Genomic DNA, 54,634 nt, shown 5'->3' on the forward strand with positions numbered 1-54,634 from the left:
TTGAAAGCCGATTTGTGCAGGGAATTGCCGTGCTGGACGGGCCAAAGCGCATAGCCGCCGTCCAGAACCTCACATTTGAGCAATCCAGTGCCCTTGTTCGCCACGGCGATATTGCCCGGCTTGATTTGCCCCATCGCATCATCGCGGATGTGTGGGAGCGGCACATGTTGCTTGGCTATTTGGCTCGGACTGGCTCGCAGGCTGACTACGGCGCTAAGCCGAGCTTCGATAATCCGCTTGCCGTTGGTGCCGATCAGGACGCGGCGATGGCCGCTGTTCGACCGCAGCTTGCCGCATTTCGTGCCAAAGCGGAGCGGGTGAAGCTTGCCGGGGAATTGCTGCAAGGCGTCGTCCGGCTGGCCGCTGCCGCCACTGGCAAGAGTGTGGACGCGATATGGGCGGAGTGGACGGCATGAACCTGCCGGTGATGACAGGACCGCAATTGCCTGCGGTCCTCCGTCTGCCTGCCGCCGCAACCATATCAAGCGGACGGCTGATGGCAATTACAGGGTGGAGCCGCCAACGGCTTCACAATTATCGCGAGCGGCACGGATTTCCGCGCGCGGAATTGATCGACGGCGCGTCCAAGATGTGGACGCGAACGGTGGCCGCTTGGTTTGCGCAAAACGGTACAATTGTGGAATGGCTATGAGCGCGCAAATTTCCCCTATCTTTAGCGAACCGAAACGCGACGAGCATGGCCGTTTCCTGCCCGGTCACGGCGGGCGACCTCCCAATTCCCGAAACCGCGTTTCTAGCGAAGCGTTGGCAGCCGTTAAAAGCATGAAGGACGAAGCAATTGAACGGCTTCGCCAACGCTTGGAAAATAACGATTGGGCCGCGCTACAATTCGTCTTGGAACGTGTCCTGCCGAAAGGACGTGTTCTGGAAATCGACGCAACATCGCCCGCCGCGATTATTGAAGCCCTATCGTCCGGGACGATGACGACCTATGAAGCCGCCAACTTGGCAAAGGTGCTTCAACACTTAGCGACAATCGAAGAAACAACCGAATTGCGGAAGCGCATCGAGCATCTAGAGCGTGTCGCCAATGAAAAGAAATGATCTTTGGCAACGGCTGGACGCGCTAGAGGAACGGCTAATCAGCCCGCTTGAACGTCGCATCGAAGCGCTAAATCCGGCTGACCGTGCAATTTACGACGCATGGAAACGCGAACGCATTGTGTGGAGCCGCCAATTCGCACCGGGTGAGCAGTTCGCCGCCTATCTGGATGATGAACGCGGCGGGCCGCAACTCGCAAGACATGTGGAGCGGCAATTATTCCCCGGCTCACAGATAATTACCTCAAACGACAATGTTGCAGACGCCGCCGAAAAGTGGCGGCGCGCGTTGGAAGGTGCAGAACGATGAAAGTGCAAATACTCACCATCGAAAATCCTGAGCCCATAGCATTTTTCTTTGCAGGCGGACGGCTGCACGATTACAGCACCCGCGACCGCTATTTGCGTACAGGACGGGGCGACACATGGGCGCGAGTAGCGCAGCATGGCTCCAACTATCATCGGCTTGGTTTCGATGACGGCTTGATATTCGGAATGCATGAAGACGCGGGTGATGGACGACTACTGATCAGCGGCCACACTCTTTGGCGGCTGATCTTCGCCAACGCCACGCAGCGTGAAGGGCTCGACGCTTCATCCGAAACGGTCAGCAAATTGTTCACTGGCGATGATCGGACGCGGGCTGAAAAGTGGATTGATGAAGTGTACCCCCGGCTTCTATGGCCGAACCGTCTCCCACCTGCCGACGCCGAAACCCAACGCATCTTGGACGGGGAATTGCGACTACGATCTTCGGACTGGGCGGAAGTCAGAAAACTGGCTGCACCGGAAAGTGGTTATCAGCTTGATTAGCAGGCCGCTAACCGCCTAGCCGCAAACACTTTGAAAATAATGGATTTTTCGGTTGACAATGGCGGAGAAGGAGGGATTCGAACCCCCGATACCCTTGCGAGTATGCCGCATTTCGAGTGCGGTGCATTCAACCACTCTGCCACTTCTCCGCAACTGTGGTCGGCCGGTGCCGGCGGCGCACTAGATAACGGCAGTCGCGCTCCGATACAAGGCCAAATAAAGCCTCGGCGCCAAGGTTTCTCCTCCTTCCATGCCGATACCCGGATTTGTCCCGCAACGGGCGAGAGGGGCAGGGCTGGGATGGACGCGCAGTCTCGCAGGTGCGGCGCGTTTTGGGGACATATATAAAGAGAGGCGCGCCTGGGAAGGGGAAATGCGCTCCCGGCGCGGCGGGCGATGCCGCCGGATCGGCAATGGCCGGGTCGACAAGGGACGGGTCGACAAGGGACCGGGCCGAGACAGCGACGCCGGCCGGCAAGCCGATGTTTTCCTTGACTTCATCTCGACCATCGGCTAGGGACGGCGCGCAATCGGCGTGGGCTCGACCCGCGCCGCTTGTTTTATTGAACCCGCAGACTGACAAAAAGACGGCCGATCCGCCGGTTCCGGCATGCAGCGTCCGAAAGGACGAGCCGGGACTACAGGGTCACAAGGCCGACCGAACAGCGAAAGGCAAAAAATGTTCGCAGTCATCAAAACGGGCGGCAAGCAGTATCGCGTGGCCGCCAACGACGTGCTGAAGATCGAGAAGGTTTCGGGCGAGGTCGGCGACATCGTCGAGATCGGCCAGGTGCTGGCACATGGCGAAGGCGACAATGTCGTCATCGGCGCGCCGCTCGTGGAAGGCGCCACTGTCGCCGCCGAGATCGTGGAGCAGGGCAAGGCCCGCACCGTCATCGCGTTCAAGAAGCGCCGCCGCCAGAATTCGCGCCGCAAGATCGGCCATCGCCAGCTTCTCACCACGGTGCGGATCTCCGAGATCCTGACCGGTGGCGCCAAGCCGTCGAAGAAGGCCGCTGCCAAGGCCGAGGCGAAGGCCGAAGACAAGGCCGCCGCACCGCTGTTCAAGGCGCCCAAGGGCGAGCCGGACGACCTGACCGCCATCAAGGGCATCGGCCCGGTGGCTGCCGAGCAGCTCAAGGAGCAGGGCATCACCACCTTCGCCCAGATCGCCAAGCTGTCCGACGCCGACGTCGAGAAGATCGACGGGGCCATGCCGTTCAGCGCCGACCAGATCAAGGACTGGCGCGAACAGGCCAAGGACCTGGCGAAGAAGTAACGGACTTTCCGTCCGGATCGGACTTGAAACGGACGCCCTGCGCGTCCATAAGGATTGCAAGCGCCTGAAACGGCGCAAAGGAGCATCAAGATGGCACACAAGAAAGCTGGCGGTTCGTCGCGCAACGGTCGCGACTCGGAGTCGAAGCGCCTTGGCGTGAAGAAGTTCGGCGGGGAATCGGTGATTCCCGGCAACATCATTATTCGTCAACGCGGCACCCAGTGGCATCCCGGCACCAATGTCGGCATGGGCAAGGATCATACCCTTTTCGCTCTTGAAGCAGGTGCCGTGTCGTTTGCGAAGAAAGCCAACGGCCGAACCTACGTGTCGGTAAACCCGATGCCGAAGGCCGCGGAGTAGCCGGTTTCCGCACTACAACACCGGCGCCCCATCTCGGGAACCGGTGTCTGGCCAGACCAGAAAAGGATCAGGGGAGATGGGTCGCCATCTCCCCTTTTTCTTTGCCTGGAGGGACTGAGCCATGGTCGTCGAGAAGGAAGACTTCGAAGATTACTACGATTTGAGAATAGACTGCCCGGTGCTGGTCACCGAGCGGCTGGTGCTGCGCGCGCCGCATGAGGAGGACGTGGAGGACCTTGTCGCCCTGGCCGACAACCGCCGCGTCGCCGAGATGCTCGGCCGCATGCCGCATCCCTATGGCGAGACGGAAGCGCGCGCCTTCGTCGCCAACAGCAAGCTCACCGGCCTGGGCGGCGGCGTCTATGCGCTGACGCTTGCCGACAACGGCGCGCTGGTCGGCTGCGCCGGCCTGACCCGCAACGAGCGCGGGCTGGAACTCGGCTACTGGGTCGGCGAGCCCTTCTGGGGGAAGGGATACGCCACCGAAGCGGCGCATGCGCTGGTCGATCTCGCCTTCCGGGCGACCGACATCAACGCGCTGCACGCCTCCTGCCGGGTCATCAATCCGGCCTCGCGGCGCGTCATCCACAAGTGCGGCTTCCAGTATGCGGGGCAGGGCATGCTGAACTCGCTCGTTGCCGGCAAGGTGCCGATCGAGCGCTACCGCCTCGACCGGCGCACCTGGTCCAGCCTGCGCTCCTGGGCGCGCAGTTGATGTCACATCGACATGACGCCGATGGCTTGTCTCTTGGCTTGAGCATCGGATTATTCCGAAAAGCGGATCCCACTTTTCGGTCCGATGCTCTATTCGATCACCGTCCACACCGGCTGGTGGTCGGAGCCGTCGGCGTCGTTGTCGATCCAGCAGTCCCGGACGCGGCCGGCAAGGCCCGCCGTGACGAAGCAGTAGTCGAGCCGCGAATGCTTGCCGGCGCCCGAAAGATCGGTCCAGCTCACGCTTCCCTCCGGGGCGGGACCGGCAAGGCGCGAGGCATCGACCGGGTGATGGGCGACGATACGGCGGCCGAACAGCGTGTCGGGCGCGCCGGTCATCTCGGCATATTCGGGCTCGTCCGGGCGCATGTTGAAATCGCCCATGAGCACGAAGTCGTCGGGGCAGGGCGGTTCGGGAAAGCCGTATTCGCCGGCGCCGGTGATGGCGCCGCCTTCCATCGGATAGGCATAGGCGCGGTCCTTCAGGTGGCGGATCTGCATGATCCGCTCCTCGGCGCTGACGTGGTCGAGATGGATGCTGTAGATGCGCAAGGGGCCGAGCGGCGTGACGATCAGCCCTTCCAGGGCGGCGCGCTGCAGATTGGCCTTGTCGTAGGTGCGGCTGCGCGGCAGGAACAGGTTGCGGCAGGAGACGATCGGCCAGCGCGACAGAAGCATGTTGCCGAACTGGAACCGCATTGCCGGTTTCGGCGGGTTCGGCACCAGCGCGCCGAAGTCGATGTCCATCGCCGCGCCATAGACATGGTGATGGTCGGGCAACAGCGCGGTGAGCCCGGCCACCATGTCGATGCCGCCATTGGTCGGATAGTTGCGGGTGACCTCCTGCAGGGCGATGATGTCGGCCCCGGCAACGCTTTCTGCGATGCGCTCCAGCCCCACCTTGCCGTCGCGTCCGACGCCGAACTGCACGTTGTAGGTCACCAGCTTCATTCAATTCCCCCTTGCCGTACGCAGGAATCGGCCTCGCACTTCGCCGCACCTTAGGCTAGTGAAGGGCACTTTCATGAAACGCAATAGCAGCGAAAGCGGCACAGTCCGATGAAATTCCTCGATCAGGCCAAGGTTCACATTCGCTCCGGCGACGGCGGTGCCGGCGCGGTGTCGTTCCGCCGCGAAAAATTCATCGAGTTCGGCGGGCCGGACGGCGGCGACGGCGGCCGCGGCGGCGATGTCTGGGCCGAGGCCGTCGACGGGCTCAACACGCTGATCGACTACCGCTACCAGCAGCATTTCAAGGGGCAGACCGGGGTGCACGGCATGGGCCGCAACCGCACCGGGGCAAAGGGTTCGGACGTGGTGCTGAAAGTGCCGGCCGGCACGCAGATTTTCGAGGAAGACAACGAGACGCTGATCTGCGACCTGACAGAACCCGGCCAGCGCTTCCTGCTGGCCAAGGGCGGCAATGGCGGCTTCGGCAACCAGCACTTCAAGACCTCCACAAACCAGGCGCCGCGCCGTGCCAATCCCGGCCTGCCGGGGGTGGAAAAGAGCGTCTGGCTGCGGCTGAAGCTGATCGCCGATGCCGGGCTGGTGGGGCTGCCCAATGCCGGCAAGTCCACCTTCCTCGCCACGGTGACGGCGGCGAAGCCGAAGATCGCCGACTATCCCTTCACCACGCTCTATCCGGGCCTCGGCGTGGCGCGCGTCGATGCGCGCGAATTCGTCATCGCCGACATTCCGGGACTGATCGAGGGCGCGCATGAAGGCGTCGGCATCGGCGACCGTTTCCTCGGCCATGTCGAGCGCACCCGGGTCCTGCTGCATCTGGTTTCGGCGCAGGAGGAACATCCGGGCAAGGTCTACAAGACGGTGCGGGGCGAACTGGAAGCCTATGGCCATGGGCTCGCCGACAAGCCGGAGGTCGTTGCGCTCAGTCAGGTCGATACGCTCGACGCGGACGAGCGCAAGAAGAAGCTCGCGGCGTTGAAACGCGCCGCCGGCACGACGCCGCTGCTGCTTTCGGCGGTGACCGGCGAGGGCGTCGAGGCGGTGCTGCGCGCCCTGATGGCCGTGGTGGAAGAGACGCGGGCGGAGGCCGCGCCCAGCGGCAACGACATCGACGACCGCTGGAAAGCCTGATTGCATGAACGCTCTTTCGCTGAAGGATTATCGCCGCATCACGGTCAAGATCGGCTCGGCCCTGCTGGTCGACCGCAATACGGGGTTGAAGCGCGGCTGGCTGGCCTCGCTGGCCGACGACATCGGCGCGCTGGCGGCCAACGGCGCTGAAATCCTCGTCGTGTCGTCGGGGGCCATCGCGCTCGGCCGCACCATGCTCGGCCTTGGGCGCCGGGCGCTGAAGCTGGAGGAAAGCCAGGCGGCCGCCGCCGTCGGCCAGATCGCGCTGGCGGGTGCATGGGCCGAAGCGCTGGGCAGGCACGGGCTGACATCGGGCCAGATCCTGCTGACGCTCGGCGACACCGAGGAGCGGCGGCGCTATCTCAATGCCCGCGCCACCATTTCGACGCTGCTCAAGATGAAGGCGGTGCCGGTCATCAACGAGAACGACACCGTCGCCACTTCCGAAATCCGCTATGGCGACAATGACCGTCTGGCGGCGCGCGTCGCCACCATGATGGGGGCCGACCTGCTGGTGCTGCTGTCCGACATCGACGGGCTCTACACCGCCCCGCCGGCGCTGGACCCGGATGCCGAGTTTATTCCCGTGGTCGAGCGCATCACGCCCGATATCGAGGCGATGGCTGGCGCGGCCGCCTCCGAACTGTCGCGCGGCGGCATGCGCACCAAGCTCGATGCCGGCAAGATCGCGACCGGAGCGGGCACGGCGATGATCATCACCGCCGGCACGCGCCAGTCGCCGCTGATGGCGATCGAGCGCGGCGAGCGCGCCACGCTGTTCAGGCCGAGCGCGCATCCGGTCAAGGGCTACAAGACCTGGATCGCCGGCCAGCTCGAGCCGGCCGGGCGGCTGACGGTGGACGACGGCGCGGTGAAGGCGCTGTTGTCTGGCAAGTCGCTGCTGCCGGCCGGCGTGCGGCAGGTGTCCGGCAATTTCGCGCGCGGCGACACGGTGGCGATCCTGGCGCCCGACAGCCGCGAGATCGCACGCGGTCTGGTTGCCTATGACGCGGCCGATGCCGTAAGGATTGCGGGGCTGAAGACGACGGAAATCGAGGCCGTGCTCGGTTACGAGGCGCGCTCGGCGATGATCCATCGCGACGACCTCGTCGTGAACGGCAACGGATTTGAAATCTAGCTCTGGTCGGAGTTCGGGACATGCTGAACATGAATGAAGGTTCCCGTCAGGACACCGTGGCGCTGATGGCCGAGCTCGGCCGCAAGGCGCGGGCCGCCGCCCGACCGCTGGCCATCGCCACGGCCGAGCGCAAGCATGCGGCGCTGGTCGCCATGGCCGAGGCCATCACCCGGCGCGAGCAGGAAATCCTCGATGCCAACGCCCTCGACATGGCCAATGGCGAGGAAGCCGGCCTGTCATCGGCCATGCTCGACCGGCTGAAGCTCAACGCGCAGCGCATCCGCGCCATTGCCGACGGCATCAGGGCGATTGCCGAGCTGCGCGACCCGGTGGGCGATGTGATCGCCGAATGGGACCGTCCGAACGGGCTCCACATCGAGCGCGTGCGCACGCCGCTCGGCGTCGTCGGCGTCATCTATGAAAGCCGGCCGAACGTGACAGCCGATGCCGGCGCGCTCTGCCTCAAGGCGGGCAATGCGGTGATCCTGCGCGGCGGCTCCGATTCGCTGAATTCGTCCGGCGCTATTCACGCCTGCCTGGTCGAAGGCCTGAAGGCCGCCGGCCTGCCGCAGGACGCCATCCAGCTCGTGCCGCTCAGCGACCGCGCCGCCGTCGGCGAAATGCTGAAGGGGCTCGGCGGCAGTATCGACGTCATCATCCCGCGCGGCGGCCGCAGCCTGGTCGAGCGCGTGCAGAGCGAGGCGCGCGTGCCGGTGTTCGCGCATCTGGAGGGCATCTGCCACCTCTATGTCGACAGGTCGGCCAATCTCGACATGGCGGTGAAGCTGGCGGTGAACGCCAAGATGCGCCGCACCGGCATTTGCGGTGCGGCCGAGACGCTGCTGGTCGACCGGGCGGTCGCATCCACCCATCTGGTCCCGGTGCTGGAAGCCCTGCGCGACGCCGGTTGCACGATCCGCGCCGACGACGAGGTGCGGGCCGCATTCCCCGATGCCGAACCGGCCACGGAGCAGGACTGGCGCACGGAATATCTCGACGCCATCATTTCGGCGAAGCTGGTGGACGGTGTTGCCGGCGCCATCGGGCACATCGAGACCTATTCCTCGCACCACACCGAGGCCATCGTGGCCGAGGACGCGGCGGCGGTCGAAAAATTCTTCAACGAGATCGATTCGGCGATCCTCCTGCACAATGCCTCGACCCAGTTCGCAGACGGCGGCGAGTTCGGCATGGGGGCCGAGATCGGCATCGCCACCGGCAAGATGCATGCGCGCGGGCCTGTAGGGGTCGAGCAACTCACCTCCTTCAAATACCGGGTGCGCGGATCGGGGCAGGTGCGGTCTTGACCGTTCCGGCACGGCCTTAGGCCCGGCGACCAGGAGGAGGCGGGGAACCCATGCCCGAACAGCCGGTGCAGGCCGCCTATCTGCGCATGCCGCATGTCGAGAAGGGCATGCAGATCGGCTTGTTCGGCGGTTCCTTCAATCCGCCGCATGCCGGCCATGTGCTGGTGGCCGACATCGCGCTGCGCCGGCTGGCGCTCGACCAGCTCTGGTGGATGGTGACGCCCGGCAATCCGCTGAAGAGCACGCGGGAACTGGCGCCGCTTTCCGAACGCCTCCGCCGCTCGCAAGCCATCACGCCCGACCCGCGCATCAAGGTCACCGCCTTCGAGGCGGCGCATCACGTGCGCTACACGGCCGATACGCTGGCGCTGGTGCGGGCTCGCAACCCGGGCGTCGACTTCGTCTGGATCATGGGCGCCGACAGCCTGCGCGATTTCCACCGCTGGGAGCGCTGGCGCGAGATCATGCTGACCTTTCCCGTCGCGGTCATCGACCGGCCCGGCGCGACGCTCTCCTTCCTGTCGTCGATCGTCGCCAAGACCTTCGACTATGCGCGGGTCGACGAGGCGGACGCGCCGCTTCTGGCGCGCATGAAGGCGCCGGCATGGACCTTCATCCACGGTCCGCGCTCGACGCTTTCATCGACCGCGATCCGCAACGGCGATTCCGGAAAATAGGCGGCCCGGCTGGCGCTTGCCGCAATTATCCGCGCCTCATCCGACCTCTTCCGAAGCATTGTGAGGAAATGGCATTGCCCCTGTTGCTTTTTCCAATCCGGCAGCCTATATCGCGGACCTCGGCTGCGCCCATCGTCTAGCGGTCAGGACGGCGCCCTCTCACGGCGCAAACAGGGGTTCGATTCCCCTTGGGCGTACCAATCTTTTTTCCCGCAAATGCTGTCTGTTTCCGCCTGTCAAGGCGTGCCTTGGCATAGGCAGGTTTGCTACGCTGCCAGCCGCCACAGATTCGTTTGCACGGGTACGTCATGAGCAAGGCCGTCACTTCCTTCGTCCTGATCGCCGTTCTGGGCGGCCTGCTGATGGTGCTCAGCCTTGCCGTCGCGCGCCATGGCTATCCGTTCGGGATGGTCGGCGTGCGCCGGCTCGAAGGCATCGCCTCGCCCCAGAACTTCGTGCCGCTGGCGGCGCTCTATTTCTTCAGCGCCATGCTGATGATGATCCTGCCGCTGAAGGCGGCGAGCATGGTGCTGGTCAATGCCGCGGACGCGCTGATGTGGACGGCGATCGCACTGTTCGCGGCGATCGTCGGCTGCGTGCTGGCGCGCTGGGCGTTCGGCCAGTCGAGCATAGTGCGCGTCCTGTGGGACTGGCGCTTCCTGTTCGCGATGGCAATCGTCGGCTGCCATCTGGCGCTGAACGCGCTGCGCCGCAACGTTTTGTTGCGCAGCCTTGCCTTCGCCGGCTTTGCCGCCCTGACGCTCGCCTGCCTTTTCTGGGACTTCACCCTGCGCTGAAAGGGCACTTGCCGGCTGCGTGGCGCGATGATCTTATGCGGACCTCGATGGGCAACGGGGGACTTCTATGCCGCAGATCATCAATGCAATCCTGAATGCCGGCTGGTTCGGCTATCTCGCCCGCATCGTGCTGACCTTCATGTTCTGGTCGAGCGGCCTTTCCAAGCTGATCGATTTCAACGCCGGCGCCGGCGAGATGGTGCATTTCGGACTCGAGCCCGGCTGGCTGTTCAATCTCGCCACCATCATCGTCCAGATCGGCGGATCGCTGCTCATCATCTTCAACCGGTGGACCTGGCTGGGCGCCGGGGCACTTGCCGTCTTCACCGTGGCGACCATTCCGATTGCCCATAACTTCTGGGTGATGGAAGAGCCGTTCAAGACGATCGAGTTCCTTCTTGTGATAGAGCACATCTCGGTCATCGGCGCGCTGATGGTCGTCGCCTATGCCTCCGTGCGGAAATCCTGACATCGGGAACGTGCTCCATAGTTGTCCGCGGGCCGACCTCAAACGTTAAAATTGATTCATCAATATTACCGCTTCGTTGATAAATGAGGCGAACAATCCTCCCTGCAGCAAAGGCTTCCGGGCTGTCGGCAGCCATGCTGGCATGATGCAAGGAGGAAGTTCATGTCCATATCGAGATCGACAGGAATGCTGGCGAAGCTGGCTTGTGCATCCGTTTTTGCCGTGGCGCTGGCCTTGCCCGCGCAGGCGCTGGATATCGGCGGCAGAGGGTTGGGCGTCAGCGTTGACGGGCGAAACGGCGGCCTCGGCGTGGGCGTGTCGGTAGGCGGGTCCAAAGGCGTCAATGCCGGTGTCGGGGTAGGCGCCAGCAAAGGGCTCGGCGTGGGTGTCGGCACTTCGGTTGGCGGCAAGAACGGGGTAAATGCGGGGCTTGGCGCCAATGTCGGTGGCAAGAGCGCTGTTTCGGCCGGACTGGGTGCCTCGATCGGCGGCAAGGGCGGCGTCAATGCCGGACTGGGTGCCAATGTCGGCGGCAAGGGCGGTATCGGAGCCGGCGTGGGCGTCGGTGTCGGCAACGGTATCTCCGCCGGTGTCGGCATCGGTGTGGGAACCGGGCCGGGCACCAGGCCGGGCACGCCGGGAACCCCCGGGACACCTGGAACTCCAGGAAATCCGGGCACTCCGGGTACCCCGGGCGTGAATCCCGGCGTGCCCGGCGTGGTGGCCGGGATGTCGGCGGGCGAGGTGCGGATGCTGCGCAAGAGATGCGTCGACATCCTCGGGAATCCGGGCGCCTACGATGCCCAGTTGGCCCAACTGTGCCGGATCCTGCAGGTGGCGGCGCGCTAAACCAGCGCGCACCGGACCAAGGCCGTCGTCAATCGGAAGCGAAAGGCCGCCCGGCAGGGGCGGCCTTTCCGATTCGGGCTCGGCTACTGGCACACCATCCGCACGCGCCCGCCGGTATCCTGGGCCGGGCCGCAGGAGACCGTCGTTCCCGCAGGTTCGGTTACGGGTGCCGCATTGGCGCTTGGCGGAGCGGTCCGCCTTGCCGGCGCTGCCGGCTGATAGCGGGGCGCGACGACCGGGAAGACGTCGGAGCCGCTGTGCACCGGTGGCGTCTGCGTGCCCGAGGAGCCCTTGTCCCAGATGCGGCGGGCGTCGATCTGCCTTGGAATCACCACCGTGCCGTCATCCGTGCGCGCGCAGCCGGCACCCGTGAGGAGAAGCCCGGAAACGACGACAGGCGAAAGGCGCGCGAGCTTGAACATGGCCTGATTCCGATAACGTGGGTGGCAGTCGTTGGCAATGCAGGTCCTATCCTGCCACGGAAGCCGGGTCGCGACAGGCCTGCTTGCCATATGATTAGCAGACGGTTAAGCCTTGTCACCAGCATCCCGATGGCGCGCATGCGGGGTGCCCGGCGGGGATCAGATGGGCAAGGCGCACGAGCCGATCGAGCAGGCAAGCTCCGAAGAAGGCTGGCAGTGGGCAACCGATGCCGAGCTGCGCTTTTCCTGGCTCTCGGACAACTACCATGCCGCCACCGGCATCGCGCCGGACACGGTGATCGGCCGGTTCCGCTTCGACTTCATGGAGCAACTGCGCCACGGCAGCCGGACAGCGATGGCGCATCTGAGCGACCTGCAGGAGCGCCGGCCGTTTCGCGATTTCGTCTACGAGCTGAAGGACGGCTCGGCGCGTTGTCGGTGGATTTCGACCAGCGGCGACCCGCAGTTCAATGCCGACGGCAGCTTTGCCGGTTATCGCGGCCGGGCGCGCAACATCACCGCCATCGTCGCACAGGCACGCGACCTGCTGCCGGCGCCCTCGGCCGTGGTGCGGGAGGCCCGGCAGGCCATGGCGGCGCTCAACGCGATCAGCGACGCGCTGTGCCTTTATGACGAGAACGATGTTCTCGTGCTCCATAACGATGCGCTGCTCCAGATCTATTGCGGGCTTGCCGACGTCATCCGGCCGGGCATCACATATGGCGAAATCCTTGATGCCGGCCTGCAGCGTGGGCTGTGGGACACGGACGGGCTCGACCGGGGGAGCTGGCGCGAAAAGGTGCTCGCCGCCCGGCGCAACGCGTCGGGCGAGCCGCTGTTGATCCGCTTTTCAAGCGGCCGCATCATTCTGCAACGGTCGATCAGCACCGATACCGGCATGCTGATCGCCACCTGCGTCGATGTGACGGAACTGGAAGGCCACAAGGCCGATGCGCTCAGTGCCGAGGCGCGCAGCCACCAGTTGCGCATCGACCTCGAACGGACGGTGGACATGCTCGACATGGCCATCGTCATCGTCGACGAAAAGCTCAATGTCGAGCTCGTCAACCGGGCGTTCTGGAGGCTGTGGAACGTGTCGCCCGACGCGATCGGGGCCGGCTGCCCGTTCCGCGACCTTATGGAAGCCGATCGCCACACCGGCGTCTATGGCGTGGAGGCGCATGTCTGGGAGGACTATGTCGCGCGCCGTCTGGCCGAAATCCGGGGTGGCGAGGTGGCGCCGCGCGAATTCCGGCGCGCCGACGGCTGCACGCTGATCTATTCCGTCGTGGCGCTTTCGGGCGGGCGGCGTCTGATCTCCTACTATGACGTCACGGCGCTGAAGGACCGCGAAAGGGCGCTGCGCGAAAGCATGCGCGAGAACGAATTGTTCCGCAGCCTGATCGACAACGTGCCGGTGTCGATCTACGCCAAGCATGCCGACCTCAGGCAATTCTACGTCAATCGCGGCTGGATCGAACTGACCGGCATTGCCGCCGAAGAGGCGGTCGGCAAGACCGACATGGAACTGTTCGGCGTGGACGGCCAGGAGATGACCGACAGCGACCTGGCCGTACTGCGCACCGGCCAGACGCAGGAAAGCGAGGAGGTGGTGGTTGCGGCCGACGGGACGGTCCGCCACCAGTTCGCGCGCAAGAGCGCCATGACCGCCTCCGACGGGTCGCTCTATCTGATCGGCTCGACCACCGACATCACCGAGCTGAAGCTGCGGGAAGCGGAACTGGAGGAGGCGCGCCGCCGGGCCGAGCTGGCCGACCGCGCCAAGTCGGAATTCCTGGCCAATATGAGCCATGAGATCCGCACGCCGATGAACGGCGTGCTCGGCATGGCCGAACTCCTGTCGAAGACCGACCTCGACCAGAAGCAGCGGACCTTCGCCGACATCATCGTCAAGTCCGGCCATGCCCTCCTGAACATCATCAACGATATCCTCGATTTTTCGAAGATCGATGCCGGGCAGATGGTGCTCGACCCGGCGCCGTTCCCGTTGAACGAGGTGATCGAGGACGCCATGGCCCTGGTCACGGCCCATGCGCGGGAAAAGGACGTGGAACTGGTGATCCGCGTCGAGCCCGACCTGGGGGACCAGTTCGTCGGGGATGCGGGGCGCATCCGCCAGGTGCTGCTCAATCTCCTCGGCAACGCCGTCAAGTTCACCGACAGCGGCCATGTGCTGGTCGATGTGTCCGGACAGGATGCGGACGGCCGCACGAGGCTGCATTTCGCGGTGACCGATACGGGCATCGGCATTCCGGCCGACAAGCTTGCGCTGGTCTTCGACAAGTTCAGCCAGGTCGACGGCTCGTCGACGCGCCGGCACGAGGGCACCGGGCTCGGCCTTGCCATCTCCTCGCGGCTGGTGGCCCTGATGGGCGGCGAGATCGGCGTGGAAAGCGTGGAGGGCAAAGGATCGACCTTCTGGTTCGAGATCACGCTCGACAAGGCCGGCGCCGGGACCAGACGCGCCCCGCCGGTGGACGTGACCGGCGCGCGCATCCTCATTGTCGACGACAATGCGGTCAACCGCGCCATCCTGTCGGAGCAGATGCAGGCCTGGGCGTTCGATTCCTGTGCTGCGGCCAACGGCATGGAAGGGCTGAAGGTCCTGGAGGCGGCGGCCGCGCGCGGCATCGGTGTGGAGTGCGTCGTGCTCGACTACCAGATGCCCGGCATGAACGGCCCCGACGTGGCGCGCGCCATACGGGGCACGCCGGCGCTTGCCGACACACCGATCGTGTTGCTCACTTCGGTCGATCATTCGGTGTCCGACCCCCAGTGCCGCGATCTCGGCATCCATGCCCATCTGACCAAGCCGGTGCGTTCGTCGGCGCTGCTGGAGACGGTGGTCGATGCGATCCAGCGCCATCGGGGCAGCGCCTCCCATGCGGAGGCGCAGGAGCCCGAGGAGGCGCCCGATGCGGCGAGTCCGGGATCCGTGCGGCCATCGCCCGTTGTGGAGGAAAGGCCGGTGCGGGACGGGGGCCTCGATATCCTGGTGGCCGAGGACAACGAGGTGAACCAGCTCGTCTTCACGCAGATCCTGTCCGAGAGCGGCTACAGTTTCGAGATCGTCGCCAACGGCCAGCTTGCGGTCGGGGCGTTCCAGAACCTGCGGCCGCGCATGATCCTCATGGATGTCTCCATGCCGCTGATGAACGGCTACGAGGCGACCAGGCGCATCCGCCAGATCGGGGGCGTCGACGGTCCGCATGTGCCGATCGTCGGGGTCACCGCCCATGCGCTCAAGGGCGACCGGGAGCGGTGCCTCGAATGCGGCATGGACGACTATCTGCCGAAGCCGGTCAGTCCCCGGGCTCTGATGGCCAAGCTGGAACGCTGGCTCGGCCGCGCGCCGGGTGCCGGACAGGCGCAGCAGGAAACCGGACGCGGCTAGGGCGGCAGCAAAGCGCGCGGCGGCGGTTATAGTTTTGCCAAAAAACCGGATTCCACTTTTCTCTTCCGATGCTTCAGCCCAGGGCCTGCCGCTCCGGTCGAAAGGCCGGCGCCGGCGGTCTTCGCAAAGCTTAATCGGACTGACACCAAACTGTCATGCGACTGTAATAAACGGGGTCTATTGGCCAGACCGGGCGCTAAGGAAGCGCTGCCAGAGACCTTGCGAACAGGAGCAGGCCACATGAAAAGATACGTTCTCACCGCGTCGGTTGCGGCGCTCGCGCTGGCCGCCACGGCCGGCTTCGCCTCGGCGCGCGACCAGATCCAGATCGCCGGTTCGTCGACCGTTCTTCCCTACGCCAAGATCGTTGCCGAGAACTTCTCGGAAGCCTTCTCCGACTTCAAGACGCCGGTCGTGGAATCGGGCGGCTCCTCCGGCGGCCTCAAGGAATTCTGCAAGGGCGTCGGTGAAAACACCATCGACATCGCCAATTCCTCGCGCCCGATCAAGGAATCGGAAGTCAAGGCCTGCGCCGATGCCGGCGTGACCGAGATCCAGGAAGTGCGCATCGGCTATGACGGCATCGTCTTCGCCACCGACATCAACGGTCCCGACTGGGCCCTGACCGCGCAGGACATCTACAAGGCGCTGGCCGCGCAGGTCGTCGTCGACGGCAAGCTGGTCGACAACAAGGTCGCCAAGTGGAACGAAGTGAACCCGGCGCTGCCCGACTGGGATATCGCCGCCTACATTCCCGGCGAGAAGCACGGCACCCGCGAAGTCTTCGAAGAGAAGCTGATGACCGAGGGCTGCAAGGCTTCGGGCGCGCTCGACGCCATCAAGGCCGCCGGCGCTGATGACAAGGCCGCCGCTACCGCCTGCATCGCGGTGCGCAAGGACGGCAAGGCCGTGGACATCGACGGCGACTACACCGAGACGCTCGCCCGCATCGACTCCAACAAGACCGGCGTCGGCGTGTTCGGCCTCGCCTTCTACGAGAACAATGCCGACAAGCTGAAGGTCGCCACCGTCGAGGGCGTGGCCCCCTCCGTCGAGACCATCGCGAAGGGCGAATATCCTGTGTCGCGGCCGCTGTTCTTCTACGTGAAGAAGGCGCACCTCGATGTCGTGCCCGGCCTGAAGGAGTATGTGAACTTCTTCCTCGCGGACGAGATGGTCGGCCCCGACAGCCCGCTGGCCGAATACGGCCTGGTGTCGGCGCCCGACGCGGAACGCGACGAGCAGCGCGCGGCCTTCGAGGCCGGCAAGACCATGTAACGATCCGGCGCGGGGCGCGCCTGCCGCGCCCCGCTCCCTTTCAGGTGTGCAGCGAACAGAGCCAACCGGACACACTTCATGAGCGTTTCCTGGGTCCTTGCCGTCATCCTCGCCATAGGCGTCGCGGCTTATCTCGTGGCGCGGCTGCGGGCGACGCGGCTGGAGCCGCAGGCCGGCGTCAAGCAGCACTCGCTGCCCGGCTATCATGGTTCCTATGCGCTCATCCTGGCGATCTTTCCCGCCGTCATCTTCTTTGCCATCTGGAAGGTGGCGAGCCCGCTCTACATCGACGGCGCGGTGTGGCGCAGCCTGCCCGAGCAGGTGCGCACCGCCTCCGACGTGAACCGCTCACTCACCACAAGCACCGTCTACACCATCGGCACCGGGTTGCGCCGTCTCAACACCGGCGAGCTGGAGCAGGTGCGCTCCGGACAGGCTGACCTCAAGGCACTGTTTGCCACCAAGGGCGTGGCGATGGCCTCAAATGGCGAGGCCTACATGGTCCCCGCCGCCGAAACCTACAATTCCATGACCGATGCCTCGGTGCGCTATTCGGGCATCATTGCGGTGCTTCTGTCGCTGGCGGGCGCCTGGCTCGGCCTGTCCGGCATCACGCTGCGCCGCCGTGCCCGCAACAATGTCGAGCGGGTCATGCTGTGGGGGCTGATCGGCGCGTCCACCGTCGCCATCCTCACCACGGTCGGCATCGTGCTGTCGATGCTGTTCCAGACGCTGGCCTTCTTCCAGTCGGTGCCGCTGTCCAACTTCTTCTTTGGCACGGTGTGGGACCCGCGCTTCGCCGCCGCCGGCTCGGGCGGTGCGACCGGCCAGTTCGGCCTCATCCCGCTGCTGGCCGGCACGCTCTACATCGCGCTGGTGGCGATGCTGTTCGCCGTGCCGGTCGGCCTGTTCGCCGCCATCTACATGTCCGAATACGCCTCGCGGAAGGTGCGCTCGGTGGTCAAGCCGGTGCTCGAGGTGCTCGCCGGCATTCCCACCATCGTCTACGGTATCTTCGCGCTGGTGACGGTCGGCCCGCTGCTGCGCGACATCTCGGCAGCCCTTGCCGGCGGCCAGCCCCTCATCATGGCGCAGAGCGTGCTTACCGCCGGCCTCGTCATGGGCATCATGCTCATCCCCTTCGTGTCGTCGCTGTCCGACGACATCATCAGCGCGGTGCCGCGCGCCCTGCATGACGGTTCGCTGGGGCTCGGCGCGACGCGCTCCGAGACGGTGCGCAACGTCATCCTGCCGGCGGCGCTGCCGGGCATCGTCGGGGCGCTGCTGCTCACCGCCTCGCGCGCCATCGGCGAGACCATGATCGTGGTGCTGGCGGCCGGCGTCGCGGCCAACCTCACCATCAACCCGGGCGAGGCGATGACCACCATCACCGTCAAGATCGTCAACCAGCTCACCGGCGACCTCGAATTCACCTCGCCGCAGACGCTGGTCGCCTTCGCGCTCGGCATCACGCTGTTCGTCATCACGCTCGGCATGAACGTGCTGGCGCTCTACATCGTGCGCAAATATCGGGAACAGTACGAATGACCGACATCCCGTTCGATCAAGGCGCGGTTGCGGATGCGGTGGCGCCGCCCCGCCGCGATATCGGCCTCAAGCGCCGCTACCGCGCCGAGCGCCGGTTCCGCCTCTACGGCCTTGTCGCCATCGGCATCGGCATCTTCTTCCTGGCGGCGCTGCTGTTCACGGTGATCCGGGGCGGCTACACCGCCTTCTGGCAGACCTCGATCAGCCTGCCCGTTACCTTCGACGCCGATGTGATCGATCCCGACGGCAAGCGGGCCAGCGATCCGGCCGTGCTGTCCACCGCCAACTATCCGCTGCTGGCGCGCAATGCGCTGGCCGCCAGGCTCGGCATCGATGTCGAGGCGCCGGAGGCGAGGGCCGATCTGCGCCTGCTGTCGGGCATGATCTCGCAAGGCGTGCGCACGCAACTGCGCAACATGGTCATCGCAGACCCCTCGATCATCGGCACCACGCGGGACGTGTGGGTGCTGGCCGCCGCCGACGTCGATTCCGCCCACAAGGGCCAGATCGATCTTTCGGTTCCCGAATCGCGGCGCAAGGTGAAGGACAAGCAGGTCGGCTGGATGAAGACGCTGAGCGCCGACGGCGCCATGGTCGAGCGCTTCAACCGCGGCCTGTTCACCTTCGGCGCCTCCAGCCGGCCGGAGACGGCGGGCATGGGCGTGGCGCTGATCGGCTCGCTCTACATGATGCTGATCGTGCTGGTTCTGGCGCTGCCGATCGGCGTCGCCGCCTCCATCTATCTGGAGGAGTTCGCGCCGAAGAACCGGTGGACCGACCTGATCGAGGTCAACATCAACAACCTCGCCGCCGTGCCGTCGATCGTGTTCGGCCTGCTCGGCCTTGCCGTGTTCGTCAACTTCGCCGGCCTGCCGCGTTCGGCCTCGCTGGTCGGCGGACTGGTGCTGACGCTGATGACGCTGCCGACGATCATCATCGCCACCCGCGCCGCGCTCAAGGCGGTGCCGCCATCGATCCGCGCCGGCGCGCTCGGCATCGGCGCCTCCAAGATGCAGACCGTGTTCCACCACGTGCTGCCGCTGGCCGCACCCGGCATCCTCACCGGCACCATCATCGGCCTGGCACAGGCGCTGGGCGAAACCGCGCCGCTGCTGCTGATCGGCATGGTGGCCTTCGTGGCCGACTATCCGGCGACGCCGATGGACCCGGCCACCGCGCTGCCGGTGCAGATCTACATGTGGGCCAACGAGGCCGAGCGCGCCTTCGTGGAACGCACCTCCGGCGCCATCATCATCCTTCTGCTTTTCCTTGCCGCGATGAACCTGGCCGCAATCCTGCTGCGCCGGCGCTTCGAACGGCGCTGGTAGATCAAGGAAACAACACCCGTGAACATCATGAGCGAAGCAAGCATCGAAACCGCAGTGAACGACAGGACGGCCGCCGCCCCGGAAACCGTCAAGATGCGGGGCGAGAAGGTCGGCGTCTTCTACGGCGACAAGCAGGCGCTGTTCGACGTGGACCTTCTGGTGCGCCAGAACCAGGTGACGGCGCTGATCGGCCCGTCCGGCTGCGGCAAGTCCACCTTCCTGCGCTGCCTCAACCGCATGAACGACACCATCGACAACGCCCGCGTGGTCGGCAGGATCACGCTGGACGGCGAGGACATCTACGATCGCAACATCGACGTGGTCGAGCTACGCTCGCGCGTCGGCATGGTGTTCCAGAAGCCGAACCCGTTTCCGAAGTCGATCTACGAGAACGTGGCCTACGGGCCGCGCATCCACGGCCTTGCCCGCAGCAAGACCGAACTGGACGCCATCGTGGAATCGAGCCTCAAGCGGGCCGGCCTGTTCAACGAGGTGAAGGACCGGCTGCACGAGCCGGGCACCGGCCTGTCGGGCGGCCAGCAGCAGCGCCTGTGCATCGCGCGCGCCATCGCCGTGTCGCCGGAGGTGATCCTGATGGACGAGCCGTGCTCGGCGCTCGACCCGATCGCCACGGCGCGCGTCGAGGAGCTGATCGACGAGCTGCGCGAGAACTACACCATCGTCATCGTCACCCACTCCATGCAGCAGGCGGCGCGCGTCTCGCAGCGCACGGCCATGTTCCATCTCGGCAATCTGGTCGAGGAGGGGCCGACGGAGAAGATGTTCACCAACCCCGACGACAAGCGCACGCAGGACTACATCACTGGCCGTTTCGGCTGAGTGCGCTGGCGTTCCAACAGATGAGGATTGGATGATGGGTGCCCATACGGTGACCGCCTTCGACGACGATCTGCAGGAGATCGAAAGGCTGGTGCGGGACATGGTCAGTCTGGCGCGGTCGATGGTCGACGAGGCGACGCAGAGCCTGATCGTTCCCGATACGGCGCTGGCGCAGCGCGTCGTTTCCGAGGATGCCGTCATGGACAGCTTGCAGCGCACCCTGGACGACCGCGCCATCACGCTGATCGCCAAGCGCCAGCCGATGGCGCAGGACCTGCGCGCCGTGGTCGGCGCCATCCGCATGGCCGGCGATCTGGAGCGGATCGGCGACCTCGCCAAGAACATCGCCAAGCGGGTCGATGCCGTGGGCAAGTCGGCGATGCCGCGCGGCCTCGCCCGCTCCATCGAGGACATGGCCGAACTGGTGCTGGAGCAGGTGCAGGGCGTGATCGACCAGTATGGCGCGCGCAACCCTGAGGAACTGGTGCGGCTGCGCGACGAGGACGAACTGATCGACGTCAAATACACGTCGGTGTTCCGCGAATTGCTGACCTATATGATGGAGGATGCGCGCAACATCACTGCCTGCACGCATCTGCTGTTCTGCGCCAAGAATCTGGAACGGATCGGCGACCATGTGACCAATATCGCCGAAAATGCCTATTATGTGCTGACCGGCGAGCAATTGCCGGCGCATCGGCCGAAGCAGGACGAGACCGGCGTGCCGGTGCCGGCGGCCTGAGTGTTTCGAGGAGACGAGGCATGATCGCACCCCGCATCATGGTGGTCGAGGACGAGGAGCCGCTGGGCGTGCTCCTGCGCTACAATCTCGAAGCCGAGGGCTATCAGGTCGAGATCGTCACGCGCGGCGACGAGGCCGAGTTGCGGTTGCAGGAAAACGTGCCCGATCTTCTGGTGCTCGACTGGATGGTGCCGGCGATCTCCGGCATCGAACTGTGCCGGCGGCTGCGCATGCGCGAGCAGACCGAGCGCCTGCCGATCATCATGCTGACGGCGCGCGGCGAGGAGAGCGACCGGGTGCGCGGCCTCTCGACCGGGGCCGACGACTATCTGGTCAAGCCGTTCTCCATGCCCGAGCTGGTGGCGCGGGTGAAGGCGCTGCTGCGCCGGGCCAAGCCCGAGGTGCTGTCCTCGGTGCTCAAGGTCGGCGACATCGTGCTCGACCGCGAGCAGCACCGCGTCTACCGCAAGAAGAGCGAGATCAAGCTCGGCCCCACCGAATTCCGCCTGCTGGAATTCATGATGCAGCATCCCGGCCGAGTGTTCTCGCGCGGGCAACTGCTCGACAATGTCTGGGGCGAGACGATCTATATCGACGAGCGCACGGTGGACGTGCATGTCGGGCGGCTGCGCAAGGCCGTCAACACCGGTCGCATGCCGGATGTCATCCGCACCGTGCGCGGTTCGGGCTACGCCATCAGGGAAGACTGAGACCGGTCGGCGCCTTCCGTGCCCGACCTGCCCGAGGCGAAGATCTGGTGGTCGACATGGGTCAGCGCCCGCATGGCGCAGCCTTCGCGCAGCAGGGCGATCTGGTCGGGCTCGATGCTGAAGCTGATCGAGCCCGAATGATGGCCGCCGGCGGTCCTGGCGATCGCCTCGCGCAGCGCCGGCTCGATCAGGTCGAAGGCGGCCGCGTTCAGTCCGACCAGCGCCACGGGGGCGGGGTCGATGAGGGCGAACAGGCTGCCGAGACCGAAGCCCAGCGCCTCGCCGGCGATGCGGAAGGCCTGCCGCTCGGGCCCGTCCTGCGCGCGGGCGGCGTCGGCCAGCGCCCGCATTTCCGCCTCGTCTATGTCGCCGCGCGGCTCCTCGCTCTCGTCGTGGCCGCTGGCGTTGCGCCAGATGGCGTAGCTGCCGGCATAGGCCTCGATGCAGCCGCGCCGGCCGCAGCGGCAGAGCGCCCCGTCGGGGCGGTGGACCATATGGCCGAACTCGACGCCGGACGAATGGGTGCCGGTGAACATCGCCCCCTTCAGCACCAGCCCCATGCCGATGCCGTGCGACAGCAGGATGGCGATGAAGTCGTCGCGATAGCGTTGGGGGTCGCGCCAGCGCAACGCCTCGGCCATCATGTTGGAGTCGTTCTCCACCGTCACCGGCACGGAGAACTCGGCTTCGAGCAGGTCGGCGAAGGGGATGTCGGTGTGCGGCGTGATCGGCGACCACAGCATGGAACGGCCCTGCGCGTCGGTGATGCCCTGTATGGCCAGCACGATGCGCAGCACCGGCCGGCCCTCGCGCGCCTTGTGTTCGAGCCGGCGGCGGAGCATGGCCACGCATTCGGCGATCAGTTCGTCGCGGGGGAGGGCGCGCGTGTCGAGGCGGCGCTGCTCCTCCTCCAAAAGGTTGCCGGCATAGTCGAGGCTGACGGCCGCCAGGCTGTTCAGCGACAGCATCAGCGTGACGACGCATGCCGCCAGGGGGTGAAGCGCAAGCCCGACCTGCGGCCGCCCGCGCTTGAGGGCAGGCGGCTCCTGCCGCGTTTCCAGCAATATGCCCTCGGCGATCAGGTCGGACGAAATGGCCGAGATGGTGGAATGGCTGAGCCCGGTGATGGCGGCGATCTCGGTGCGCGAGACCTGTCCGCCGCGCCGTGCGGCAGCGATCACCATGGCGCGGTTGCGCCGGCGCAGATCGTCGTGCCGCATTCCAACGGTCATGGCCTTCGAACTCCTCCCGTCCTGCTTGCCGCCCATAGCAGGCAGCCAAGTGTGTCAGAAGCGCCGGGTGCTGTCATTATTTAATTCGAGTTTCGAAATAAATAGCCCGACGGCGACGAAATCCGTTGACACCGTCCCGTCCTTGCGCCACACTTTTTTCGAGGCTCGAAAAAAGTCTCCAGTCGGCTTAACGGGTCAGATCAGTGGCGCCCGCTGGGCGCAGGGAGGAAATCATGAGGAAATTCACGGCCGCCATTCTGGCAGGGGCCGCCTTGTCGCTGACGCTTGTCGCCACCGCGCAGGCCAAGGACAAGGTCATCGGCGTTTCCTGGTCGAACTTCCAGGAAGAGCGTTGGAAGACCGATGAGGCGGCGATGAAGGCCGCCATCGAAGCCGCCGGCGACAAGTATATTTCGGCCGACGCGCAGTCGTCGGCCTCCAAGCAGCTCACCGATGTCGAAAGCCTGATCAGCCAGGGCGCCAATGCGCTCATCATCCTGGCGCAGGACGCCTCGGCCATCGGCCCGGCTGTGCAGAAGGCGCTCGACGAGGGCATCCCGGTGGTCGGCTATGACCGCCTGATCGAGAACAAGGACGTCTTCTACCTCACCTTCGACAACAAGGAAGTCGGCCGCTTGCAGGCCAGCGAGGTGTTCAAGCTGAAGCCCGAGGGCAACTACGTCTTCATCAAGGGCTCGGGCGCCGATCCGAACGCCGATTTCCTGTTCTCCGGCCAGATGGAGGTGCTGAAGGAGGCCATCGATTCCGGCAAGATCAAGAATGTCGGCGAGGCCTATACGGACGGCTGGCTGCCGGCCAACGCCCAGAAGAACATGGAGCAGTTCCTGACCGCCAACGACAACAATGTCGATGCGGTGGTGGCCTCCAATGACGGCACCGCCGGTGGCGCCATCGCCGCGCTTCAGGCGCAGGGCCTTGCCGGCTCGGTGCCGGTTTCGGGCCAGGACGGCGACCATGCCGCGCTGAACCGCATCGCGCTCGGCACCCAGACCGTGTCGGTGTGGAAGGACGCGCGCGAGCTTGGCAAGAACGCGGCGCAGATCGCCAGCGAACTGGCCGACGGCAAGGCGATGACCGACATCGCCAATGTGCAGGACTTCACCACGCCGGGCGGCAACACCGTCAAGTCGGTGTTCCTGACGCCGGTCGCGATCACCAAGGACAATCTCAACGTCGTCATCGACGCCGGCTGGATCACCAAGGATGCGGTCTGCACCGGCGTCGCGGCGGGCAGTGTCACTGCCTGCGACTGAGCCGTTCCGGTTTCGGAAGCGCCGGGATTCCGGCGCTTCCGGCCCCAATGCGGCCATCTGCCGTGGCATGCCCGGCATGAAATCCTCGAACTTCGAAACCGATGAGAGAAGCCGGGCGCCTTGCCGATCCGGCTTGCAAAACCGCTATGCACTTTTGCTGGAATTGCCCTGGATCGCCGTGCGTCCATCCGGACGCACAAAGGACGATCCAAATTATTGATAGAGCATCGGAATCACCGAAAACCGGATTCCACTTTTCGGTCCGATGCTCTAGCATGACCGTGCGGCGCATTTGGCGGCCTGTCCTGGCCGGCGGGAGGAACCCATGAACGATGCGACCTCAGCGACGACGGCCGACCGGGCGCGGGAGGCTGATCTCGGCCTGCTCGGCCGCTTCCTCAAGGCGACGGAACTCGACACCCGCATGCTGGGCATGCTCGGCGCGCTGGTGCTCATCTGGATCGTGCTGCATTTTCTTTCCGGCGGCCTGTTCCTGACGCCGCGCAACCTGTGGAACCTGTCGGTGCAGACCTCCTCGGTGGCGATCATGGCCACCGGCATGGTGCTGGTCATCGTGCTGCGCAACATCGACCTGTCGGTGGGCTCGATGGAGGGCATCGTCGGCATGATCATGGGCGTCCTGCAGGCGCAGATCCTCATCCGGGTGATGGGATTTCCGCTCGGCGATCCATGGATATGGGTGATCGCGCTTGCCTGCGGCATCCTCGCGGGCCTGCTCATCGGCGCGTTCCAGGGCTTCATCATCGCCTATCTCGAGGTCCCTGCCTTCATCGTCACGCTCGGCGGGCTGCTGATCTGGCGCGGCGCCGCCTGGTGGGTCACCAGCGGCCAGACGGTGGCGCCGCTCGACGCCACCTTCCAGCTCATGGGCGGCGGGCCGATGGGCTCGATCGGGGCCGGCTGGAGCTGGGCGGTGGCGGTGGCCGGCTGCCTCGGTGTCGCCTTCCTGATGCTCAACGGGCGCAGGCAGCGCAAGCGCTTCCGCTTCCCCCTGCGGCCGGTCTGGGCCGAAGTGCTGCTCGGCGGCGTCGCCTGCGCGGCGATCCTCGGCGCGGTGTGGGTGGCGAACTCCTATCCCTGGCCGGTCGGCATCGTGCGCCGCTACGCCGAGGCGCGTGGCATCGAGGTGCCGGAAGGCGGCCTGTTCATCGCCCATGGCATCGCCATTCCCGTGCTGATGGCGGTCGCCGTCGGCATCGTCATGACCTTCGTGACCAACCGCACCCGCTTCGGCCGCTATGTCTTCGCCATCGGCGGCAATCCGGAGGCGGCGAACCTCGCCGGCATCAACACGCGCTGGGTGACCATGAAGGTGTTCATGATCATGGGCGTGCTGGTGGCGATCAGCGCCGCGATCTCGTCGGCCCGCCTAAATGCCGCGACCAATGCGCTGGGCACGCTGGACGAGCTTCTGGTGATCGCCGCCGCCGTCATCGGCGGCACGTCGCTGGCCGGCGGCTCGGGCACCATCATCGGGGCCATGCTCGGCGCATTGCTCATGCAGTCGCTGCAATCGGGCATGGTGCTGCTCGGCATCGACTCGCCGTTGCAGAACATCGTCGTCGGCGCCGTGCTGGTCATCGCGGTGTGGCTCGACACCGTCTACCGCAAGCGGGTGTAGGAGGAACGACCATGGCGGAAGCCGCAAACAGCAGCGCCGTGCCGCTCATCGACATGCGCAACATCTCCATCGCCTTCGGCGGTATCCGCGCCGTCGACGATGCCTCCGTCGACCTCTATGGCGGCGAGGTGGTGGCGCTGCTCGGTCACAACGGCGCGGGCAAGTCGACGCTGATCAAGATCCTGTCGGGCGCCTACAAGCGCGATGCCGGCGAGATCTTCGTCAATGGCGAGGAAGCGGTGATCAACAATCCGCGCGACGCCAAGAAATACGGCATCGAGACCATCTACCAGACGCTGGCGCTGGCCGACAATGTCGACGCCGCCGCCAACCTGTTCCTCGGCCGCGAGCTGATGACGCGGTGGAACACGCTGGACGACGTGGCGATGGAAGCCGAGGCGCGCAAGGTGATGGGCCGCCTCAACCCGCGCTTCCAGCGCTTCAAGGAGCCGGTGATCAAGCTGTCGGGCGGCCAGCGCCAATCGGTGGCGATCGCCCGCGCCATCCTGTTCAATGCCCGCATCCTCATCATGGACGAGCCGACGGCGGCGCTGGGGCCGCAGGAGACGGCGCAGGTCGGCGAGCTTGTGCGCCAGCTCAAGGCCGACGGCATCGGCATCTTCCTCATCAGCCACGACATCCACGACGTGTTCGATCTCGCCGACCGGGTCTGCGTGATGAAGAACGGCCAGGTAGTCGGAACGGCAAGGACCCAGGACGTCACCAAGGACGAGGTGCTGGGCATGATCATCCTCGGGAAATGCCCGCCGGGCGCCATCCCGGGGCCGGGGGCGCTGAAGATAGCGGCATGAATGCAACAACGTGACCAGCCCGGGCACGCGCCAGCTTGTCAAGGCGCGCGGACTTGCTAGAAATGCAGTCCCAGGCAAGGATCGCGTAGCCAGTTGAAGAGACTTTTCCCGCTTCTGACGTTTCTGGCCGTTGCGCTGATCAGCATGGTGATGGCGGGCTTCGCCTATTTCGCCACGCAGGAAGCGACACGGATCAAGTTCGAGGCGACGGTGGACGACGCGATCTCGCGCATCGACACTCGTCTCGACCTGCATTTGACCATGCTGCGGGCCACCCAGGCGTTCTTCGATGCCCATGGCAACCACGTTTCCCGCAACGAGTTCCAGGCTTTCATCTCGGCGCTCGATGTGGGGGTGAATTTCCCCGGCCTGCGCGGCATCGGCTTCCTCCAGCTTGTCCGCAAGGGAGACGAGGAACTTGCCGAGCGCGCCATCCGCCAGGAACAGGGGCTCGACCGCAAGGTCTACCCGGAAGCGACCCAGCAATGGCGCACGCCGATCCTGATGTTCGAGCCGCTCAAGCCGTCGAGCGATTCGGTGATCGGCTTCGACATGTTCAGCGAGCCGGCCCGCCGGGAGGCCATCGAGGCGGCGATGAAGGACGACGCGCATCACGCCACCGGGCCGGTCATGCTGGGCGGCAACAGCGGCGTCGAGCCCTATCCGGGCTTCATCGTCTTTGCCCGGTTGAAGCAGGATGCATCGCCGGGAACGGTCGCGACCAGCACGCCGGTCACGCAGGGCTTTCTCTATGCCGCCTTCCGCGCCAACGAACTGTTCCAGTTGGCGCTGCGGCGCATACCCCTGCTGCCGGTCCATGTCGAAATCTATGACGGCGAGGTCGAGCCGCAGCGGCTGATGTTCAGTTCCGCCACCCCGGCGGCCACCACCCTCGGCGGGATCGTCGATACAAGGCGGATGAATGTCGCCGGGCGGCAGTGGATCCTGCAATTCCAGCCGACAAGCGCGTTCTCGCCGCCATCGTCGCGGGTCATCCCGGTCATGCTCGGCCTGTTCGGGCTGTTGCTGGCCGGGGCCATTGCGCTCGTCGCCCGCTACAAGGAGCGCGCCTATCATGCGGCCGAGCAGCTTCACGAAACGGCGGAAAAGAGCCTGCTGGAAAAGGACCTGATGCTTCAGGAGATGAAGCACCGGATCAAGAACCTCATCACCCGCATCCTCGCCATCGCCCGGCAGACGGCGTCGCGCGCCACCGACGTCAAGGAATTCTCCGATTCCTTTGCCGCGCGCCTCCAGGCGATGGCCGCCTCGCAGGACATGCTCACCCGCTCGCGCTGGCAGAAGGCGGACCTCAGCGAACTGCTGCGCATCGAGCTCGGCCAGGTGTTCGGCAAGGACCTGCCGGACGGCCTGCTGTCCGGCCCGCAGGTCCTGCTGGACGAGACGGCGACGCAGGCGCTAGGCCTCACCTTCCACGAGCTGGCCACCAATGCGCTGAAATATGGCGAGGCCGGGCATTCAGTGGATGCGCTGAAGGTCGAGTGGCGGATGGAGCGGCTCGACCGAAAACGGATGCTGGTCCTCAACTGGCGCGAATCCGGGCAGGAGGGACTTGCCGAGCCGGCAAGCACGGGCTTCGGCACCAAGCTCATCGATATGAACATCACGCGCGAGCTGAACGGCTCCATCGAGCGCCGCTTCCTGCCCAGCGGCCTGCAGGTCGAGATCAGGATTCTGCTGAAATAGGCGGGTCCGAACGCCGCCCCACCTTTTTCCGGCACCGCCGGCTGGAAAGCCTGGTGACCGTGACAGGGCCAAAAAAGAAGGCCGGGATGCCCGGCCTTCCGTGTTGTCCTGTTCGTTGCCCCGATCAGTTGCAGCGGGCGGTGTAGATGCGGCGCGTATCGGGGTCGCGATACTGGCAATAGCCGTTGCGCAGATTGCGCACCAGCAAGCCGGATCCGGCGCCAACCGCCGTACCAATCAGGGCACCCCTGCCGCCGCCGGCAATGCCGCCGATGACCGCACCGGCCGCCGCGCCGACGCCCACATCCTGTTCGGTGGTCGTGCAGCCGCTGAGGGCCGCCAACGCCGCAACGACGACGATGATCTTCCGCATTTAGTCACTCCTCTCGCTTCAATGTCCCTCGCCTCGTGGCGATCACATGCCGATTAACACACTACCGTCAAGGTTGTGCCAGCGATTTCCCTTGCCGGCAACATGGGCTTTTCAAGGGCGATGACCGTTGGAGGCAACCTGCATGCCGCCCTTTTCGACCGTCGCTTCCAGCGTGCCGTTCGGATGCACCTGCCAGACGATCTCGGCATATTCGTCTTCAAGAGCCGGATCGACCGCGATGCAGGTGCCGAAGACGCGCTCCGTACGCTTCGAGAACGCGTTCAGGGCCGGCTGCTTTTCTGCAGCACACTCCTCTACGGTCTCGAATACGGTGGTCGGGGCCGGCAACTCCGCGCATTGCGAAAGGTCACCCGAACACCCGATGATCAGCAATACTGCAGCAATGTGTTCCATGGCGTTGTCCTCTGGACAAGGAAACGCACAGGGTGACCCAAGGTTCCGGTCCTGCGAGCCTGCCCAAGGGTCTATGGCGTATCGCCCAATAGTCGGAACCGATCCGCCAATGACCTCAGGTCGTGGAAACAAGAGCCCCAAACGGAGAGCGTCAAGCCGCTCCGGCGCTCAGTCGGCCTCGAAATTCCCGCTTGGAATGAGCAGCCGATATTCGAGCCGGTCGTCGACCAGTTCGAGCGATGCCTGGCCGTTGAGCGCCGCGGGCACGACGCGTTCCAGCGTGACGCGCCTGAAATCCCGGTTGGGCGGCAGCTCGCTGCCCCGGTCAAGCCGTTCGACCCATGACAGATGCAGGGATGGGTTGTCTGTCGCATCGCCGCCATCCGCCATTTCCGAGCGCACGTTGATCTTGCCGCCGGGATGCGACAGGGCCCCGTGTGAGAGCGAGTTCACCACCAGCTCATGCATGGCAAGGCCGATATGGAGCGCGGCATTGGGATTGAGATAGGGGTTTATGCCTTCGAAGTGCAGCTCGCTTTCGTTATAGGCCGCGTTGTGGCCGAACTGCCCCTGGATCAGCTCGCGCAGCTCGGCACCGCGCCAGTTGGAGGAGGTGACGAGGTCCTGCGAGGCGGCCAGCGATTGCAGCCGGCCCTGGAAGCTGGTCAGGAAGTCGGAAATGGTCTCCGAATGCCGGCCGGTCTGGCTGGCAATGCTCTGGATGATGGCCAGCAGGTTCTTGGAGCGGTGGCTGACCTCGCGCAGCAGGGCGCGCAGGCTCTGTTCGCGGCGCTTGCGCTCGGTCGTCTCCACCTTGGTGGTCATAACGCCGCGGACGACGCCTTTCTCGTCGTGATCGGGATCGACCCAGATCTCGAACCAGCGCAGCCCGTCGTCGCCGGGGGCGTTGATCTCGAAGCGGTGGGCGTTGCCGGTGGCGATGGCGTCCTCCCGCGCGGAGATGATGCGAGAAGTCTGTGACGGCGGCAGGATGGTGTCGCCCTCGGCGCCTTGCATCCAGGGGGCGGCCATGTTGCGGGCCCACACGGTCCTCAGGTCCCTGTCCTGATAGAGGACGGACACGCCGGCGTTGCGCAAGGCGTGGAGCAAAGCCCTGCCGAGCTGGGATTCGTCGCGTAGTGACGGGTCTATGACCTCGTCGCTTGCCTTGGGGTCGCTCACCTGGGGTGGTGCCCTGGAATCGGTTTTTGAACCCATTTTATCTACTCTCTGGGTACCGGCCGTACGACACGCCTAATGAGATTCCGTCAAAAATGCGTTCCGCCGGACAGCGCTTCATTGCAAAGCACTGCCCGGCGGCGGCTGGAAACCGGTTGAGGGGGGCGGTTTCCAGTTCTCGGAAAACCGTTCGTTCATGCACGCCTGAAAATACCGGCCAGCAGCGATATCACCAGGAAGGCCAGAAAGATGAAGAACAGAATCTTGGCGATGCCGGCCGAAGCGCCGGCAATGCCGCCGAAACCGAGCGCGCCGGCTATGATGGCGACGACGAGGAATACAAGCGTCCAGTAAAGCATTGATCGAACTCCTCTTTATCTTCTCTGGCACATCCGCCTGAAAAAACGCCGCCTCACGGCAATGGTTCCGCAGTTGCCGGAAAAATATCAGGCGGCGGCCTTTGCCTGCCGGTCGAAGAACAGGGCCTGGCTGATCAGGGCCTTGACCATGTCCGGGTTGAACGGCTTGGTCACCAGGAAGGCGGGCTCCGGGCGCTCGCCGGTGAGAAGGCGCTCGGGGAAGGCGGTGATGAAGATCACCGGCACCGGCGTGGCGGAGAGGATCTCGTTGACCGCATCGATGCCCGAGCTGCCGTCGGCGAGCTGGATGTCGGCCAGGACCATGCGCGGATGCGACTTTGCGAACATGCCGACCGCCTCGGCATGGGTGCGGGCGATGCCGACCACGCGATGGCCCAGGCTTTCCACCATTTCCTCGATGTCCATGGCGATCAGCGGCTCGTCCTCGATGATCAGGATGTCGGTCGCCACCTGCCGCGAAATCTCGCTGCTCGCCTCGGCCAGCAACCGGGAGAACTCGGCTTCGTCGAGGTCGAGGATCTCGGCCGCCTGCTTTTCATCGAATCCCTCGACGGCGACCAGCAGGAAGGCCTGGCGCGGGCGCGGGGCCAGGGCGTTGAGATTGGCGGCCGCGTTCTGTTCCCAGTCGGGAAGGGCGGATTGCTCCTGCGGAATGCGGATCGCCACCGAGGTGAACATGCGGGCGAAGATCTTGTAGAGGGCGATGCGGTCGCTGGAGGCCTCGGGGAAAATGCTGGTGTCGGCGATGATCGCCTCGAGCATCGCCGCGACCAGCGCATCGCCGCTTTCCTGCGAGCCGGAGACGGCACGCGAGAATCGGCGCAGGAAAGGCAGGTGCGGGGCAATTGTAGCGGACAGAGTCACGATGTACGTCTCCCTCATATGACGCGTTGCATGAAAAGCCGGATGCAAGGGTTTGCAAGGCCTGAGGCACAAAAACACGCTGCAATGCAAAAAGTTCCAGCCTGGATGGAACTAAATTGGCTAAGGGACGTTTGCGGCTGGATCGATCAACGCGGGGGCTGCGCTTGTTTCGTTTCGTGCGAGGGCGTGATGGGACAGGCGATCAGGGTATGGGACAGAAGGCAGAATGAAAACATTGGACAAGAACACGACGGCCAGCGCTCCGGGGCGCGAGAGCCGTACTGCGGACCCGCTCGGGCCAAATTCCGAAATCGGCCGAAAGCTCAAGCAATATTACGACGACCTCGTTCATGACGAGGTTCCCGATCGTTTTGCGGAATTGCTGGGCCAGCTCGAGCGAGCCGAGACGGCTCAGGACAAGGACTGATGCATGGCCGTGACCGCAGGTTTCAAGGACGATCTGCTGAAGGCAATCCCCAGTCTTCGGGCCTTCGCCGTGTCGTTGTCGCAGAATGTCGACAAGGCGGACGACCTCGTACAGGAAACGCTCGTCAAGGCTTGGGACAAGCATGAGAGCTTCCAGCCCGGCACCAACCTCAAGGCCTGGCTGTTCACCATCCTGCGCAACGAATTCTATTCCCAGATGCGCAAACGCGGCCGCGAGGTGCAGGACACGGACGGCATCATGACCGCGCGGCTGGCCGTCCATCCGGCCCAGCACGGGCAGCTCGATCTGGACGATTTCCGCAGCGCGCTGGAGCAGCTTCCGGAAGACCAGCGCGAGGCCATCATCCTCATCGGCGCCTCGGGCTTTTCCTACGAAGAGGCGGCCGAGATCTGCGGTTGTGCCATCGGCACCATCAAGAGCCGCGTCAGCCGGGCCCGCTCGCGCCTGCAGGAGATCATGCAGATTTCGGGCGAGGAGGATTTCGGGCCAGACGCAATTTCCACTCAGGTGATGACGTCGCCGGCCGACTGAGAAGGCGCGGCCCTGTGGGCCGCCGCCAGCGCCCTTACCAGATCGTCACCGGAATAGGGCTTTTCCACCAGCTCGACATATGGGAAGCGCACCCTGATCTCGTCCGTCATCATATGGCCGGAAGCGAAGATGAAAGGGATGCCCTGCTGTTGCAGGCGGGCCGCGAAATCCAGGGTCGGCACGCCGTTGATCATCAGGTCGACGATGGCGGCGTCGATCCCGTCGGTGAGGCTGCCATCGCCGAGTTCCGCATGCCGCCCCGCGATGGAGACTTGCGCGGCGCCGTGGTCGAGGCAGATCGTCTCGACATCCAGAGCGATCAGATATTCATCTTCGACCAGAAGAATGTGCAGACCGTCGAGCGGGGTGGCCACGGGCAGGTACTCCCTCAAAGGAGGGCACTCATGTCTGTTAGGGGGGCTGTTGTCATTTAAAAATGACATAGGATCGTCGGTATCGGGGCGGATTGTCGGTGTGGGGCCGGAACTTTCCGGGCTGCGGTCGATTTCAGGAGGATGAAGGCGGAAATGGGGAACGAGAGCGGGGAGCTTTTGCCGGAAACGGGGTCGGCACGGCGTTATCCATGTGAAGAATGCCCTTTGAGGCCGCTGCCGGCGTTTCGCGCGTTCGAGCCTGAGGAGCTGGAGTTCATCGCCCGTTTCAAGCGCGGCGAGCTGGTCGTCGACCGGGGGGCGACGGTGCTGGTCGAGGGCAGCCACAGCCCGCATCTCTATACCGTGCTGTCGGGCTGGGGCTTCCGTTTCAAGCTGCTGCCGGATGGACGCCGCCAGATCCTCAACTATGTCATGCCGGGGGACCTGATCGGCCTGCAAGGCAGCATCATGGGCGAGATGCAGCATTCGGTGGAAGCGCTTTCGGGACTGATCCTGTGCGTGTTCGAGCGCGACAAGCTGCTGGAACTCTACAGCAAGCATCCGGGCCTCGCCTATGACATCACCTGGCTCGCTTCCCGCGAGGAGCGGATGCTGGACGAAAACCTTTTGAGCGTCGGCCGCCGCAGCGCGATCGAGCGCGCGGCCTATCTGCTCGCCTTCATTCATGAGCGGGCGCGCGCCGGAGGGCTGGGAACGCGCAGCCGGGTGGCCATTCCCATCACCCAGCAGCATATCGCCGACACGCTGGGCCTGTCGCTGGTCCACACCAACAAGACGCTGCGCAAGCTTGTCCAGCGCGGTGTCATCGAGTGGCGCGACGGCGGCTGCGAGGTAGTTGACCTCCAGAAACTTCTGTATATTTCCGGCTGGGAGGGGCTGGACGAAGGCAAGCGGCCGCTCGTTTGAGCGGGCAGGCAGCCGGGTGTCGCAAGGAAGGCGGGTCTGCGGGCAACGAGGCTGGAACCTTGGCGCATGCCCGGCGTTGTGATCCCGGCTACACGAAACACAAGGAGTTGATCATGGCCGCAGCAGCCGGAAAATCCGCAGTCGACAACAAGACCAATCCCGATCTCGAAGCCGACATCCGCCAGTTGAAGGCCGATATCGAGAAACTGGCCAAGCAGCTTGCGGAAACCGGGGAGCATGGTTACGGCACCGCGCGCAGGGCTGCGGTTCAGGGCGTCGAGCAACTGCGTGTGCAGGGCGAGGCGGCCATGGACAGCCTCAAGAGCAATGCCCGCGACCTGGAGGAGCAGGTGCTTGCCAGTGTGCGCGAGAAGCCGGTGACGTCGCTCGCCATCGCGGCCGGCGTCGGCTTCCTGTTCGCCCTCCTGTCGCGCCGCTGACGGCGTCAGGCTCATGGGGGCGTTGCTATCGTTGATCGCCGGTTTCGCCTCGGGCGAGACCGCTGCGGCGTTGCGGCGTGCCAGGCTTGCAGCCATCGCCTATGGGCTGGCGGGTGTTGCGGCCCTGTGCGGCATCGGCTTCCTCATCGGCGCCCTGCATATCTGGGCTTCGGCGCGTTATGGCGTGCTGGAGGCGACACTGGGCTTCGGCATCGGCTTTCTGGTCATTGCGGGGCTGATCCTGCTGATCTTTCGTCTCGGCGCGGGCTCGCGGGCCCGCCGCCGCAGACGCAGGCGCGCCGCCGACATGACCGCGCTCGGCGCCACGGCGGCGCTGGCCGCGCTGCCGGCCCTGCTGCGCAGCCGCGCCGGGCCGGGGCTCGTGCTGGGGCCTGCCTTCGCCCTGCTGGCCTATGCCATCTATCGCGAGAACGCCAGGCCCGGCGGCCACCCCATGGACACCGAGGAGGATTGAGCCGGGAGCGCAGGAACCTTCGCTTCCGGATGCCGTTGACCTTGCGATAGCCGGTTACGGCCGGGACTCAAGGAGACGATGATGGCCAGGATATTTCCCGAGCAGAAAGCCAAACAGGGTCGCAGCGGCTGGCGTGTGCTGGTCATCCTGATCTGCGGCGTCGTGCTTGCGCTGGTGGCATGGGGCGTGGCCGAACTGGTGGTGCCGGGAGACGAGGCGCCAACTCCCACCCAGACCGAGACGGCTCCCGCCGCTCAGTGATTGGAGAGGCCGGACACCTGCTCTCGCCGCATCAGGCCTCGGCAGGAACGAGGACGTTCAGCGCCTTGGGGTGGATTTTCAGTTCGGTTTCCTTGTCGAGGTCGACAAGCTCGCCATCCATCGCTGCATAGGGCTTCTTGCGTGAGTGGCGGATTTTCAGGACGACATGGTCTGTCTGGTGGATTTCCACATGCTCGTTGTCGCGCCATTTGCCGCGCGCCACGTTGAAGGCGAATTTCAGCACTTCGCCGCGCTCGCGGGCGACCGTCACATATACGCCCAGCGTGCCACCGGCGGGGTCGTCCGCATAGGGCAGGTGGCCTTCGCCGAACAGGTTGTTGGTGATGCCGATGGCGCTTGCATGCGCTTCCAGTTCCGCCTCGCCGATGAGCAGCGTGACGTCCATTGCCGGGGGATCGACCAGCGTGGTCCAGGCCGCCTTGAACGAGGCGCCGATCTTTCCCAGCCGCGAACCGAAGTCCATCTTGTCGCGCAGGTGGATCATGCGCGCATGCATGCCGATAGAGAACTGATGCACGAAGGGCTTGCCGTTGGCGGTGGCCATGTCCACCGGCCTGATCCTGCCCGTGGCGAAGGCCGCGACCGCGCCGTCCAGCGTCTGCGGGATGCCCAGGCCGCGCGCGAACAGGTTCATGGTGCCGGCCGGCAGCACCGCCAGCGCCTTCTTCTTGCCCATCAGACGCGCGGCGGCGGCCGAGATGGTGCCGTCGCCCCCGCCGGCAAGGACCACGTCGACGTTGCGCTTCCTTACAGCCTTGTCGAGGGCGCCGGGCATATCGGAACCGGACGCGATATCGATTGCGATGCTGTGACCGGCCGCCTTCAGCGTCCCGGTCATGCGCTCGCAGAAACCGTCGAGATCGGTCGTACGCAGGGTTCCGCCGTCCTTGTTGAGCACTGCGGCAAATCGCATGGTCGAAACCTCTGGCAACTGAACAAGCCTGCCCGCCGGAAAGACAAGTGCCCGCCAGAACGGCGCGTTGCGTGTTTGGTTCCCTCAATGTGCTTGAATTTCACAAGAAAAAGAGCGGCCCATCCCCGGAACAAGAGCGGTGACTACACGTTTCTACTCAGCAGGCACGCTGCGGGTCTCCGAGATTACCGCGGCGGTGCGAAGGTCGATTGACCAGAACACACACGAGGAGAGATGACATGATCCGCAAGCTTCTTGCAACGACAGCGCTGGCGTCGCTGATTGCCACCGGTGCGTTGGCGCAGGAGACGACCGCGCCGGCGGACACAGCGCCCACGACGACCGAGCAGCCGGCCGCGCCAGTGGTGCAGGCCGACGGCCACCTGGTTTCCAATATCATCGGCGAGACCGTTTATAACGGCACCGCAGACGATGCCCAGAACATCGGCAAGGTCAGCGACCTCGTGTTCGACAAGGATGGCAATGCCGTCTCGGCGATCATCGGGGTCGGCGGCTTCCTGGGCATCGGGGCCAAGGATGTGGCTTTCGACTACGACAAGCTGCAATGGGCTGAAAAGAATGGCGACCGCTGGCTGATCGCGGCTGTGACCAAGGAGGAGCTGGAAACCCAGCCGGCTTTCGACTCCACGCCCTACAAGCCGGTGACGCCGGCGGCTGAAGCGCCTGGCGTGGCTCCCACGGACGGCACCGCTTCGCCCGACGGCACGGCTGAGGCGCCGGCCACCGACATGCAGACGGCACCGGCGGAACCCGCCCCCGCCGTCGAGCCCGTCGAGGGCAATCTCGCTTCGCTGATCATCGGCGAGAGCGTCTACAACGGTACCGGCGACGATGCGCAGGATATCGGCAAGGTGAACGATGTGGTGCTGTCGAAGGCCGGCCAGGCCGAGTCGCTGGTCATCGGTGTCGGCGGCTTCCTCGGCATCGGCCAGAAGAACGTCGCCTTCGATTTCAACAAGGCGGAGTGGGCCGAGCGTGACGGCGATCGCTGGCTGGTCGTCGAAGCCACCAAGGAATCGCTCGAGGCCCTGCCCGACTTCGACCGTCGCGGCTATGATCCGGCCCCGGCCGCATCCGCCGAGGCTACCGACACTCCTCCGGCCGTGACCCCGACGACCGATGCCCCGGCGACGACCGAGGCGCCGGCGACAACCGATGCCCCGGCGACAGATACGGCCGCCAACCCCGAGGCGCAGCCGGATGCAACCACGCCGGTCGCACCGGCCGCTCCGCAGACGACCGAGGCGCCGACAACTCCGGATGCTGACTCGACCGGGGCGATCGACAAATCGACCCTGACCGAAGTCCAGATGACCGACATGACGGCCAACGACCTCAACGGCACCACCGTGTATGGCGCCGATGACGCCCAGGTGGGTGAGATCGGCGACGTGGTGCTGACGCCCGACGGTCAGGTCGACGCCGTGATCGTCGACGTCGGCGGCTTCCTCGGCGTCGGCTCCAAGCCGGTGGCGGTCGGTATGGATACGTTCAAGGTGATGGCCGACAAGGACGGCAAGAAGTATCTGTACACCGAGTTCACCAAGGAACAGTTCGAGGCGCATCCGGCCTATGATAAGGACACCTACGCCGCCAACCGCGACCAGCAGCGGATGATGGTTCAGTAACCGGTGTTCCATACCTGACGAGAGACTGGACCCGCGCCGCCATGGCGCGGGTCTTGTCGTCGGAAGCGCTCTGGACATGATGGGTCTGCCCGTCCAACTTGACCGCGCGGCTGGAAGCGTATTCCCGTAGAGCCGTTTCCTGTCCGTCCCGGCACTGCAAGGAGCATTTGCATGAACGACCAGCTACCCCAAATCGAGCTAGAAGAGAACGGCCCGAAAGGCCGCTATGTGCTGCACGGACTGGACGGTGCCGAAGCCGAGATGACCTTCACCAGAGTGGGCAAGCAACTTATCATCGACCATACCGGCGTGCCGGATGCCTTTCGCGGCCAGGGTGTGGGCGCGCGGCTGGTCGCGCGCGCGGTGGAGGATGCGCGCGCCGCCGGCCAGAAGATCATCCCCCTGTGCCCGTTCGCGGCGGCCCAGTTCCAGCGTCATCCCGAATGGGCGGACGTGCTGAAGCAGCAAAGGCAATGACGATCATGGAAACCGAAATCCGCAAGGCCGAAGACGGCGGCAAGGGCCGCTATGTCCTGCCCATGCCGGGCGGCGAGGAGGCCTATCTCACCTATGTGCGCAGCAGCCCCGACCACATATTGATCGACTACAGCTTCGTGCCGCCCTCCGCGCGCGGCAAGGGCGTCGGGGCGCGGCTCGTCGCCCATGCCGTCGAGGACGCAAGGGCGAACGGCATGCGCATCACGCCCGTCTGCGGTTATGTGGCCGCCGAATTCCGCCGCCATCGCGAATGGGCCGATGTTCTGGCCGCATAGCGAGGCCGTCGCCCGTTTCTGTTGCAGGCGCCGCACCGTTTCTTAAGGTGTTGGACCCTAGACAGGTTCAGGATCGACTGGTCCTAGCGCGTGCAACTGGGAGATCGAGAGGGTGCGCTGTCCCATGGCCATGGCAGCCGACCGCGTCCCCGGACGAGAGCCGGGGCGGCCGGCGTCGTGCGTCTCCCGCAGTGACCGCGCGGCGGAAGCCGGCCACGTCCGGGCAAGGGGTGCCTAGTGGCCGCCGCTCCCCTGATCGAGGAAACCAGCGGCGGGCCTGCCGGTACGCTGGTTTCGGAACTGGCCGGGCTGGCGCGCGAAGGGGTGGACCCCGCCCAGCTCGAACTCCTGACCAGCCGCCGCCCGCAGCGAACGCTGGCTATCTATCCGGCGACGGCCGGCTTCGAGCTTGTCGAGGAATTGGACCATCTCGGCGCGCGCACCATCGAGCCCAACATCTTCTTCAACCCGCGTTTCTTGGCGCCGGCCATGCCGCGCCTGGAAGACCGCGAGGTGAGGCTGGCGGTGATCCGCGACGGCGACGAGTTCCGCTCGCGGCTGCGGCTGCTGGTCCCGTTTTCCATCGAGCGACCCAACGTGCCGCTGGGGGGGCCGGTCATGCGGGCCTGGTCGAACCCGTTCGGGCCGGTCGGCACGCCGCTGGTCGACCATGACGATCCGCTGGGGGTGCTGGAAGACCTGTTCGCCATGCTGGCGCGCCCGCATCTGCGCCTGCCCAGGGTCATGGTGCTGCCCGACATGCGCCTCGGCGGGCCGATGGCGCGGGCACTGCGGTCCGCGGCGGAGGCGCTCCAGCTTACCCTGATCGTGACCGGCGAGGCCGGGCGCCCGGTGCTGCAAAGCGATCTCGACGGCGAGGCCTATCTCAAGGCGTCGCTGCGGGCGCATCATTTGCGGGAGTTCCGGCGCTTGCGGCGCCGGCTGGAGGAGACGGGCAAGGTCATCCATCAGGTCGCGCGCGCGCCCGATGAGGTGCGCCCGGCCATGGAGAGCTTCCTGGCCCTGGAGTCGGCAGGCTGGAAAGGCCGCAAGGGCACGGCGATGACGGTCGACCGCTATCAGGCGGCCTTTGCCCGCGAGGCCGTGCACAGGCTTGCCGAACGCGACATGTGCCGCATCCATTCGCTGATGCTCGACGGGCGGGTCATCGCCAGCCTCGTCGTGTTCGTCGAGCAGGGCGTCGCCTATACGTGGAAGACGGCCTATGACGAGAGCCTTGCCACCTTCTCGCCCGGCACCCTGCTGATGCTCGACGTTACCCGCCAGCATCTGGAAGACCCCAATATCGACTTCACCGATTCTTGCGCGGTGCCCGACCACCCGGTGATGAGCCGGCTGTGGGCCGAGCGGCGGCAGATGGGAACCTTCATCATCGGGCTGACGCCGGCGGCCGACAGGGCCGCACGTCAGGCGGCCTCGCAGATGCATCTCTATAGCGAGGCGCGCAAGGCGGTGCGCGGCCTGCGCAACCGGGCCCGCAGCCTTATCCGCAAGGGATGATCCGCCGGGAAGCGGCGGGCGCAGGCCGCAAGATTTTCCGGTTGTCGGCCCCGGAACCTATTGAGCATGTCCCTCGCCTTGTGTATGGGGCAGTCGGATGCCCCATTGGCGGAATTGGTAGACGCGGCGCACTCAAAAAGAGGTTTGTCTACCATGCGACAGAATATCGCGGCGAGTTGAAAAGCTGTTGTAAGTCAGAGGGTTATGGAGGTAGGAGAAAAGCAGTCGAAGAAGCCTCAAAATGCGCCAGGTGCAGAATAGGTGCAGAGCGCGGAGGATAGAATCGGCGGCAATGTGCGGGCGTGGCGGAATTGGTAGACGCAGCGGATTCAAAATCCGCCGTCCTTACGGATATGTCGGTTCGAGTCCGACCGCCCGCACCATCACTACAATCACCGCTCGTACTGATGCGAGCTCTCATGAACCTCACTAAGTGACTGAGCTCGCAACGACAGATTGACCGCCTGACTGCATGACCCGACTGCCATCCACGCATGCCCCACTCGTCATGCGATGTTGGCCTGAGAGACACGACAGAAACTCCTCGCAGTTCCTCACGCCATCACATCAGCGGGAACGCATGCCGCGCCGGGTCGGGTCAAGAGGGGTGGTCGAGCTGCCGTGCAGATATTGACACCTCGCGAATGATCTCGGCCAAGGTCTTCAAAATCCGCCGTCCTTACGGATATGTCGGTTCGAGTCCGACCGCCCGCACCATCACTACAATCACCGCTCGCACTGATGCGAGTTCTCATGAACCTCACTAAGTGACCGAGCTCGCAACGACGGCATTGACCGCCTGGCTGCATGACCCGACTGCCGCCCACGGATGCCCTACCGTCATGCGATGTTGGCCTGAGAGACACGACAGAAACTCCTCGCAGTTCCTCACGCCATCACATCAACCGGAACGCATGCCGCGCCGAGTCGGATCAAGAGGGGTGGTCGAGCTGCGGTGCAGATATTGACACCTCGCGAATGATCTCGGCCAAGGTCTGGCACTCTCTCACGCGGCTGGAGCTTTTGCGCCATGCAAGGCCAAGTGTGCGGAAGGGCGCCGGCTCTGCGAAAGGCACCACCTTGAGTTCGGGAATCGCCTGGCTGGCGGAGCATGCCAGCTCCGGGATCAACGTCACGCCTTGGCCGTGTGCGACCATCTGCAACAATGTCGTGAGGCTGGTGGCGCCGTAGTTCGAGATCGCAGTCGTGCGCACTCTGTCACAGACTGCAAGCGCCTGATCGCGCATGCAATGGCCTTCCTCGAGCAGCATCAACCGTTCGAGTGCTGGGTTGTCCGGTGGGACAGGCGGAGAGGCGAAGGCGGGATCGGCAACGGATACGGCAAGGAAGAACCGATCTTCGAAGAGTGGTTCAACCATGATCGCGGGATGATCGAGCGGCAGAGCGGCGATGATGGCATCGAGGCGCCCAGTGGCGGTCTCTTCGACCAGCGTCGCCGTCACCGCTTCGCGCAGCTCCAATGTGAAAGCCGGAAAGCGATTGCGCAGCGGCGGGAGCATGCGCGGAAGCAGATAAGGCGCAACCGTCGGGATGACACCGAGCCTGAATTGCCCCTCCATAGTCGGACGGCCTCTTTGCGCGGTGGCTTCGATCGCCCGGAGTTCCGAAAGAATGTGATCGATGCGCGGCTTCAGCGCGCGGGCATCCTCGGTGAGCGGTGCAGTCCTACCTCCTCGCTCGAACAGCCGCACGCCGAGCCGGGTCTCCAACTCCGCAATCTGCGCAGACAATGCGGGCTGGCTAATACCGGCTAAAGCGGCAGCCCGTCCGAAATGCTGAGTATCGGCCAAGGCCTCGAAATACTCCATTTGCCGGATGGTAAATTTGATCATAAGGCAAGGTTATCAAGTTTGATCGAAAAATGCAATTTGAACCTATGCCAACCACCCTGTAGGTTTGAATGGTTACAAACTCTGATCGGAGGAATCCAACGGTCTCGCGCGATGTCGAAAAGAACCTTGGCTACCGAAAGCTGACCCGTGCCGCCAGATTTTCGGAAGGCCGGCTTCCTCGACGCCGCAAACATCCCTCGCAGGGTTTCGCAGCAACCACACAGATAAAAATCAAGACAGGCACCCGAGATGACTTGCACCCCAAAAAAGGAAATGACACGTGACTGATAAGAGAGAAGAAACAGGCAACAGCGTTTCGCGCGTTGATGAGGTGTTGTACCGCGGAATCGTCAAACCGCAGACATCATCCACCAATCTTCACAACGGAGCCCCTGTCCCCTCGGAGAACCACTCCGTCACAGTCGGCCAGCAGGGGCCGAACATCCTCAGCGACGTCCATCTGGTCGAGAAGCTCGCCCATTTTAATCGCGAGATGGTTCCGGATCGGATACCCCACGCCAAGGGTCACGGCGCCTTTGGCGAGCTGCATATCACGGGTGATGTTTCGCGATATACCAAGGCCAAGCTGTTCCAGCCTGGCACGGTGACCCCTATGGTTACCCGTTTCTCGACAGTCGCCGGCGAGTCCGGTTCGCCGGACACCTGGCGCGACGTTCACGGCTTCGCTCTGCGCTTCTACAGCGAGGACGGCAACTACGACATCGTCGGCAATAACACACCGGTCTTCTTCGTCCGGGATCCTATGAAGTTCCCTGACTTCATCCACTCGCAGAAGCGCAACGGTGCAACCGGCCTCCGCAATGCCGACATGCAATGGGACTTTTGGACCCGAGCTCCTGAGTCAGCCCATCAGGTGACCTATCTCATGGGTGACCGCGGCACCCCGAAAACGACCCGTCACCAGAACGGCTATGGCTCGCACACCTTCCAATGGATCAACGAGGCGGGTGAACCCTTCTGGGTCAAGTACCACTTCATCAGCCGTCAGGGCGTCGCGAACTTCACCGCGAGCGAAGCCGAACTGACGGCAGGCAGGAACGCTGACTGTCATCGTGAGGACCTCTACCGGGCCATCGAGCGTGGTGATTTTCCGATCTGGGACGTGAAAGTGCAGATCATGCCCGTCGGCGATGCAGAGAATTATCGGTTCAACCCATTCGATGTGACGAAGACATGGTCGAAGAAGGATTATCCGCGCATCGACGTCGGGCATTTCATTCTCAATCGCAATCCCGTCAATTATCATGCTCAGATCGAACAGGTAGCCCTCAACCCCGGCAATATCGTCCCGGGTATCGGCTTTTCTCCGGATCGGATGCTGCAGGGTCGCTTATTCGCTTATGCCGATCAGCAACGCTACCGCATCGGACCGAACTTCAATCAGCTTCCCATCAACCAGCCGCTGCACCCGGTAAATACATATTCCCACCAAGGCAGCATGGCATACCAGTTCAACGAGGCAAAGGCGCCGACCTACTCGCCTAACCGCTTCGACAAGGGGGCCGGTTATCTGGATGACGGCGAGACCTCTTCCTCAGGAACGGATATCGATTACGGCGAGGCTCGCGACGTCTATGTGTCTCCGGATCCGCATGGCGCCAATCTGCGTCGCGGGGCTTACGTCAAGCATGCCGAAGATGGTGACTTCGTCCAACCCGGCATCCTCTACCGGGAAGTGCTCAACGATGATGAACGCGAGCGTCTGGCCGACAATATTTCGTCGGCAATGATTGGCGTTTCGGAAAGCGTCGAAGAACGTTGTTATTGGTACTGGTCCTCGGTGGACGAAAATCTTGGCGCCCGCGTCAAGGGACTGTTCGCGCAGAAAAAGTAGCTTGTCGTAGTCCCCCGTCCCTACGGGCGGGGGACTGTGCCCCAACAAGGCGTTCGATGACCGCGTTACGATTTCGGATGGCCCTCAAGCCAGCCTTCGCACCGCCCGCGGCGCGAGGCTCAATAGCCCAAGAAGCGCGAGGCTGAACCCGACCCAAAGCGGCGCCGTGAGGCCATAACCCGCGTCGATGCCGAGCCCGCCTGCCCAGGTGCCGGCCGCAAGGCCACCGGTGATGACAGAGGAATGAACGGCATTCACCATCGGGCCAGGATGTGCGGCGCGCATGACCCTCGCGGTCAACGCCGGATTCATCGTTATGCCGAACAGACCGATCACGATGAACGTCCCGATGCTGATGGTGGCGACCGAGGCGAAGAGCGCGAAAATAATAAGCGCTGCCGCCAGCACGGACAGTCCGGTGAGAAGCACCAGAAGGGTATAACGGTCAGCAAGACGTCCGACGATCAGATTGCCGATGACATTGGCGATGCCATAGGTCGCCAACAGCATCGGAATTGCCGAGGCAGGCAGACCGACGAGGTCAGTGAAGATCGGAGAGAAATAGCTGAACGCCGCAAATGTCGCGCCAAAGATGAGCGCGCTCGTCAGATAGGCCGCCCAGAGCCGCCCATTCCGGAGCGCTGCCAAGCTGGAGCGCAGGTCGGCGAATTCCGCGCGCTTCGATGCAGGGACGCCGATCGCAATCACGATGGTCGCGACGACGGCCAGAATGACAATTGCCGAGAAACTCGCGCGCCATCCGAACGTCTGGTCAATAAGTGCAATCGCCGGCACCCCTAGCACGGGCGCGAACATCAAACCCGCCAGCACGAGCGAGACGGCGCGGCCGCGGGCGTCGGCGCGGACGAGATTGGCGCAGATCGTCATTCCGATCCCGAAACATCCGCCGCTGGCGACGCCCTGGACGATGCGTCCAAGCGCCATTGTGGCGTAGTCCGACGCAATTGACGTCAGGACGCTCCCGGCGACGAACAGAATTAGCAGCAAGAGCAGTCCGGGCTTGTTTTGCACCTTGAGGAACAGAAGCAGCGCGGTGGCCAGCGGGCCGCCGATCGTCATGCCCAGTGCAAAAAGCGAGATGAGGTTTCCAACCTCACCAATCGAGACGCCGAACGCTTTGGAAAGTGATGGCATGATTCCGGCGACCATGAACTCGGAGGTCGTCGTGACAAAGATCGCCGCTGCGAACAGGTAGACGGGCAGCGGCATATTCGTGGGTGTGCTGCCCGACTCTCGGTTGCGCGGAGATTCCAGGTCAGGTTCAAGCTTCAAAATTCCCCCTCCTTGCGGATGTGTCGGCTAGAGCCGGACCGTTAGCTTCTTTTCGTCCATCGAGCAGGGGACGCCTTGTCGACGCATTACCGTCCGCCCATTGGGTGTGTGGCGCATCGAAAAAAGGCAGACGACGGGAGCGCCTGCGCTCGGATCGCGCCACCGGTTAGATCCTGATTCGCCTCGCGATGTCCGAGTATCCCGTGCGGAGTGATGTCAGGCCGCTGCGGACGACTCTGAGCGCAAGGACTCGTCTCCTCTTTGCTCCGGAGGCGTCCAAAAGGCGCCGCGCTGATCCAGGCGGGCCAAACCCCATTCTGAGATCACCTGAAGCAACCCCATCAGGCTGCGCCCTTGTTCAGTCAGGCTATAGCGAGAGCCGCTTCCGTTCTGAAACGTCGGGGGTGACTTGTAGAGTAACCCATCGGAGATCAGCCCTTTGAGCTGGCTCGCCAGCACTTGATCGGGTGCTTCCCCCAACATTCGCGCCAGCTCGGAGAAAGTTTGATAGCCGCTGAACACCAGCAGGAGGATGCGCGCTTTCCATTTCCCGCTGATCAGTCCGATGACTTCCTCGACCGGACAGGGATCGAGGGGAGCGCGCTTAGGTTGGTACGCCATGTGACAAGTTCTCACTCGGTGGTTCGTTTACTCAGAAAATTCTTCATCTAGCTTACCGCGATCCCGTCTGCTTGGATATCGGTTGAAACGATATTGGGACATCAAAGTCATGCATGTAAAAATTACTTATCTCGACACAGCGATGGCGATCATCGAAATCGGCTCGCTTCGGCTTCTTACCGATCCGGTGCTCGATGATGCCGGCACGAAATATGATGACGGCGTCATAGCGCTGGAGAAAACCACGCCATCGGCTATGTCGGTCGACGAGCTCGGCCGCATTGACGCTGTACTCCTCAGCCACGATCAGCATAGCGACAACCTCGACACAAGGGGCCGCGAGCTCCTAACCCGCATCCCTCTCATCCTGACGACGCCCGAGGCCGCGCGCCGGCTTGGCGCGAATGCTACCGGGCTTGAGCCTTGGCAGCAGTCCACCATCACGGGGGCCGACGGGTTCGCCATAACCGTTACTGCCGCGCCAGCGCAACATGGCCCTGACGGCACCCAGGATCTGACCGGCCCCGTCACCGGATTTCTGATCGACTGGGATGAACGGACTGCGCAGGGCCCGATCTACATCTCAGGCGACACCGTGCCGTTCGATGGCACCATCGAGATTGCAGAGCGGGCCGCGCCGGTCAGTCTCGCGCTCCTGCATATCGGCCATGTCAGCCCTGGCCCCGACGCAGGCATCCACTTATCCCTGTCCGCTGTCGAAGCGATCAAGTATGCAAACGATCTTCGCGCTGACGTCGTCGTTCCTCTCCACTTCGAGGGGTGGAAACATTTCAGCGAGGAGAGCGGCGCAGCGTTTGAGACGTTTCAGAACAGCGACTTCTCGACGAAAACACATTGGCTAAAGCAGCGCGAGAGCCTTGAACTTGATCTTTGAAGAGCGGTTCGGCCGTAAGAGGAGAGATGATGGTTGAAGCAATAAAAGCGAGTGAGCCGAAATTGAAGCCGGAAGCGCAGATCGACATTACAGCGCCGGATCGCGGCAATGAATTTACCGTGATCTATGCAGTCGGCGACATTCATGGTCGCCTTGATCTTTTGGACGAGATGAATTCCCTGATTGCAAAGGACATTGCGAGCAGCGGCGCTGAACGGCCTGTTATCTGCTATTTGGGTGATTACGTCGACCGCGGCCCGCACTCGGCTCAGGTGCTGGAGCGACTGTCATTACCATTCGCCGATCACGTGGCAAGAATCTTCCTCAAGGGAAACCATGAGGATCGTATGATCAAGTTCCTGGTGGATCCGGTATCGCACGGAGCAAGCTGGATGAATTTCGGTGGGCGCGAAGCGCTCGAGAGCTATGGCGTGCGTCCCCCTTCCGAAAGCGAAGGAACGTCCTGGACGGATCTGCGTCACCGCCTCGATCGGGAACTGCCGCAAAGCCACAAGAATTTTCTGAACAATCTGGCCCTCTCATTCCGGTGGCGCGACTTTCTGTTCGTGCACGCCGGGGTCAACCCGGAACGGTCGTTAGCGTCACAGACAGCGCATGACCTGATGTGGATACGTGAGCCATTCCTCAGCAGTGAGAACGATTGGGGCTTCAGGATTGTGCATGGACATGTGATCGTCGATCAGCCGGTCTTCCGATCGAACCGAATCGGCATCGATACCGGCGCCTACGCGTCGGGACGACTTACCTGCCTGGTTGTCGGCGCAGACGAAGAGCGCGTATTTGAGGTTAGGCGCGATTGAAGAACGGCCCACCATGCTGGCAGGCGATGAAACGAGACGGCGGCCGTCGTTCGGATTGATCGTGCTTACGCGTTGAGAAACGCGGCGATACGCTCATTGAACAGGGTGGGCTGCTCCAGATAGGGAAGATGACCTGCGTCCGTGAACCGGATTATCGTCGATTTCGGGATCAGCTTGTGCATCTCCTCGACACAGTATTCGGGCACGAAACCGTCACGCATGCCGCGAACCAGCAGGGTTGGCGCGGTGACGTCCGTTAACAGCGGGCGTTGATCGTATTCGATCAGTTCGTTGAAGATTCTCTGAATGTGGGCTGCATCCAAGTGCGATGCGGCTCGGCGAAAACCATTTGCGATTGCCGGATAGTCCTGGACGCCCATCAGTGCGATCAGCCGGTTCGCCCATTGCAGCGTTCCGTCCTGCTGGCCAAGGAGGGCGTATAGATCGCGCCGGGTGCGGCTATCTTCGGCTTCCAGATGAGCGAACGCATTTACAACCACCATGCGCCGAACGCGACCGGGAGCCTTTGCCGCGAGGTCGAGGCCGACGCGCGCGCCCTTGGAGAGCCCGCAAAGGTCGGCCGCATCGACACCTAAATGATCGAGCAGCCGTTCAAGGGTGTTCCAGTATTCGGAGAAGCTCACCTCTTTTCCTTCGGAAGCCCCTTGTCCTGGCAGTTCAAGGCAAATGACCCTTTGGCGGGAAGCGAAATAATTTCGCTGATAGATCCAATTTGACGCCTGTCCACCGAGACCGTGAAGAAAAACCACGGGCCTCCCGGTTCCTTCGTCCGTGTAGCGGATCCGGTATTTTTGCCAAAGCATATACATGGTGCCAGGCCGATCCTTGATCCTCATCTGCGTTCTGCGGAAGCGAGGCTGTTTTGAGTTGGGCTTGCGGGCGGCAGTGGGAGGGTGACGTCATCTGGCTGTTGACGCCGGAAAAGCCCGGGTCCCATTCCGTAGCTCCTCTTGAAGGCTCGATTGAAGGCCGCCTCCGATCGATATCCGACGCTCTCTCCTATCTCCCCTATGCTCCGGCGAGTCCGGATTAGCGAGTGTGCGGCGTGGGTCATGCGGATGGCTAGAAGAAGCTCCGCGGGCGTTTTGCCCGCCGCCATGCGAAAGCTGCGGACAAAACTCGCGCGTGACATTCCGCATGCCCGTGCCAATTGTTCGATCGTCCACGCCTCCCCGGGCTCATTCAACATGCCATGAAGCGCTCGATTCAGCCTCGAATCCGCCAACAACGCAAAAAAGCCCGGCACGGCGTGTGCCTGCTCGAGCCAGGCCCTCAGCAAGAGTAGCAGGAGCGCAGAGGCGAGGTGGGAAACGACTGCGCTGGCCCCTGGTCGCGGCTCGTTCGTTTCATCGCGCAATAGCCTTATCAGCGACTGCAACCCAAGAAATTCGACTCGTTCGGCGGTACGAACGAGAACGACGTCTGGCAAGGCGTCAAACAGCGTACGAGAGCCGGCCGCATCGAAGTGAAACTGCCCACAGAGAATGTCCGTGGCCGAACCGGCGGCATCGTTAGCCAAACGGAGAACCGGGGTCTCTCTGTAGACGGTGTACAAAGGCGTGGCGGCGTCCGAGTCAGCGGTATAGAGCCGGTGGGCGTGGCCGCGGGGGAAGACGAGCATGTCGCCCGTGTTCAAGGCCATAGTGCCGTGTCCCTCGACGTCGACCTTCGCTGCGCCTTCGACGACGAGGTGGTAAGGGGCGACATTTACTGGTGCGGCGGGATGCGCCATTCGCCAAGGAGCATTCAAGCGGCAGCGCGTGTCCAGTTCGGTCCGCACGGGATGCAGCAAGAGAAGTTGGCTCAGGGCGTCTTGTGGAAGCAATCCATCAATCCAGTCGTTACGATATCCATCCATTATACAGGGCCGTGCTAGGTTCCACACGGCCCTGATTTCCGACTTCTAGGATTCCTGGTCGGCGGTTTGTTCAGAATGTGCCGCTGGGTCGGTGTCGCGCGGACCTGTCTCGGCGCGGGTAATGCCGCGGATATGCGGGGTTGCTTTGCTATGAACGGCGAGGCTGAACAGATCCGGTCGTGAATAATGGCCAACCGAATCCCGGATCCGCTTGGAATTGGTGATTTCAGAGAAATCGAGATCAGCGACCAATATGCCCTCACCCTCGGTGAGAGGCGGAACGATATGTTGTCCATCGGGGCCGATGATCGCGGTCATACAGCCGCCGGTCAGCACGCCCTGCATCTTTGTATCGTCTGTGATGCTCGCGCGCTGTTCATCGCTCAACCAAGCCGTGGCATTCACGACAAAGCAGCCGCTCTCCAGGGCGTGATTCATCAATTGCGTCTCGGTCTGCTTGGCAAAGATGGGGCCGAAGATCGAGCCGATATATGTGGAAATATGGATTTCCTCGTGTTGCGCGATCAGCGAGAAGCGCGCGAGCGGATTGTAATGCTCCCAGCATGTCAGCGCGCCGAGGCGTCCGACCGTGCTCTCGACGACCTTGATGCTCGTGCCGTCGCCTTCATCCCAGATCAGGCGCTCGTGCGGCGCCGGCGAAATCTTCCGGTGATTGAGGATAAGCGCTCCATCGACGTCGAAGACGAGTTGGGTGTTGTAAAGCGATCCGTGGTCTCGTTCGGTGACGCCCACCGCCAGAACGATCCGGTGCCTGCGCGCGGCATCGCTGAGCGCATCCGGAACAGGGCCAGGGATTTGCACTGCGTTTTCGTAGAGGCGATTTTGCTCCGCACCCATGGCTGCAGGCGCCAGGACGGCAGAGAAGTACGGATAATATGGAATGAACGTCTCAGGAAAGACAACGAGTTGCGCTCCTTTCGACGCCGCTTCTGCGACCGCCTCGAGCACGCGGCGCACCGTTCCTTCGGTCGCTTCCAAATCGGGAGCGTATTGGACGGCCGCGACACGGACAGTCCGGGATTTCGATGTTGTTTGGGTCATAGTGAATATCCGCCTGGAGTGTTGGTAGAACCGCACTGGTTCGTCCGTGAGCAAGCCGCCTAAAGCGTTGGCCCCGACGAGACCTTCGGTCGATGGTGGCCGGAAGCCGCACCATCCAGACGGACCCTAAGCGCGCCGGCTGATAATCCCCATGCTTGAACGAGCATTTTTCTTGCTCGATCGGCTCATCCGCAAACTACGCGCAGGCCGTCGGCGGAAGCGCCTTCAGTGGCTTTCGCGCCACGGAGATCTCCCCAGGCGTTCACCGACGTTGTACGAAAATTGGATCAGCCACACGCTGGGGATCCCGTCTCCGAATTGGCGGGTTCGACTTCCGTAATGTCGTCCGCGACAGCTTCCAAGGCCTGGAGAAGCGTTGACGGGTCTTGAGCGCCTGAAAGGCGATACTTCTGGGCGAGCACAAAAAACGGCACGCCGGTCACGCCCAGACGACGTCCCATTTCGATGTCGTCATCGACGGCTTGCACGTACGCGCCTGACAGCACAGCTTCGGCTGCAGCCTGGTAGTTCAGCCCGATAGTCTCGGCCAGCCCGGCCAGAATTTCTACCCGGCTGAGATCGGCCTGCTCGCAAAAATGCGCTCGCTGCAGGACTTCCTTCATTTCCGCTTGCATGCCGTGCCTCTTGGCATGATGGAGCAATTCATGGGCCCGATGCGTATTCACGACTTTGCGATTTTCAAAGTCGAACTTGATGCCGAGAGGAGCGCCAGCCGCTTCGAGCTGACGGTTCGCCGCAGTCGCCTGCGCCTCTGTCCAACCATAGTGTTCCGAAAGATAGGTTCGGTGATTCTGGCTGTAGTTTTCGGGGATTTCCGGCGCCAGTTCGAAGCTGTGGAACTCTATGCTCACAGCCGGACGATCTGTTTCGGCAGCAAAGGTCGCTAGGGCGGCTTGCAGGCGATGCTTACCGACATAACACCAGGGGCAAGAGATTTCGGACCAGATATCGACTTTGATTGACTTACTCATACCAACCCTTTCACGCTTTTGGTTTCGGCTCGTTCTTTATTCGAGGCGTTGGTTTGGGGGCAGCGCCTGATGCTGTCCTAAGCCGAGGAGAGAGAGGCCCAGTATCAACAACTGCGTGGCCAGGATGTTGTCGGGCAAAGGACCGTGTGCTGCCGAGTTGAACAGTATGGCCACGGCAAGGCAGGCGAGATTCGTGAGCCCACCGGCAACGAGATAGACGCCTCCGGTCAGATTGAGCGTCTTTCCGATCCAAACCATGATGAGGGCAGATGCGGCCGAAACGAGCCAGAATATCAAGAATATTCCGCTATCCGTTGATAGCGATGGATCCTCTGCGACCATTGTGCCAAGCGCAACATGGGCGATGCCTATCGCCATCCAGTCGAGATAAACGGTCGGTCGCGCGATCTTGATCATCGTGATCAACAGTAGCACGCCTCCGAATATAGAGGTCATCCCCGGCCAATACTCGAAAAGCCTGATGTGCAACGCAGAGTTCAGCAGCGCTACAATCGCCAGGTTCATGAGGAGCAGTCCCAGTATTCGCAGCCTTACGTTATCGTAGCGGCCTTGAAAGCGGTCTGCTTTTCGAGCCCGAGATGCGGCCAGCGCGGCCGTCACGTGACGAATGAGGGGTGAGACGCGCATCGAGGGGGGAGATGCGCGTCTCGGGGGATGCTCACGGGTTTTGCGGCGGCTACTCATGAACACCCCGTTCGCAACGCCTCGGAACCGACTCCTCTCGGTGCCTGTCAGACGGAGCGAAATTCAGTAATGTGGTCCCTTGGTCCGGTCGTCCCTGCAGGGCTTGATCGTGTCGTTCCCCCATAAATTCAGAGCTCCGTGTAGCCTTCTGGTCCCGGAGTGTAGAAAGTATGGGGATCGGCATCGCGAAGCGGCGCGCCGACCTTCAGCTTCTCCACCAGATCGGGATTGTTGAGGTAAGGCCGTCCGAAAACGACGAGATCCCCTTTTCCGTCAGCCAGATCGGCTTCCGCTCTGGACGCATCATAGCCACCGCTCAGGAGGAACGCGCCGCGAAACCGCTCGCGAATCTGCGCCTTCAAATCTGCGGGGACTTGTGGAGCTCCCATGGAGCTGTGGTCTACCAGGTGAATGTAGACCAGCTCCAGTTCCGAAAGTTTTGCCGCGAATTCGAGATAGAATGCGTCGACACCCGGAAACGGCCCGGTATCATTGATGGCTCCATGGGGGGAGATTCGGATTCCGACCCGGTCGCCGCCGATAGCGGACGCGGTACGCTTGGCGATTTCGAGTGCGAATCTGTCCCGGCCTTCTCCGCCCCACTCATCGGATCTGCGGTTTGCGCTGGGATGGAGAAACTGCTCGATCAGATATCCGTTCGCTGCGTTGATCTCCACCCCGTCAAAGCCGGCTTCGACGGCGTAGCGCGCTGCTTGTACAAATTCCTCGATCGCGTGTTCGATCTCGAGCGTGCTCATCTGCGAGGGGACGGGATAGGGCTTGTGTCCCTCTGTGTCGGTATAGATATTTCCCTCGATCGCGACCGGGGACGGCGCCACGATTTTACTGCCTTCCGGCATGTTTGCGGGATGAGCGACACGCCCCGTATGCATGAGCTGCACGAAGATGCGTCCGCCCTTCTCATGGACGCGATCGGTGACCTTACGCCAGGCCGTGACCTGCTCTCGGTTGAAGAGTCCGGGGATCCGCGGTTGGCCGAGGCCGTCCGGCGACGGTGACGTTCCTTCAGTGATGATGAGACCACTGTCCGCCCGCGCCGTGTAATACTCGGCAACAAGATCGTTAGGAACATTGCCGATCGCGCGCGATCTGGTCATCGGCGCCATCACGACGCGATTGCGCAGTTGGAGCTGACCAAGCTGGAAGGTGGAAAATAGCTGTCTTGTTGCGGCCTGTCCCTTCTCGGCTGTCCACCTCTCCAGAGCGGCCGCGTCACCCCAGGTCGTTCCGACCGGATGGTTCGCCACCCAGGCTTCAGCGAGCTTGCCATGCTCGATCCGCCACACCTGGAGGCTCGCACGGCTTCGTTCCTCTCCGCTGTCCTTGTCGGTCCATTTGAAGTCGACGCGATACCAGGCGCGTTCGCCATCGAAAGCGTGGTCGTAAGCGACGATCCGCATATTCGGTCGATCAGACCGAAGACGCTCGATCTCGCTTGCATACTCTTGAGGAGAAACGATGCGCTCGCCGGCGTCCTCATGACGGATATATTTTTCGGCGACACAACTCGGGACGAGGTCCAGCTCGCCGTTGTTCCACACTCGCTCCCAGCGATCGAAAAGCGCTTTCGTTGATTCAAGATTTTGCACGATCGGTAAACTCCTGGTCGATCGAAGCTATCGTGGGCGTAAGGCGCTCCACTCGGCTTGCGTGTTCTGCGGATGCGCCCCTCAGGGCGCGGTTGAATTGATCATGACCCCGCGAACCCAGCCGCAGACTATGTCCGCGAGGAGCTCGTCGTTCGGCTCTTCGCGGGCGAGCGTCTGCCAGGTCCAAAACTGGATCGCCGATCCGACGGTCAGCGTGAGTGCCCGGAGGTTTGAAGCTTCCGGATCAAGATGATCCGACAGGTCATTCTGGACGCTTTCAAGATAGGCCCGAACTTTGCCCATCGGCTTCGCGAGAGCGGGCACGTCGGCCTCGTCCCGATAGGTCAAAGCCCACATACGTTCGGTTCGGCGGTAGTAGGCGTAGAGCTGGCTCAACGCGCAACGCAGGCGTTCGATTCCTTGCTCTTGTTCCCAACGGGATGGTTCGGGCGGGGGATTGAGGTCGAACCAATGCGATGTGCAGGCTTCGAACAGGTGCGTTTCGTCTGAAAAATGCCGGTAGATCGTCAGCCGCTGAACATTAGCCTTTTCCGCAATCGCGCTGATTGTCGTAGCCCGAGGCCCGATTTCGCCATGCAAGGCAACGGTCGCTTCGACAATACGTCGCCGCGTTTCCTCCTGAGAGATGGCCCGTTGACCCAGCTTGTAATTCCGCTTCTTCATTTCATTGAACATACATGTTCAGCGAAAATGTGCAAGTGAAAACCACTCCGTCAGCGCGAGCTGCCGCGGCAGCCTGGCTCGAGACGCGTGACGCTGGAAGATGGTATGAAGCCGGTCCCTGCGGGGTCCTCTAAGAAACAAGGAGAGTGGGAATTCCGTGCCAGCCTCAGCATGTGGCCATTCCCCTGACCCGTCGGGGACCTGGCCTTGAAATGTCATTGGCTTGAGCCGTTTCCGATCACTGCGGGCTTGGTCAGACCGGCGCAAAACCGGGCCAATAATCCGAATCCGAAGTCGGCCGCTTTC

Annotated in this window: 61 protein-coding genes and 3 tRNA genes (2 of these 64 only partly in view); 42 read left to right on the forward strand and 22 right to left on the reverse strand. The window is 63.5% G+C overall.

Annotated elements, in window-relative coordinates:
- The 5 genes in view from ABID37_RS17665 to ABID37_RS17685 are tightly spaced (each overlapping or abutting the next) and all read left to right on the forward strand, a layout consistent with a single transcriptional unit that may run on beyond the window.
- Positions 1-416, forward strand: partial view of a hypothetical protein gene (locus ABID37_RS17665; protein WP_354197158.1) — the 3' portion only. It extends 328 nt beyond the left edge of the window; 416 of the gene's 744 nt are visible here — the last part of the coding sequence; the start codon falls outside the window, past its left edge; the stop codon is at positions 414-416.
- The gene (locus ABID37_RS17670; protein ID WP_354197160.1) at positions 413-652 is read left to right on the forward strand and encodes a hypothetical protein; all 240 of its coding nucleotides are present in this window, start codon (positions 413-415) and stop codon (positions 650-652) included. Before ABID37_RS17665 ends, ABID37_RS17670 begins: the two co-directional genes overlap by 4 nt.
- Positions 649-1,065, forward strand: a complete 417-nt coding sequence (locus tag ABID37_RS17675; RefSeq protein WP_354197162.1) for a hypothetical protein — start codon at positions 649-651, stop codon at positions 1,063-1,065. The genes ABID37_RS17670 and ABID37_RS17675 overlap by 4 nt, the downstream gene beginning before the upstream one ends.
- Complete coding sequence (locus ABID37_RS17680) at positions 1,052-1,372, forward strand: hypothetical protein (RefSeq protein ID WP_354197164.1); 321 nt, start codon at positions 1,052-1,054, stop codon at positions 1,370-1,372. Before ABID37_RS17675 ends, ABID37_RS17680 begins: the two co-directional genes overlap by 14 nt.
- A complete protein-coding gene (locus ABID37_RS17685) occupies positions 1,369-1,875 on the forward strand; it encodes a hypothetical protein (RefSeq protein ID WP_354197166.1) in 507 nt (168 codons plus the stop codon). The genes ABID37_RS17680 and ABID37_RS17685 overlap by 4 nt, the downstream gene beginning before the upstream one ends.
- A gap of 59 nt (positions 1,876-1,934) precedes the next feature.
- On the opposite strand, the gene ABID37_RS17690 is transcribed toward ABID37_RS17685, so the two are convergent.
- Positions 1,935-2,024 (reverse strand) — tRNA-Ser (locus tag ABID37_RS17690).
- A 224-nt stretch (positions 2,025-2,248) separates the two neighbouring features.
- Between ABID37_RS17690 and ABID37_RS17695 the strand changes: the two genes are divergently transcribed.
- The 4 genes from ABID37_RS17695 (at position 2,249) to ABID37_RS17710 (ending at position 4,229) form a co-directional block, all read left to right on the forward strand.
- Positions 2,249-2,392 carry a hypothetical protein gene (locus tag ABID37_RS17695; RefSeq protein WP_354197168.1) on the forward strand — a complete coding sequence of 48 codons (144 nt, stop codon included), beginning with the start codon at positions 2,249-2,251 and terminating at the stop codon, positions 2,390-2,392.
- 162 nt (positions 2,393-2,554) lie between these two features.
- Positions 2,555-3,154 carry a 50S ribosomal protein L21 gene (rplU, locus tag ABID37_RS17700; RefSeq protein WP_354197170.1) on the forward strand — a complete coding sequence of 200 codons (600 nt, stop codon included), beginning with the start codon at positions 2,555-2,557 and terminating at the stop codon, positions 3,152-3,154.
- A 90-nt stretch (positions 3,155-3,244) separates the two neighbouring features.
- Positions 3,245-3,514 (forward strand): 50S ribosomal protein L27, encoded by a 270-nt coding sequence (gene rpmA / locus ABID37_RS17705; RefSeq protein WP_354197172.1) that lies wholly within the window; start codon positions 3,245-3,247, stop codon positions 3,512-3,514.
- Positions 3,515-3,635: 121 nt separating this feature from the next.
- Positions 3,636-4,229, forward strand: a complete 594-nt coding sequence (locus ABID37_RS17710; protein WP_354197174.1) for a GNAT family N-acetyltransferase — start codon at positions 3,636-3,638, stop codon at positions 4,227-4,229.
- A gap of 89 nt (positions 4,230-4,318) precedes the next feature.
- Here ABID37_RS17710 and ABID37_RS17715 read toward each other — a convergent pair whose 3' ends face one another.
- Positions 4,319-5,179: an endonuclease/exonuclease/phosphatase family protein gene (locus tag ABID37_RS17715; protein ID WP_354197176.1), complete on the reverse strand. Its 861-nt coding sequence runs from the start codon at positions 5,177-5,179 to the stop codon at positions 4,319-4,321.
- A gap of 108 nt (positions 5,180-5,287) precedes the next feature.
- Here ABID37_RS17715 and obgE point away from each other — a divergent pair, with 108 nt between their 5' ends.
- The 8 genes from obgE to ABID37_RS17755 all read left to right on the forward strand — a co-directional run bounded on the left by obgE (position 5,288) and on the right by ABID37_RS17755 (position 11,565).
- Positions 5,288-6,328 (forward strand): GTPase ObgE, encoded by a 1,041-nt coding sequence (gene obgE / locus ABID37_RS17720; protein ID WP_354197178.1) that lies wholly within the window; start codon positions 5,288-5,290, stop codon positions 6,326-6,328.
- A 4-nt stretch (positions 6,329-6,332) separates the two neighbouring features.
- A complete protein-coding gene (proB, locus tag ABID37_RS17725; protein WP_354197180.1) occupies positions 6,333-7,466 on the forward strand; it encodes a glutamate 5-kinase in 1,134 nt (377 codons plus the stop codon).
- A gap of 20 nt (positions 7,467-7,486) precedes the next feature.
- On the forward strand, positions 7,487-8,773 hold the full coding sequence (locus ABID37_RS17730) for a glutamate-5-semialdehyde dehydrogenase (protein WP_354197182.1): 1,287 nt from the start codon (positions 7,487-7,489) through the stop codon (positions 8,771-8,773).
- Between the two features lie 86 nt (positions 8,774-8,859).
- Complete coding sequence (locus tag ABID37_RS17735; protein ID WP_354197281.1) at positions 8,860-9,450, forward strand: nicotinate-nucleotide adenylyltransferase; 591 nt, start codon at positions 8,860-8,862, stop codon at positions 9,448-9,450.
- A gap of 125 nt (positions 9,451-9,575) precedes the next feature.
- Positions 9,576-9,650: transfer RNA gene (locus ABID37_RS17740), tRNA-Glu, on the forward strand.
- A 108-nt stretch (positions 9,651-9,758) separates the two neighbouring features.
- Positions 9,759-10,247, forward strand: coding sequence for a hypothetical protein (locus ABID37_RS17745; protein ID WP_354197184.1), 489 nt, complete (start codon positions 9,759-9,761; stop codon positions 10,245-10,247).
- Between the two features lie 67 nt (positions 10,248-10,314).
- Positions 10,315-10,716: a DoxX family protein gene (locus ABID37_RS17750; protein WP_354197186.1), complete on the forward strand. Its 402-nt coding sequence runs from the start codon at positions 10,315-10,317 to the stop codon at positions 10,714-10,716.
- A gap of 162 nt (positions 10,717-10,878) precedes the next feature.
- Complete coding sequence (locus ABID37_RS17755) at positions 10,879-11,565, forward strand: hypothetical protein (RefSeq protein WP_354197188.1); 687 nt, start codon at positions 10,879-10,881, stop codon at positions 11,563-11,565.
- Positions 11,566-11,648: 83 nt separating this feature from the next.
- Here the strand turns inward: ABID37_RS17755 and ABID37_RS17760 are convergent, their stop codons facing one another.
- On the reverse strand, positions 11,649-11,987 hold the full coding sequence (locus ABID37_RS17760; RefSeq protein ID WP_354197190.1) for a hypothetical protein: 339 nt from the start codon (positions 11,985-11,987) through the stop codon (positions 11,649-11,651).
- A gap of 163 nt (positions 11,988-12,150) precedes the next feature.
- On the opposite strand from ABID37_RS17760, the gene ABID37_RS17765 reads away from it, so the two are divergent.
- From ABID37_RS17765 to phoB, 7 genes are all read left to right on the forward strand, one after another.
- A complete protein-coding gene (locus tag ABID37_RS17765; RefSeq protein ID WP_354197192.1) occupies positions 12,151-15,402 on the forward strand; it encodes a response regulator in 3,252 nt (1,083 codons plus the stop codon).
- A gap of 240 nt (positions 15,403-15,642) precedes the next feature.
- Positions 15,643-16,680, forward strand: a complete 1,038-nt coding sequence (locus tag ABID37_RS17770) for a PstS family phosphate ABC transporter substrate-binding protein (RefSeq protein ID WP_354197194.1) — start codon at positions 15,643-15,645, stop codon at positions 16,678-16,680.
- A gap of 78 nt (positions 16,681-16,758) precedes the next feature.
- Positions 16,759-18,228, forward strand: a complete 1,470-nt coding sequence (gene pstC / locus ABID37_RS17775) for a phosphate ABC transporter permease subunit PstC (protein WP_354197196.1) — start codon at positions 16,759-16,761, stop codon at positions 18,226-18,228.
- Positions 18,225-19,556 carry a phosphate ABC transporter permease PstA gene (gene pstA / locus ABID37_RS17780; protein WP_354197198.1) on the forward strand — a complete coding sequence of 444 codons (1,332 nt, stop codon included), beginning with the start codon at positions 18,225-18,227 and terminating at the stop codon, positions 19,554-19,556. The genes pstC and pstA overlap by 4 nt, the downstream gene beginning before the upstream one ends.
- Positions 19,557-19,574: 18 nt before the next feature.
- Positions 19,575-20,396 carry a phosphate ABC transporter ATP-binding protein PstB gene (gene pstB / locus ABID37_RS17785; protein ID WP_354197200.1) on the forward strand — a complete coding sequence of 274 codons (822 nt, stop codon included), beginning with the start codon at positions 19,575-19,577 and terminating at the stop codon, positions 20,394-20,396.
- A gap of 34 nt (positions 20,397-20,430) precedes the next feature.
- Positions 20,431-21,138, forward strand: a complete 708-nt coding sequence (gene phoU, locus ABID37_RS17790; protein ID WP_354197283.1) for a phosphate signaling complex protein PhoU — start codon at positions 20,431-20,433, stop codon at positions 21,136-21,138.
- 20 nt (positions 21,139-21,158) lie between these two features.
- Positions 21,159-21,848, forward strand: coding sequence for a phosphate regulon transcriptional regulator PhoB (phoB, locus tag ABID37_RS17795; RefSeq protein ID WP_354197202.1), 690 nt, complete (start codon positions 21,159-21,161; stop codon positions 21,846-21,848).
- On the opposite strand, the gene ABID37_RS17800 is transcribed toward phoB, so the two are convergent.
- Positions 21,827-23,080, reverse strand: coding sequence for an ROK family protein (locus ABID37_RS17800; RefSeq protein WP_354197204.1), 1,254 nt, complete (start codon positions 23,078-23,080; stop codon positions 21,827-21,829). The genes phoB and ABID37_RS17800 overlap by 22 nt on opposite strands.
- Before the next feature lie 233 nt (positions 23,081-23,313).
- Between ABID37_RS17800 and xylF the strand changes: the two genes are divergently transcribed.
- The 4 genes from xylF (at position 23,314) to ABID37_RS17820 (ending at position 28,515) form a co-directional block, all read left to right on the forward strand.
- Positions 23,314-24,354, forward strand: coding sequence for a D-xylose ABC transporter substrate-binding protein (gene xylF, locus ABID37_RS17805; protein WP_354197206.1), 1,041 nt, complete (start codon positions 23,314-23,316; stop codon positions 24,352-24,354).
- A 325-nt stretch (positions 24,355-24,679) separates the two neighbouring features.
- Positions 24,680-25,996 (forward strand): sugar ABC transporter permease, encoded by a 1,317-nt coding sequence (locus tag ABID37_RS17810; RefSeq protein WP_354197208.1) that lies wholly within the window; start codon positions 24,680-24,682, stop codon positions 25,994-25,996.
- 11 nt (positions 25,997-26,007) lie between these two features.
- Positions 26,008-26,808: an ATP-binding cassette domain-containing protein gene (locus ABID37_RS17815; RefSeq protein WP_354197210.1), complete on the forward strand. Its 801-nt coding sequence runs from the start codon at positions 26,008-26,010 to the stop codon at positions 26,806-26,808.
- A gap of 93 nt (positions 26,809-26,901) precedes the next feature.
- Positions 26,902-28,515, forward strand: coding sequence for a CHASE domain-containing protein (locus tag ABID37_RS17820; RefSeq protein ID WP_354197212.1), 1,614 nt, complete (start codon positions 26,902-26,904; stop codon positions 28,513-28,515).
- 124 nt (positions 28,516-28,639) lie between these two features.
- Here ABID37_RS17820 and ABID37_RS17825 read toward each other — a convergent pair whose 3' ends face one another.
- The 5 genes from ABID37_RS17825 to ABID37_RS17845 all read right to left on the reverse strand — a co-directional run bounded on the left by ABID37_RS17825 (position 28,640) and on the right by ABID37_RS17845 (position 31,725).
- Complete coding sequence (locus ABID37_RS17825; protein ID WP_354197214.1) at positions 28,640-28,888, reverse strand: YMGG-like glycine zipper-containing protein; 249 nt, start codon at positions 28,886-28,888, stop codon at positions 28,640-28,642.
- Positions 28,889-28,999: 111 nt separating this feature from the next.
- Positions 29,000-29,302 (reverse strand): hypothetical protein, encoded by a 303-nt coding sequence (locus ABID37_RS17830; RefSeq protein ID WP_354197216.1) that lies wholly within the window; start codon positions 29,300-29,302, stop codon positions 29,000-29,002.
- Between the two features lie 168 nt (positions 29,303-29,470).
- The gene (locus tag ABID37_RS17835) at positions 29,471-30,520 is read right to left on the reverse strand and encodes a sensor histidine kinase (RefSeq protein WP_435521581.1); all 1,050 of its coding nucleotides are present in this window, start codon (positions 30,518-30,520) and stop codon (positions 29,471-29,473) included.
- A 155-nt stretch (positions 30,521-30,675) separates the two neighbouring features.
- Complete coding sequence (locus ABID37_RS17840; RefSeq protein WP_082550044.1) at positions 30,676-30,840, reverse strand: DUF1328 domain-containing protein; 165 nt, start codon at positions 30,838-30,840, stop codon at positions 30,676-30,678.
- Between the two features lie 87 nt (positions 30,841-30,927).
- Positions 30,928-31,725: a response regulator gene (locus ABID37_RS17845; protein ID WP_354197221.1), complete on the reverse strand. Its 798-nt coding sequence runs from the start codon at positions 31,723-31,725 to the stop codon at positions 30,928-30,930.
- Between the two features lie 235 nt (positions 31,726-31,960).
- Here ABID37_RS17845 and ABID37_RS17850 point away from each other — a divergent pair, with 235 nt between their 5' ends.
- The gene (locus tag ABID37_RS17850) at positions 31,961-32,152 is read left to right on the forward strand and encodes a NepR family anti-sigma factor (RefSeq protein ID WP_435521584.1); all 192 of its coding nucleotides are present in this window, start codon (positions 31,961-31,963) and stop codon (positions 32,150-32,152) included.
- A 3-nt stretch (positions 32,153-32,155) separates the two neighbouring features.
- Positions 32,156-32,704 (forward strand): sigma-70 family RNA polymerase sigma factor, encoded by a 549-nt coding sequence (locus ABID37_RS17855; protein WP_354197225.1) that lies wholly within the window; start codon positions 32,156-32,158, stop codon positions 32,702-32,704.
- On the opposite strand, the gene ABID37_RS17860 is transcribed toward ABID37_RS17855, so the two are convergent.
- Positions 32,677-33,078: a response regulator gene (locus tag ABID37_RS17860; protein WP_354197227.1), complete on the reverse strand. Its 402-nt coding sequence runs from the start codon at positions 33,076-33,078 to the stop codon at positions 32,677-32,679. The genes ABID37_RS17855 and ABID37_RS17860 overlap by 28 nt on opposite strands.
- 153 nt (positions 33,079-33,231) lie before the next feature.
- Here ABID37_RS17860 and ABID37_RS17865 point away from each other — a divergent pair, with 153 nt between their 5' ends.
- From ABID37_RS17865 to ABID37_RS17880, 4 genes are all read left to right on the forward strand, one after another.
- The gene (locus ABID37_RS17865; protein ID WP_354197229.1) at positions 33,232-34,005 is read left to right on the forward strand and encodes a Crp/Fnr family transcriptional regulator; all 774 of its coding nucleotides are present in this window, start codon (positions 33,232-33,234) and stop codon (positions 34,003-34,005) included.
- 113 nt (positions 34,006-34,118) lie between these two features.
- Positions 34,119-34,445, forward strand: coding sequence for an ElaB/YgaM/YqjD family protein (locus ABID37_RS17870; protein ID WP_354197231.1), 327 nt, complete (start codon positions 34,119-34,121; stop codon positions 34,443-34,445).
- A gap of 13 nt (positions 34,446-34,458) precedes the next feature.
- Positions 34,459-34,920: a hypothetical protein gene (locus ABID37_RS17875; protein ID WP_354197233.1), complete on the forward strand. Its 462-nt coding sequence runs from the start codon at positions 34,459-34,461 to the stop codon at positions 34,918-34,920.
- Positions 34,921-35,001: 81 nt separating this feature from the next.
- Positions 35,002-35,181 (forward strand): hypothetical protein, encoded by a 180-nt coding sequence (locus tag ABID37_RS17880; RefSeq protein WP_354197235.1) that lies wholly within the window; start codon positions 35,002-35,004, stop codon positions 35,179-35,181.
- Between the two features lie 31 nt (positions 35,182-35,212).
- Here the strand turns inward: ABID37_RS17880 and ABID37_RS17885 are convergent, their stop codons facing one another.
- Positions 35,213-36,115, reverse strand: coding sequence for a diacylglycerol/lipid kinase family protein (locus ABID37_RS17885; RefSeq protein ID WP_354197237.1), 903 nt, complete (start codon positions 36,113-36,115; stop codon positions 35,213-35,215).
- A 239-nt stretch (positions 36,116-36,354) separates the two neighbouring features.
- On the opposite strand from ABID37_RS17885, the gene ABID37_RS17890 reads away from it, so the two are divergent.
- From ABID37_RS17890 to ABID37_RS17910, 5 genes are all read left to right on the forward strand, one after another.
- On the forward strand, positions 36,355-37,764 hold the full coding sequence (locus ABID37_RS17890; protein ID WP_354197239.1) for a PRC-barrel domain-containing protein: 1,410 nt from the start codon (positions 36,355-36,357) through the stop codon (positions 37,762-37,764).
- Positions 37,765-37,935: 171 nt separating this feature from the next.
- Positions 37,936-38,241, forward strand: coding sequence for a GNAT family N-acetyltransferase (locus ABID37_RS17895; protein ID WP_354197241.1), 306 nt, complete (start codon positions 37,936-37,938; stop codon positions 38,239-38,241).
- On the forward strand, positions 38,238-38,537 hold the full coding sequence (locus ABID37_RS17900) for a GNAT family N-acetyltransferase (protein WP_354197243.1): 300 nt from the start codon (positions 38,238-38,240) through the stop codon (positions 38,535-38,537). The genes ABID37_RS17895 and ABID37_RS17900 overlap by 4 nt, the downstream gene beginning before the upstream one ends.
- Before the next feature lie 237 nt (positions 38,538-38,774).
- Positions 38,775-40,058, forward strand: coding sequence for a GNAT family N-acetyltransferase (locus ABID37_RS17905; RefSeq protein ID WP_354197245.1), 1,284 nt, complete (start codon positions 38,775-38,777; stop codon positions 40,056-40,058).
- Positions 40,059-40,354: 296 nt separating this feature from the next.
- Positions 40,355-40,441 (forward strand) — tRNA-Leu (locus ABID37_RS17910).
- 549 nt (positions 40,442-40,990) lie between these two features.
- On the opposite strand, the gene ABID37_RS17915 is transcribed toward ABID37_RS17910, so the two are convergent.
- Positions 40,991-41,911: a hydrogen peroxide-inducible genes activator gene (locus tag ABID37_RS17915; protein WP_354197247.1), complete on the reverse strand. Its 921-nt coding sequence runs from the start codon at positions 41,909-41,911 to the stop codon at positions 40,991-40,993.
- 280 nt (positions 41,912-42,191) lie between these two features.
- On the opposite strand from ABID37_RS17915, the gene ABID37_RS17920 reads away from it, so the two are divergent.
- A complete protein-coding gene (locus ABID37_RS17920) occupies positions 42,192-43,766 on the forward strand; it encodes a catalase (RefSeq protein WP_354197249.1) in 1,575 nt (524 codons plus the stop codon).
- Between the two features lie 84 nt (positions 43,767-43,850).
- On the opposite strand, the gene ABID37_RS17925 is transcribed toward ABID37_RS17920, so the two are convergent.
- Together ABID37_RS17925 and ABID37_RS17930 are read right to left on the reverse strand one after the other, a co-directional pair.
- A complete protein-coding gene (locus tag ABID37_RS17925; protein ID WP_354197251.1) occupies positions 43,851-45,059 on the reverse strand; it encodes an MFS transporter in 1,209 nt (402 codons plus the stop codon).
- A gap of 216 nt (positions 45,060-45,275) precedes the next feature.
- Complete coding sequence (locus ABID37_RS17930; protein WP_354197253.1) at positions 45,276-45,680, reverse strand: winged helix-turn-helix transcriptional regulator; 405 nt, start codon at positions 45,678-45,680, stop codon at positions 45,276-45,278.
- 82 nt (positions 45,681-45,762) lie between these two features.
- On the opposite strand from ABID37_RS17930, the gene ABID37_RS17935 reads away from it, so the two are divergent.
- Both ABID37_RS17935 and ABID37_RS17940 read left to right on the forward strand, forming a co-directional pair.
- Positions 45,763-46,575: an MBL fold metallo-hydrolase gene (locus ABID37_RS17935; RefSeq protein WP_354197254.1), complete on the forward strand. Its 813-nt coding sequence runs from the start codon at positions 45,763-45,765 to the stop codon at positions 46,573-46,575.
- 26 nt (positions 46,576-46,601) lie between these two features.
- The gene (locus tag ABID37_RS17940) at positions 46,602-47,396 is read left to right on the forward strand and encodes a metallophosphoesterase family protein (protein WP_354197255.1); all 795 of its coding nucleotides are present in this window, start codon (positions 46,602-46,604) and stop codon (positions 47,394-47,396) included.
- A gap of 65 nt (positions 47,397-47,461) precedes the next feature.
- Here ABID37_RS17940 and ABID37_RS17945 read toward each other — a convergent pair whose 3' ends face one another.
- The 8 genes from ABID37_RS17945 to ABID37_RS17980 all read right to left on the reverse strand — a co-directional run.
- On the reverse strand, positions 47,462-48,253 hold the full coding sequence (locus tag ABID37_RS17945) for an alpha/beta fold hydrolase (protein ID WP_354197257.1): 792 nt from the start codon (positions 48,251-48,253) through the stop codon (positions 47,462-47,464).
- Positions 48,250-49,275, reverse strand: a complete 1,026-nt coding sequence (locus ABID37_RS17950; RefSeq protein WP_354197259.1) for an AraC family transcriptional regulator — start codon at positions 49,273-49,275, stop codon at positions 48,250-48,252. Before ABID37_RS17950 ends, ABID37_RS17945 begins: the two co-directional genes overlap by 4 nt.
- A gap of 45 nt (positions 49,276-49,320) precedes the next feature.
- On the reverse strand, positions 49,321-50,337 hold the full coding sequence (locus tag ABID37_RS17955; RefSeq protein WP_354197261.1) for a nitrilase-related carbon-nitrogen hydrolase: 1,017 nt from the start codon (positions 50,335-50,337) through the stop codon (positions 49,321-49,323).
- A gap of 287 nt (positions 50,338-50,624) precedes the next feature.
- Positions 50,625-51,329, reverse strand: coding sequence for a DsbA family oxidoreductase (locus tag ABID37_RS17960; protein ID WP_354197263.1), 705 nt, complete (start codon positions 51,327-51,329; stop codon positions 50,625-50,627).
- A 36-nt stretch (positions 51,330-51,365) separates the two neighbouring features.
- Positions 51,366-51,854 carry a hypothetical protein gene (locus ABID37_RS17965; RefSeq protein WP_354197265.1) on the reverse strand — a complete coding sequence of 163 codons (489 nt, stop codon included), beginning with the start codon at positions 51,852-51,854 and terminating at the stop codon, positions 51,366-51,368.
- A 308-nt stretch (positions 51,855-52,162) separates the two neighbouring features.
- On the reverse strand, positions 52,163-53,644 hold the full coding sequence (locus ABID37_RS17970) for an oxidoreductase (RefSeq protein WP_354197267.1): 1,482 nt from the start codon (positions 53,642-53,644) through the stop codon (positions 52,163-52,165).
- Between the two features lie 81 nt (positions 53,645-53,725).
- Positions 53,726-54,340 (reverse strand): TetR/AcrR family transcriptional regulator, encoded by a 615-nt coding sequence (locus ABID37_RS17975; RefSeq protein ID WP_354197269.1) that lies wholly within the window; start codon positions 54,338-54,340, stop codon positions 53,726-53,728.
- 241 nt (positions 54,341-54,581) lie between these two features.
- Positions 54,582-54,634, reverse strand: partial view of a YggS family pyridoxal phosphate-dependent enzyme gene (locus tag ABID37_RS17980; RefSeq protein ID WP_354197271.1) — the 3' end only. 733 nt of this gene lie beyond the right edge of the window; only the last 53 of its 786 coding nucleotides appear in the window; its start codon lies off the right edge, out of view; its stop codon occupies positions 54,582-54,584.

This window comes from Aquamicrobium terrae, assembly GCF_040545735.1.
GTDB classification, from domain to species: domain Bacteria; phylum Pseudomonadota; class Alphaproteobacteria; order Rhizobiales; family Rhizobiaceae; genus Mesorhizobium; species Mesorhizobium terrae_A.

Excerpts from the sequence above, each read along its gene's own strand:
- phoU (WP_354197283.1), top strand. The coding sequence starts at position 20,431 with ATGGGTGCCCATACGGTGACCGCCTTCGACGACGATCTGCAGGAGATC.
- ABID37_RS17745 (WP_354197184.1), top strand. The coding sequence starts at position 9,759 with ATGAGCAAGGCCGTCACTTCCTTCGTCCTGATCGCCGTTCTGGGCGGC.
- pstC (WP_354197196.1), top strand. The coding sequence starts at position 16,759 with ATGAGCGTTTCCTGGGTCCTTGCCGTCATCCTCGCCATAGGCGTCGCG.
- ABID37_RS17760 (WP_354197190.1), bottom strand. The coding sequence starts at position 11,987 with ATGTTCAAGCTCGCGCGCCTTTCGCCTGTCGTCGTTTCCGGGCTTCTC.
- xylF (WP_354197206.1), top strand. The coding sequence starts at position 23,314 with ATGAGGAAATTCACGGCCGCCATTCTGGCAGGGGCCGCCTTGTCGCTG.
- rplU (WP_354197170.1), top strand. The coding sequence starts at position 2,555 with ATGTTCGCAGTCATCAAAACGGGCGGCAAGCAGTATCGCGTGGCCGCC.
- ABID37_RS17830 (WP_354197216.1), bottom strand. The coding sequence starts at position 29,302 with ATGGAACACATTGCTGCAGTATTGCTGATCATCGGGTGTTCGGGTGAC.
- ABID37_RS17960 (WP_354197263.1), bottom strand. The coding sequence starts at position 51,329 with ATGAGTAAGTCAATCAAAGTCGATATCTGGTCCGAAATCTCTTGCCCC.
- pstA (WP_354197198.1), top strand. The coding sequence starts at position 18,225 with ATGACCGACATCCCGTTCGATCAAGGCGCGGTTGCGGATGCGGTGGCG.
- phoB (WP_354197202.1), top strand. The coding sequence starts at position 21,159 with ATGATCGCACCCCGCATCATGGTGGTCGAGGACGAGGAGCCGCTGGGC.
- ABID37_RS17870 (WP_354197231.1), top strand. The coding sequence starts at position 34,119 with ATGGCCGCAGCAGCCGGAAAATCCGCAGTCGACAACAAGACCAATCCC.
- obgE (WP_354197178.1), top strand. The coding sequence starts at position 5,288 with ATGAAATTCCTCGATCAGGCCAAGGTTCACATTCGCTCCGGCGACGGC.
- ABID37_RS17975 (WP_354197269.1), bottom strand. The coding sequence starts at position 54,340 with ATGTTCAATGAAATGAAGAAGCGGAATTACAAGCTGGGTCAACGGGCC.
- ABID37_RS17890 (WP_354197239.1), top strand. The coding sequence starts at position 36,355 with ATGATCCGCAAGCTTCTTGCAACGACAGCGCTGGCGTCGCTGATTGCC.
- ABID37_RS17835 (WP_435521581.1), bottom strand. The coding sequence starts at position 30,520 with ATGGGTTCAAAAACCGATTCCAGGGCACCACCCCAGGTGAGCGACCCC.
- ABID37_RS17735 (WP_354197281.1), top strand. The coding sequence starts at position 8,860 with ATGCCGCATGTCGAGAAGGGCATGCAGATCGGCTTGTTCGGCGGTTCC.
- ABID37_RS17715 (WP_354197176.1), bottom strand. The coding sequence starts at position 5,179 with ATGAAGCTGGTGACCTACAACGTGCAGTTCGGCGTCGGACGCGACGGC.
- ABID37_RS17945 (WP_354197257.1), bottom strand. The coding sequence starts at position 48,253 with ATGAGGATCAAGGATCGGCCTGGCACCATGTATATGCTTTGGCAAAAA.
- ABID37_RS17955 (WP_354197261.1), bottom strand. The coding sequence starts at position 50,337 with ATGACCCAAACAACATCGAAATCCCGGACTGTCCGTGTCGCGGCCGTC.
- ABID37_RS17710 (WP_354197174.1), top strand. The coding sequence starts at position 3,636 with ATGGTCGTCGAGAAGGAAGACTTCGAAGATTACTACGATTTGAGAATA.
- ABID37_RS17810 (WP_354197208.1), top strand. The coding sequence starts at position 24,680 with ATGAACGATGCGACCTCAGCGACGACGGCCGACCGGGCGCGGGAGGCT.
- ABID37_RS17880 (WP_354197235.1), top strand. The coding sequence starts at position 35,002 with ATGGCCAGGATATTTCCCGAGCAGAAAGCCAAACAGGGTCGCAGCGGC.
- ABID37_RS17930 (WP_354197253.1), bottom strand. The coding sequence starts at position 45,680 with ATGGCGTACCAACCTAAGCGCGCTCCCCTCGATCCCTGTCCGGTCGAG.
- ABID37_RS17840 (WP_082550044.1), bottom strand. The coding sequence starts at position 30,840 with ATGCTTTACTGGACGCTTGTATTCCTCGTCGTCGCCATCATAGCCGGC.
- ABID37_RS17800 (WP_354197204.1), bottom strand. The coding sequence starts at position 23,080 with ATGACCGTTGGAATGCGGCACGACGATCTGCGCCGGCGCAACCGCGCC.
- ABID37_RS17915 (WP_354197247.1), bottom strand. The coding sequence starts at position 41,911 with ATGATCAAATTTACCATCCGGCAAATGGAGTATTTCGAGGCCTTGGCC.
- ABID37_RS17765 (WP_354197192.1), top strand. The coding sequence starts at position 12,151 with ATGGGCAAGGCGCACGAGCCGATCGAGCAGGCAAGCTCCGAAGAAGGC.
- ABID37_RS17755 (WP_354197188.1), top strand. The coding sequence starts at position 10,879 with ATGTCCATATCGAGATCGACAGGAATGCTGGCGAAGCTGGCTTGTGCA.
- ABID37_RS17670 (WP_354197160.1), top strand. The coding sequence starts at position 413 with ATGAACCTGCCGGTGATGACAGGACCGCAATTGCCTGCGGTCCTCCGT.
- ABID37_RS17900 (WP_354197243.1), top strand. The coding sequence starts at position 38,238 with ATGACGATCATGGAAACCGAAATCCGCAAGGCCGAAGACGGCGGCAAG.
- proB (WP_354197180.1), top strand. The coding sequence starts at position 6,333 with ATGAACGCTCTTTCGCTGAAGGATTATCGCCGCATCACGGTCAAGATC.
- ABID37_RS17895 (WP_354197241.1), top strand. The coding sequence starts at position 37,936 with ATGAACGACCAGCTACCCCAAATCGAGCTAGAAGAGAACGGCCCGAAA.
- ABID37_RS17815 (WP_354197210.1), top strand. The coding sequence starts at position 26,008 with ATGGCGGAAGCCGCAAACAGCAGCGCCGTGCCGCTCATCGACATGCGC.
- ABID37_RS17730 (WP_354197182.1), top strand. The coding sequence starts at position 7,487 with ATGCTGAACATGAATGAAGGTTCCCGTCAGGACACCGTGGCGCTGATG.
- ABID37_RS17695 (WP_354197168.1), top strand. The coding sequence starts at position 2,249 with ATGCGCTCCCGGCGCGGCGGGCGATGCCGCCGGATCGGCAATGGCCGG.
- ABID37_RS17685 (WP_354197166.1), top strand. The coding sequence starts at position 1,369 with ATGAAAGTGCAAATACTCACCATCGAAAATCCTGAGCCCATAGCATTT.
- ABID37_RS17885 (WP_354197237.1), bottom strand. The coding sequence starts at position 36,115 with ATGCGATTTGCCGCAGTGCTCAACAAGGACGGCGGAACCCTGCGTACG.
- ABID37_RS17950 (WP_354197259.1), bottom strand. The coding sequence starts at position 49,275 with ATGGATGGATATCGTAACGACTGGATTGATGGATTGCTTCCACAAGAC.
- ABID37_RS17965 (WP_354197265.1), bottom strand. The coding sequence starts at position 51,854 with ATGAACCTGGCGATTGTAGCGCTGCTGAACTCTGCGTTGCACATCAGG.
- ABID37_RS17875 (WP_354197233.1), top strand. The coding sequence starts at position 34,459 with ATGGGGGCGTTGCTATCGTTGATCGCCGGTTTCGCCTCGGGCGAGACC.
- ABID37_RS17680 (WP_354197164.1), top strand. The coding sequence starts at position 1,052 with ATGAAAAGAAATGATCTTTGGCAACGGCTGGACGCGCTAGAGGAACGG.
- ABID37_RS17940 (WP_354197255.1), top strand. The coding sequence starts at position 46,602 with ATGATGGTTGAAGCAATAAAAGCGAGTGAGCCGAAATTGAAGCCGGAA.
- ABID37_RS17750 (WP_354197186.1), top strand. The coding sequence starts at position 10,315 with ATGCCGCAGATCATCAATGCAATCCTGAATGCCGGCTGGTTCGGCTAT.
- ABID37_RS17855 (WP_354197225.1), top strand. The coding sequence starts at position 32,156 with ATGGCCGTGACCGCAGGTTTCAAGGACGATCTGCTGAAGGCAATCCCC.
- ABID37_RS17865 (WP_354197229.1), top strand. The coding sequence starts at position 33,232 with ATGGGGAACGAGAGCGGGGAGCTTTTGCCGGAAACGGGGTCGGCACGG.
- ABID37_RS17675 (WP_354197162.1), top strand. The coding sequence starts at position 649 with ATGAGCGCGCAAATTTCCCCTATCTTTAGCGAACCGAAACGCGACGAG.
- ABID37_RS17770 (WP_354197194.1), top strand. The coding sequence starts at position 15,643 with ATGAAAAGATACGTTCTCACCGCGTCGGTTGCGGCGCTCGCGCTGGCC.
- rpmA (WP_354197172.1), top strand. The coding sequence starts at position 3,245 with ATGGCACACAAGAAAGCTGGCGGTTCGTCGCGCAACGGTCGCGACTCG.
- ABID37_RS17825 (WP_354197214.1), bottom strand. The coding sequence starts at position 28,888 with ATGCGGAAGATCATCGTCGTCGTTGCGGCGTTGGCGGCCCTCAGCGGC.